The sequence below is a fragment of the Erysipelatoclostridium sp. MSK.7.34 genome (genome assembly GCF_019041935.1).
Classification (GTDB): Bacteria; Bacillota_I; Bacilli_A; order Erysipelotrichales; family Coprobacillaceae; genus Thomasclavelia; species Thomasclavelia ramosa.
In genome coordinates this window covers 1-57,671 of the sequence record NZ_JAHPYJ010000024.1, presented here as the reverse complement: position 1 = coordinate 57,671, position 57,671 = coordinate 1, and the positions used below count along the sequence as shown (strand labels likewise).

Annotated in this window: 57 protein-coding genes and 1 pseudogene; 50 read left to right on the top strand and 8 right to left on the bottom strand. The window is 31.5% G+C overall.

Going from position 1 to position 57,671, the window contains the following annotated elements:
* Positions 1-21 precede the first annotated feature (21 nt).
* The 7 genes from clpB to deoC all read left to right on the top strand — a co-directional run bounded on the left by clpB (position 22) and on the right by deoC (position 9,038).
* Entirely contained in the window at positions 22-2,589 is a 2,568-nt protein-coding gene (gene clpB / locus KTF99_RS13945; RefSeq protein ID WP_029481622.1) for an ATP-dependent chaperone ClpB, read from the top strand.
* 85 nt (positions 2,590-2,674) lie between these two features.
* Positions 2,675-3,490, top strand: a complete 816-nt coding sequence (locus tag KTF99_RS13940; RefSeq protein ID WP_008792063.1) for a YihY/virulence factor BrkB family protein — start codon at positions 2,675-2,677, stop codon at positions 3,488-3,490.
* Positions 3,491-4,126: 636 nt separating this feature from the next.
* Positions 4,127-4,864 (top strand): 16S rRNA (uracil(1498)-N(3))-methyltransferase, encoded by a 738-nt coding sequence (locus KTF99_RS13935; RefSeq protein ID WP_003534869.1) that lies wholly within the window; start codon positions 4,127-4,129, stop codon positions 4,862-4,864.
* Positions 4,864-5,649: a hypothetical protein gene (locus tag KTF99_RS13930; RefSeq protein WP_009008808.1), complete on the top strand. Its 786-nt coding sequence runs from the start codon at positions 4,864-4,866 to the stop codon at positions 5,647-5,649. The genes KTF99_RS13935 and KTF99_RS13930 overlap by 1 nt, the downstream gene beginning before the upstream one ends.
* Complete coding sequence (gene mtaB / locus KTF99_RS13925; RefSeq protein ID WP_217215613.1) at positions 5,646-6,932, top strand: tRNA (N(6)-L-threonylcarbamoyladenosine(37)-C(2))-methylthiotransferase MtaB; 1,287 nt, start codon at positions 5,646-5,648, stop codon at positions 6,930-6,932. Before KTF99_RS13930 ends, mtaB begins: the two co-directional genes overlap by 4 nt.
* Positions 6,932-8,398, top strand: a complete 1,467-nt coding sequence (locus tag KTF99_RS13920; protein ID WP_003534863.1) for a UDP-N-acetylmuramoyl-L-alanyl-D-glutamate--2,6-diaminopimelate ligase — start codon at positions 6,932-6,934, stop codon at positions 8,396-8,398. Before mtaB ends, KTF99_RS13920 begins: the two co-directional genes overlap by 1 nt.
* Positions 8,388-9,038: a deoxyribose-phosphate aldolase gene (gene deoC / locus KTF99_RS13915; protein WP_020994636.1), complete on the top strand. Its 651-nt coding sequence runs from the start codon at positions 8,388-8,390 to the stop codon at positions 9,036-9,038. Before KTF99_RS13920 ends, deoC begins: the two co-directional genes overlap by 11 nt.
* Positions 9,039-9,155: 117 nt before the next feature.
* On the opposite strand, the gene KTF99_RS13910 is transcribed toward deoC, so the two are convergent.
* Positions 9,156-9,836, bottom strand: a complete 681-nt coding sequence (locus KTF99_RS13910; RefSeq protein ID WP_003534861.1) for a BglG family transcription antiterminator — start codon at positions 9,834-9,836, stop codon at positions 9,156-9,158.
* Positions 9,837-10,341: 505 nt separating this feature from the next.
* On the opposite strand from KTF99_RS13910, the gene pflB reads away from it, so the two are divergent.
* From pflB to KTF99_RS13895, 3 genes are all read left to right on the top strand, one after another.
* Positions 10,342-12,594: a formate C-acetyltransferase gene (gene pflB / locus KTF99_RS13905; protein WP_029481618.1), complete on the top strand. Its 2,253-nt coding sequence runs from the start codon at positions 10,342-10,344 to the stop codon at positions 12,592-12,594.
* Positions 12,595-12,649: 55 nt separating this feature from the next.
* The gene (gene pflA / locus KTF99_RS13900; protein WP_003534859.1) at positions 12,650-13,417 is read left to right on the top strand and encodes a pyruvate formate-lyase-activating protein; all 768 of its coding nucleotides are present in this window, start codon (positions 12,650-12,652) and stop codon (positions 13,415-13,417) included.
* A gap of 168 nt (positions 13,418-13,585) precedes the next feature.
* A complete protein-coding gene (locus KTF99_RS13895; protein ID WP_003534857.1) occupies positions 13,586-14,464 on the top strand; it encodes an ROK family protein in 879 nt (292 codons plus the stop codon).
* 90 nt (positions 14,465-14,554) lie between these two features.
* On the opposite strand, the gene KTF99_RS13890 is transcribed toward KTF99_RS13895, so the two are convergent.
* A complete protein-coding gene (locus KTF99_RS13890) occupies positions 14,555-16,195 on the bottom strand; it encodes an aryl-sulfate sulfotransferase (RefSeq protein WP_029481615.1) in 1,641 nt (546 codons plus the stop codon).
* Positions 16,196-16,898: 703 nt separating this feature from the next.
* On the opposite strand from KTF99_RS13890, the gene KTF99_RS13885 reads away from it, so the two are divergent.
* The 4 genes from KTF99_RS13885 to KTF99_RS13870 are packed head-to-tail and all read left to right on the top strand — an operon-like array spanning position 16,899 to position 18,915.
* On the top strand, positions 16,899-17,216 hold the full coding sequence (locus tag KTF99_RS13885; protein ID WP_008792057.1) for a PadR family transcriptional regulator: 318 nt from the start codon (positions 16,899-16,901) through the stop codon (positions 17,214-17,216).
* Between the two features lie 2 nt (positions 17,217-17,218).
* Positions 17,219-17,950, top strand: coding sequence for a DUF1700 domain-containing protein (locus tag KTF99_RS13880; protein WP_003534851.1), 732 nt, complete (start codon positions 17,219-17,221; stop codon positions 17,948-17,950).
* Positions 17,947-18,732, top strand: a complete 786-nt coding sequence (locus tag KTF99_RS13875) for a DUF4097 family beta strand repeat-containing protein (RefSeq protein ID WP_008792056.1) — start codon at positions 17,947-17,949, stop codon at positions 18,730-18,732. Before KTF99_RS13880 ends, KTF99_RS13875 begins: the two co-directional genes overlap by 4 nt.
* Positions 18,733-18,735: 3 nt before the next feature.
* On the top strand, positions 18,736-18,915 hold the full coding sequence (locus tag KTF99_RS13870; RefSeq protein WP_003534847.1) for a PspC domain-containing protein: 180 nt from the start codon (positions 18,736-18,738) through the stop codon (positions 18,913-18,915).
* Positions 18,916-19,172: 257 nt separating this feature from the next.
* On the opposite strand, the gene KTF99_RS13865 is transcribed toward KTF99_RS13870, so the two are convergent.
* The 3 genes from KTF99_RS13865 to pepT all read right to left on the bottom strand — a co-directional run bounded on the left by KTF99_RS13865 (position 19,173) and on the right by pepT (position 22,664).
* Positions 19,173-20,471, bottom strand: coding sequence for a glycoside hydrolase family 32 protein (locus tag KTF99_RS13865; protein WP_008792055.1), 1,299 nt, complete (start codon positions 20,469-20,471; stop codon positions 19,173-19,175).
* Positions 20,472-20,554: 83 nt separating this feature from the next.
* Positions 20,555-21,451: a diacylglycerol/lipid kinase family protein gene (locus KTF99_RS13860; RefSeq protein WP_003534844.1), complete on the bottom strand. Its 897-nt coding sequence runs from the start codon at positions 21,449-21,451 to the stop codon at positions 20,555-20,557.
* Between the two features lie 4 nt (positions 21,452-21,455).
* Positions 21,456-22,664 (bottom strand): peptidase T, encoded by a 1,209-nt coding sequence (gene pepT, locus KTF99_RS13855; protein ID WP_003534841.1) that lies wholly within the window; start codon positions 22,662-22,664, stop codon positions 21,456-21,458.
* Between the two features lie 166 nt (positions 22,665-22,830).
* Here pepT and KTF99_RS13850 point away from each other — a divergent pair, with 166 nt between their 5' ends.
* The 9 genes from KTF99_RS13850 to KTF99_RS13810 all read left to right on the top strand — a co-directional run bounded on the left by KTF99_RS13850 (position 22,831) and on the right by KTF99_RS13810 (position 32,254).
* Positions 22,831-23,418, top strand: a complete 588-nt coding sequence (locus KTF99_RS13850; protein ID WP_003534839.1) for a ribonuclease H1 domain-containing protein — start codon at positions 22,831-22,833, stop codon at positions 23,416-23,418.
* Positions 23,411-23,944, top strand: coding sequence for a thermonuclease family protein (locus KTF99_RS13845; RefSeq protein ID WP_008792053.1), 534 nt, complete (start codon positions 23,411-23,413; stop codon positions 23,942-23,944). Before KTF99_RS13850 ends, KTF99_RS13845 begins: the two co-directional genes overlap by 8 nt.
* A 259-nt stretch (positions 23,945-24,203) precedes the next feature.
* Positions 24,204-25,121 (top strand): ABC transporter permease, encoded by a 918-nt coding sequence (locus KTF99_RS13840; RefSeq protein WP_008792052.1) that lies wholly within the window; start codon positions 24,204-24,206, stop codon positions 25,119-25,121.
* Positions 25,122-25,132: 11 nt separating this feature from the next.
* Complete coding sequence (locus tag KTF99_RS13835) at positions 25,133-26,068, top strand: ABC transporter permease (RefSeq protein ID WP_003534835.1); 936 nt, start codon at positions 25,133-25,135, stop codon at positions 26,066-26,068.
* A gap of 15 nt (positions 26,069-26,083) precedes the next feature.
* Positions 26,084-27,094 (top strand): ABC transporter ATP-binding protein, encoded by a 1,011-nt coding sequence (locus KTF99_RS13830; RefSeq protein WP_003534834.1) that lies wholly within the window; start codon positions 26,084-26,086, stop codon positions 27,092-27,094.
* Between the two features lie 3 nt (positions 27,095-27,097).
* Positions 27,098-28,072 carry an ABC transporter ATP-binding protein gene (locus tag KTF99_RS13825; RefSeq protein WP_003534833.1) on the top strand — a complete coding sequence of 325 codons (975 nt, stop codon included), beginning with the start codon at positions 27,098-27,100 and terminating at the stop codon, positions 28,070-28,072.
* A gap of 17 nt (positions 28,073-28,089) precedes the next feature.
* Positions 28,090-29,748 carry a peptide ABC transporter substrate-binding protein gene (locus KTF99_RS13820; RefSeq protein WP_029481610.1) on the top strand — a complete coding sequence of 553 codons (1,659 nt, stop codon included), beginning with the start codon at positions 28,090-28,092 and terminating at the stop codon, positions 29,746-29,748.
* Positions 29,749-29,798: 50 nt separating this feature from the next.
* Positions 29,799-31,031 (top strand): M24 family metallopeptidase, encoded by a 1,233-nt coding sequence (locus tag KTF99_RS13815; RefSeq protein ID WP_009299621.1) that lies wholly within the window; start codon positions 29,799-29,801, stop codon positions 31,029-31,031.
* An 8-nt stretch (positions 31,032-31,039) separates the two neighbouring features.
* Complete coding sequence (locus tag KTF99_RS13810; RefSeq protein WP_003534826.1) at positions 31,040-32,254, top strand: pyridoxal phosphate-dependent aminotransferase; 1,215 nt, start codon at positions 31,040-31,042, stop codon at positions 32,252-32,254.
* Positions 32,255-32,278: 24 nt separating this feature from the next.
* Here the strand turns inward: KTF99_RS13810 and KTF99_RS13805 are convergent, their stop codons facing one another.
* Entirely contained in the window at positions 32,279-32,569 is a 291-nt protein-coding gene (locus KTF99_RS13805) for a hypothetical protein (protein ID WP_003534824.1), read from the bottom strand.
* A 122-nt stretch (positions 32,570-32,691) separates the two neighbouring features.
* Here KTF99_RS13805 and KTF99_RS13800 point away from each other — a divergent pair, with 122 nt between their 5' ends.
* The 11 genes from KTF99_RS13800 (at position 32,692) to KTF99_RS13750 (ending at position 41,372) form a co-directional block, all read left to right on the top strand.
* Positions 32,692-33,684 carry a glycosyltransferase family 2 protein gene (locus KTF99_RS13800; RefSeq protein ID WP_008792048.1) on the top strand — a complete coding sequence of 331 codons (993 nt, stop codon included), beginning with the start codon at positions 32,692-32,694 and terminating at the stop codon, positions 33,682-33,684.
* 356 nt (positions 33,685-34,040) lie between these two features.
* Positions 34,041-34,583 carry a serine O-acetyltransferase EpsC gene (epsC, locus tag KTF99_RS13795; RefSeq protein WP_003534820.1) on the top strand — a complete coding sequence of 181 codons (543 nt, stop codon included), beginning with the start codon at positions 34,041-34,043 and terminating at the stop codon, positions 34,581-34,583.
* On the top strand, positions 34,555-35,157 hold the full coding sequence (locus KTF99_RS13790) for a phosphatase PAP2 family protein (protein WP_009008815.1): 603 nt from the start codon (positions 34,555-34,557) through the stop codon (positions 35,155-35,157). The genes epsC and KTF99_RS13790 overlap by 29 nt, the downstream gene beginning before the upstream one ends.
* 23 nt (positions 35,158-35,180) lie before the next feature.
* Positions 35,181-35,366, top strand: a complete 186-nt coding sequence (locus KTF99_RS13785) for a hypothetical protein (RefSeq protein ID WP_009008816.1) — start codon at positions 35,181-35,183, stop codon at positions 35,364-35,366.
* A 12-nt stretch (positions 35,367-35,378) separates the two neighbouring features.
* Positions 35,379-36,476: an AI-2E family transporter gene (locus KTF99_RS13780; protein ID WP_008792046.1), complete on the top strand. Its 1,098-nt coding sequence runs from the start codon at positions 35,379-35,381 to the stop codon at positions 36,474-36,476.
* A gap of 99 nt (positions 36,477-36,575) precedes the next feature.
* Complete coding sequence (locus KTF99_RS13775; RefSeq protein ID WP_003534812.1) at positions 36,576-37,184, top strand: hypothetical protein; 609 nt, start codon at positions 36,576-36,578, stop codon at positions 37,182-37,184.
* Positions 37,177-37,827: a LytR/AlgR family response regulator transcription factor gene (locus KTF99_RS13770; RefSeq protein WP_003534809.1), complete on the top strand. Its 651-nt coding sequence runs from the start codon at positions 37,177-37,179 to the stop codon at positions 37,825-37,827. The genes KTF99_RS13775 and KTF99_RS13770 overlap by 8 nt, the downstream gene beginning before the upstream one ends.
* Before the next feature lie 58 nt (positions 37,828-37,885).
* Positions 37,886-38,809, top strand: a complete 924-nt coding sequence (locus KTF99_RS13765) for a MerR family transcriptional regulator (RefSeq protein WP_003534807.1) — start codon at positions 37,886-37,888, stop codon at positions 38,807-38,809.
* Positions 38,802-40,073 (top strand): hypothetical protein, encoded by a 1,272-nt coding sequence (locus KTF99_RS13760; RefSeq protein ID WP_217215612.1) that lies wholly within the window; start codon positions 38,802-38,804, stop codon positions 40,071-40,073. The genes KTF99_RS13765 and KTF99_RS13760 overlap by 8 nt, the downstream gene beginning before the upstream one ends.
* A complete protein-coding gene (locus KTF99_RS13755; protein ID WP_008792041.1) occupies positions 40,054-40,812 on the top strand; it encodes an ABC transporter ATP-binding protein in 759 nt (252 codons plus the stop codon). The genes KTF99_RS13760 and KTF99_RS13755 overlap by 20 nt, the downstream gene beginning before the upstream one ends.
* Positions 40,813-40,817: 5 nt before the next feature.
* The gene (locus KTF99_RS13750) at positions 40,818-41,372 is read left to right on the top strand and encodes a hypothetical protein (protein WP_226825685.1); all 555 of its coding nucleotides are present in this window, start codon (positions 40,818-40,820) and stop codon (positions 41,370-41,372) included.
* Positions 41,373-41,389: 17 nt separating this feature from the next.
* On the opposite strand, the gene KTF99_RS13745 is transcribed toward KTF99_RS13750, so the two are convergent.
* Positions 41,390-42,649, bottom strand: coding sequence for an aminotransferase class I/II-fold pyridoxal phosphate-dependent enzyme (locus KTF99_RS13745; RefSeq protein WP_003534800.1), 1,260 nt, complete (start codon positions 42,647-42,649; stop codon positions 41,390-41,392).
* 259 nt (positions 42,650-42,908) lie between these two features.
* On the opposite strand from KTF99_RS13745, the gene KTF99_RS13740 reads away from it, so the two are divergent.
* The 9 genes and pseudogenes from KTF99_RS13740 to KTF99_RS13700 all read left to right on the top strand — a co-directional run bounded on the left by KTF99_RS13740 (position 42,909) and on the right by KTF99_RS13700 (position 48,368).
* Positions 42,909-43,922 carry an aldo/keto reductase gene (locus KTF99_RS13740; protein ID WP_009299626.1) on the top strand — a complete coding sequence of 338 codons (1,014 nt, stop codon included), beginning with the start codon at positions 42,909-42,911 and terminating at the stop codon, positions 43,920-43,922.
* Between the two features lie 2 nt (positions 43,923-43,924).
* A complete protein-coding gene (locus KTF99_RS13735; RefSeq protein WP_003534796.1) occupies positions 43,925-45,079 on the top strand; it encodes an MFS transporter in 1,155 nt (384 codons plus the stop codon).
* A 53-nt stretch (positions 45,080-45,132) separates the two neighbouring features.
* Positions 45,133-45,522: a MerR family transcriptional regulator gene (locus tag KTF99_RS13730; RefSeq protein ID WP_008792037.1), complete on the top strand. Its 390-nt coding sequence runs from the start codon at positions 45,133-45,135 to the stop codon at positions 45,520-45,522.
* Positions 45,523-45,751: 229 nt separating this feature from the next.
* A complete protein-coding gene (locus tag KTF99_RS13725) occupies positions 45,752-46,051 on the top strand; it encodes a hypothetical protein (protein WP_003534793.1) in 300 nt (99 codons plus the stop codon).
* Positions 46,052-46,167: 116 nt separating this feature from the next.
* A complete protein-coding gene (locus tag KTF99_RS13720; RefSeq protein WP_003534789.1) occupies positions 46,168-46,383 on the top strand; it encodes a hypothetical protein in 216 nt (71 codons plus the stop codon).
* Complete coding sequence (locus KTF99_RS17290; RefSeq protein ID WP_029481599.1) at positions 46,367-47,506, top strand: hypothetical protein; 1,140 nt, start codon at positions 46,367-46,369, stop codon at positions 47,504-47,506. Before KTF99_RS13720 ends, KTF99_RS17290 begins: the two co-directional genes overlap by 17 nt.
* Positions 47,503-47,823 (top strand): LytTR family transcriptional regulator DNA-binding domain-containing protein, encoded by a 321-nt coding sequence (locus KTF99_RS17285; RefSeq protein ID WP_229102006.1) that lies wholly within the window; start codon positions 47,503-47,505, stop codon positions 47,821-47,823. The genes KTF99_RS17290 and KTF99_RS17285 overlap by 4 nt, the downstream gene beginning before the upstream one ends.
* Before the next feature lie 15 nt (positions 47,824-47,838).
* A pseudogene (locus KTF99_RS17280) lies at positions 47,839-48,003 on the top strand (LytTR family DNA-binding domain-containing protein); the annotation flags it as partial.
* A 5-nt stretch (positions 48,004-48,008) separates the two neighbouring features.
* Entirely contained in the window at positions 48,009-48,368 is a 360-nt protein-coding gene (locus tag KTF99_RS13700) for a hypothetical protein (RefSeq protein ID WP_224209072.1), read from the top strand.
* Between the two features lie 29 nt (positions 48,369-48,397).
* On the opposite strand, the gene KTF99_RS13695 is transcribed toward KTF99_RS13700, so the two are convergent.
* On the bottom strand, positions 48,398-49,408 hold the full coding sequence (locus KTF99_RS13695; RefSeq protein WP_029481597.1) for a LacI family DNA-binding transcriptional regulator: 1,011 nt from the start codon (positions 49,406-49,408) through the stop codon (positions 48,398-48,400).
* 280 nt (positions 49,409-49,688) lie between these two features.
* On the opposite strand from KTF99_RS13695, the gene KTF99_RS13690 reads away from it, so the two are divergent.
* The 7 genes from KTF99_RS13690 to KTF99_RS13660 all read left to right on the top strand — a co-directional run bounded on the left by KTF99_RS13690 (position 49,689) and on the right by KTF99_RS13660 (position 57,484).
* Positions 49,689-50,960, top strand: a complete 1,272-nt coding sequence (locus KTF99_RS13690) for a PTS sugar transporter subunit IIC (protein WP_008792032.1) — start codon at positions 49,689-49,691, stop codon at positions 50,958-50,960.
* A gap of 304 nt (positions 50,961-51,264) precedes the next feature.
* Positions 51,265-52,077, top strand: a complete 813-nt coding sequence (locus tag KTF99_RS13685; protein ID WP_008792031.1) for a transketolase — start codon at positions 51,265-51,267, stop codon at positions 52,075-52,077.
* Positions 52,078-53,022 (top strand): transketolase family protein, encoded by a 945-nt coding sequence (locus KTF99_RS13680; RefSeq protein WP_008792030.1) that lies wholly within the window; start codon positions 52,078-52,080, stop codon positions 53,020-53,022. It begins immediately after the preceding gene.
* Positions 53,022-54,500, top strand: a complete 1,479-nt coding sequence (locus KTF99_RS13675; RefSeq protein ID WP_008792029.1) for an FGGY-family carbohydrate kinase — start codon at positions 53,022-53,024, stop codon at positions 54,498-54,500. The genes KTF99_RS13680 and KTF99_RS13675 overlap by 1 nt, the downstream gene beginning before the upstream one ends.
* Positions 54,487-55,902 (top strand): L-fucose/L-arabinose isomerase family protein, encoded by a 1,416-nt coding sequence (locus KTF99_RS13670; RefSeq protein ID WP_009010033.1) that lies wholly within the window; start codon positions 54,487-54,489, stop codon positions 55,900-55,902. The genes KTF99_RS13675 and KTF99_RS13670 overlap by 14 nt, the downstream gene beginning before the upstream one ends.
* A complete protein-coding gene (locus tag KTF99_RS13665) occupies positions 55,902-57,185 on the top strand; it encodes an apiosidase-like domain-containing protein (protein ID WP_029481594.1) in 1,284 nt (427 codons plus the stop codon). Before KTF99_RS13670 ends, KTF99_RS13665 begins: the two co-directional genes overlap by 1 nt.
* Entirely contained in the window at positions 57,185-57,484 is a 300-nt protein-coding gene (locus KTF99_RS13660) for a PTS sugar transporter subunit IIB (protein WP_008792026.1), read from the top strand. The genes KTF99_RS13665 and KTF99_RS13660 overlap by 1 nt, the downstream gene beginning before the upstream one ends.
* Positions 57,485-57,671 lie beyond the last annotated feature (187 nt).

The window sequence follows — 57,671 nt, the reverse complement described above, 5'->3', positions numbered from 1 at the left end:
AGTGCTAAAGGAGTGATAGACATGAATATTGAAAAATGGACTGCCAAGATGCAAGAAGCAATTCAAAAAGCAATAACAATGGCTAGTGAAATGGGTCATCAAGTAGTTGATGTAGAGCATTTTCTATTAGCTTTGCTGGAAGACAATGCAGGTATATTATATCGAGTCTTAAGTAAGGCAAATGTCAATATTGCCGATCTACAAAATAAATTGAACGTAAGGTTGCAAGGTAAGCCGATTGTAAGTAATGTGGATATAAATAGTATTCGAATCTCATATGATTTGAATCAACTGCTTAGTTTAGCGGATAAGCAAATGCATAATTTTAAAGATGAATATCTAAGTGTAGAACATTTAATTATGGCATTATTTGAATTAAATAGTAGCTGGTTAAAAGAAATATTAAATGGTTATAATTTAAATAAGAAAAATGTAAAGAAAATTATTGATGAAATGCGAGGTGGAAATATGGTCGATAATCAAAATCCTGAAAACCAATACGAAGTATTGGAAAAATATGGACGTGATTTAACAAAAGATGTTGCCGATGGAAAACTTGATCCAGTTATTGGGCGAGATGAAGAAATTCGTCGTGTGATTCAGATCTTATCACGAAAAACAAAAAATAACCCAATTTTAATTGGTGAACCTGGTGTGGGTAAAACAGCAATAGTTGAAGGATTAGCTTGGCGTATCTTTAAAAATGACGTGCCAGTTTCTCTGCAAAATAAAACACTATATGAATTAGATCTAGGAGCACTAGTTGCAGGAGCTAAATATCGTGGTGAATTTGAAGAAAGATTGAAAGCCGTTTTAAATGAAATTAAGAAGGCTGAAGGAGATATTATCTTATTTATCGATGAAATCCACCAATTAGTTGGTGCTGGTAAAACTGATGGGGCAATGGATGCTGCAAACTTATTAAAGCCAATGTTGGCTCGTGGTGAGTTGCATTGTATTGGAGCAACAACATTAGATGAATATCGGATGTATATTGAAAAAGATGCTGCCCTTGAAAGACGTTTCCAAAAAGTTCAAGTTGATGAACCAGATCAAGATGATACAATTGCCATTCTTCGCGGTTTGAAAGATTCATTTGAATCACATCATGGAGTACAAATTACTGATAGTGCAATTATTGGTGCTGTTAATATGTCACAACGATATATAACTGACCGTTTCTTACCTGATAAAGCAATTGATCTAATCGATGAAGCTTGTGCTTCTATTCGTATGGAAATAGATTCATTACCAGAAGAGTTAGATGTTATAACACGTGAGAAAAATCGATTAGAAATGGAACGAATTTCAATTGAAAAAGAAGACAAAAATGAAGATAATGAAAAACGTTTAAATGAGATTAAAAGTCGGATTGCTTCTTTAGACGAACAAGTAAAAGGTTTAACTGACAAATGGCAAGAAGAAAAGAAATCGTTGGATCATATTAAAAAATTAAAAGACCAAAAAGTAAGATTAGAAGCTTTAACGGATAAATATCAGACAGAGGGTAATTTGGAAGAAGCATCAAGAATCAAATATCAAACATTACCACAAATCGAAAAAGAAATTAAAGAATTTGAAGCTTCTAAAAAAGAAGATGACTTATTACAAGAAAAGGTCACTGTAGATACAGTTAGCGAAGTAATTGCTCGCTGGACAGGAATTCCAATGAATAAATTAATGGAATCTGAACGTGAAAAATTATTAAAGTTAGATACTGCGTTAAAGGTACGGGTAATCGGTCAAGATGAAGCAATTGAAAAAGTTAGTGATGCAATTTTAAGATCAAGAGCAGGAATCAATGATGAAAATCGTCCAATTGGAAGTTTCCTATTCTTAGGTCCAACTGGAGTTGGTAAAACAGAAGTAGCTAAGTCATTAGCTGAGCAATTATTTGATACAGAGCGAAATATAGTTAGAATTGATATGTCAGAATACATGGAAAAATTCAGTGTTTCTCGTTTAGTTGGAGCGCCACCAGGATATGTTGGATATGAAGAAGGTGGACAATTAACAGAAGCTGTGCGTCGTCATCCTTATAGTATTGTTTTATTGGATGAAATTGAAAAAGCACATCCCGAAGTATTTAATATCTTGTTGCAAGTGTTAGATGATGGTCGAATTACTGACTCTAAAGGAAATCTAGTCAGCTTTAAAAATACGATTATCATTATGACTTCAAATATCGGTTCAAATTACTTATTAGAAGGTAATAATAGTGATACAAGAGCAGCGGTTGATAATGAATTGAAAGCACATTTCAAACCAGAATTCTTAAATCGTATTGATGAGATTGTTTATTTTAACTCATTAGATCAAGCGGTTGTTAATAAAATTATTGATAAATTTATTAAACAACTATCTGATCGTTTAAGTGATAAAAAGATCACTATTACAGTAAGTGATAGAGCTAAAGCTGTAATTAGTGAACAAGGTTATGATGTAACATTTGGTGCACGACCACTAAAACGTTTTATTCAGTCACGAATCGAAACATTGGTTGCTCGTGAAATGATTAAAGGTGATATTAAAAATGGAAGTCATGTATTAGTTGACTTTGATGATGATTTTAAATTAGCGATTCAATAAGTTAAAGGTGTTCTTTGAACACCTTTAACTATTTTTTTGTATGCATTTTTGTGATATAGTTAACAATAAAGAGGGATGGTGGATTATGGAAAGATTTCAAAGAGTTGTAATGAAATTTATTTCGCCCCAGGGAAACTTGTTTCGTTATTCGTTAAGTTTTTGTGTTTTGTTAGCTTTATTGCCGGCACTGATTATTTTTTTAAAGGTTTTTCAAACGGATATTTTAAGTGCGCCTAATTTAATTAATTTACTATATGATTATGTTCCTGAAACAATTTTAGCACCTTTTGTTGAGTATGTAATGTCACAAGAATATACAACATTTGTATCATTGATTATTTCAATGGGATTTTCTATTTATTTAGCGAGTAATGCTTTTTATTCTTTTATGTTGATTTCAATGACTGATGAAGGTTTTGATACTTATGCGATTTTAGTGCGAATTAAAGCTATCGTAGTTTTTGTTTTGTTAGTAATTGGTTTAGTAGGATTAACATTATTTAATTATTTAGTACCAATTAACAGCACAATTGTTATGTTGGCTGGTTTATTTATTGTATTTTACTGTTTTTATCGATATTTATCATTTGAAAAAAAACCATTATCATATGGCTTGATTGGAGCTGCTTTTACTAGTGCATGCATTGTTTTAATTGGAGTATTCTTTTTCTATATTGTCAATCATTATACACGATATAATGCTTTGTATGGGCCGCTTGCCAGCTTAGTAATCATGCTGATTTCAATTTATTTAATTTCTAGTGTAATATATTTTGGTTATTGTTTAAATCATGAGTATGGTAAGTCTTTTTCTAAAAGAACTTACAAACATCAAAAGTTTTATGATTATGGAAATAATTTTTTGGATAAAATCGTAGAAAAATTTGGAAAATTAATTTGAAATTTTACTGAAATTGGATTATATTTTTATTAATGGTTTCACTAAAAATATTGATAATATTCATTTCCGTGTTATATTTATACCATAGAAGGATTGTTGCTTTGAGGAGGTAAGACCAGATATATTTTTGTGTTTTTAGGCAAAATTATATTTGGTTTTTTTATTGGGAGGGAGTGATAAGAGAGCTATGATATCATTAGATGGCAAAGGGTAATTTCACACTCAGACAGTTAAATTATTATCTAAAGTAACGAATGAAACAGATAGGTCATCATTTATGACGGAAAAGAATGCAATGATAAAAATTTCTGCTAAAGAAACAGAAATAACTGGTAAAAATGCCAAACCACAAATAATTCCAGAGTTACGTGAATAGGTAGCGAGTGACTATCGAGTTTTAACAAGTTGTGAAATTGTAATAGGGGACAATAATAATTTAAAAAAGGTGATATTTGTAGTGAACTGAATAAGTTGTGCCCCAACTTATTCAGTTCACTACATTTTGCTTATGGAAATCAACTTTTTAATTTACTAAATTAATACTGATAAAAATAGAAGAAAAAAGTAAAAAAAGTGATGTCGTTTATTGCTTTTCTCTGTCGATAATTCGTGTTAGAATGTTAGCGGAGGTCTATTATGCAACGATATTTTATAAATGAAGATTTAACAAGTAAACAACAACTAATTTTACCGGATGATGATTTGCATCATGTTAAAAAGGTAATGCGAAATATAAATGGTGATGAAATTATCTGTATAGATAATGCTGGACAAGTATATTATGGCGTAATTGAAGATATTGAGATAGGTTTAGTTAAAATTGATAAGCGGCTTGAAGAAAATAATGAATTAGATGTCGAGATAACTTTAGTTTATGCTCTACCCAAAGGGGATAAATTTGAATTAGTATTACAAAAAGCTACAGAACTTGGTGTCAAGCGTATTGTTCCAATTCAAACAAAGCGTTGTGTAGTAAAGATGGATGAGCAAAAGTTTGCTAAAAAAATCACTCGTTATCGAAAAATATTAAAAGAGGCTGCAGAACAGTCATGGCGTAATTTTATTCCAGAAATTACTAATGTAATCAAACTAGAACAGCTTGATCAATATTTAGGTGATCATAATCTAGTAGCTTTTGAAGAACTTGCTAAACAAGGTGAACATATGGTGCTAAAACAAACATTAGACCAATTATCTTCAGGTGATAAAATTACTATTGTAGTTGGAAGTGAAGGCGGCTTTGAACTTGATGAAATTGAGATGATGAATAAATTAGGAATTAAAGCTTGTTCACTAGGAAAAAGAATTTTGAGAAGTGAAACAGCTCCATTATATTTTTTAAGTGTAATTGGTTATGCTAGGGAGATTGGATAATGAGTATATTGGATTTATTAAATAAATATCGTTATGAAATAAAATTAAATAAGACAGGATTATATAATTTTGTGACTGGTGGTAATAAAGAGCTGGCAGGAGAAGGCTTTAATTATAAACTAAAGACACCGGAAGATTTATTTGCATATGAAGTTATTTTAAATGGAATTAGGACAAAAATAGCGATTGATGAGTGTTATAATAAATTTATGGCAGCTAATTATGATATTTTTGAATATGTGAATTATGAAGAAAAAAGAAAAATGTTTAATCATGATGAAGAAAAGATAATTAATAATTTCCCAAGTTTTCAAGATCATCAAAGTGGAGAAATAATTTATATTCCTTATTTAGAACCGTTTATAAACAGATATTATGCTAATGATTATCAATTAGTAACACTAAAACAACATCAAGTTTATTTAAATAGTTATGCTAAAACAATAGATAAAGTTATTGAATTATATGGAATACAACCATACAATTCACAATTTTCATCGTTGCAGCTGGTTGGTCAAGATGATGAAAGTTATTATTTTTATCATGATGATTTTAAAACGGTATATCAATTTAATGGACAAAATTATCGTATTGCAAATGAAATTAATTTAATTGATCGATATACAAAAGAATACCCTAATCTTAATTTGATTAAGGAAGCAATGGTTAAATTAGCTAATAGTCAGGATGATGAAGAAATATTAGAGTTTTTATATGAGAATAAATTTGTTGGTGATAAGACCTACAAAAAATTAATAAAGAAATTAAAAAAGGTGAGTAAATGAAGACAGTAGCATTTCATACATTAGGATGTAAAGTAAATACATATGAATCCAACGCAATGTTGAAGATTTTTAATGAAGCAGGATATCAAGAAGTTGACTTTAAACAAGTTGCTGATGTTTATGTTATCAATACTTGTACAGTTACAAATACGGGTGATAGTAAATCACGTCAAATGATTCGCAAGGCAATTCGTAAGAACCCTAAAGCGACTATTTGTGTAGTTGGGTGTTATAGTCAGACAGCCCCGGAGGAAATTGAAAAAATCGAAGGTGTTGGTGTTGTTCTTGGAACTCAATACCGTAGTGATATAGTCAAATATGTTGATGAGCATTTGGAAACTGGAGAAATGGTCATTAAAGTTGATAATGTAATGAATCTAAGGAAGTTTGAAGATCTAAATATTGATCGATTTAAAAATACACGGGCATTTTTAAAAATTCAAGATGGATGTAATAATTTTTGTACTTATTGTATTATTCCTTATGCTAGAGGAAGATTGCGTTCAAGACAAAAAGAAAGTGTGTTAAACCAAGCCCAAAGGCTAGTTGACAATGGATATGTTGAAATTGTCTTAACTGGAATTCATACAGCTGGTTATGGTGAGGATCTAGATGACTATAGTTTTTATGAACTGCTAGTAGATTTAGTGAAGATCAAAGGCTTAAAGCGATTAAGAATCTCATCGATTGAAACAAGTCAAATTAGTGATGAAATTATTGATTTAATCGGCTCAAATGAGATTATCGTAGATCATTTACATGTTCCTTTACAAGCTGGAAGTGATGCTACTTTGAAGCGGATGAATCGTAAATATACAACAGCTGAATATTTAGAAAAAATTAATAAGATTCGCAGTTATTTACCAAATATTGCTTTTACGACAGATGTAATAGTTGGTTTTCCTGGAGAAACGGACGAGGAGTTTGAAGAAACATATAACTTTATTAAACAAGTTAATTATAGTGAATTACATGTTTTTCCATATTCACCACGAAAAAATACGCCAGCAGCTAAAATGAAAGATCAGGTAAATGATCAAATTAAGCATGAACGAGCTAATCGTTTATTGCAGTTATCGAAAGAGCTAAATCATGAGTTTGCTTTAAAACAGATTGGAAAAACTTTAAAAGTTTTATTTGAAAAAAGAGATGGAGAATATTTAATTGGTCATGCTGGTGATTATTTAAAAGTTAAAGTTAAAACAGCTGATAATTTAATTGGTGAGATCGTAACGATCAAAATTGATAAATATGATGAAATTTTGGAAGGAAGGGTTGTTTAATGAAACGCTTAAATGAATTGTTTGATACTGACAACGATATGAAAATCTATTCAATTCATAGTGATTCAAGATATGTAAAACCTTATTCGATTTTCTTTTGCATTGAAGGTTTAAGTGTTGATGGACATCGTTATGTTGAAGATGCTGTTTTTCAGGGTGCAAAAGTAATCGTTCATTCCAAAGATCTTAATTATTACCATGATAAGATTATTTATTTTCGGGTTGAGAATACTTTAGTAGAACTTAATCGTGTTTCAAATCTTTTTTATGATTGTCCAAGTAATAAAATGAAAATTATCGGAGTTACTGGCAGCAGTGGTAAGACGGTAGTTGCTTCAATGATTAAAGATGCTATGGCAAAATATTGTAGTAGTGGATATATAGGAACGATTTCATTAGAATATAATGGCCGTAAAGAGGAATGTCCTTATACCACTCCAGAAGCTCTGTATTTGCAACGAAAATTGTTTGAAATGAATAGAGCTGGGGTCAAAGTTGTTGCAATGGAGGCATCAAGTCATGGTTTGGCTTTAGGACGTGTTGACGGGATTAATTTTAATATTGCTGTAATGACTAATATTGGGGCTGAACATTTAGATTTCCATGGAACAAAGGAACAATATGTTTTAGCTAAACAAAAATTATTTGAAATGATTAAACCGACGGGATGGGCGATTTTAAATAGTGATGATTTAAATTTTATGACTTTAAAAAATAATACCCAAGGACGCATTTTGACTTACGGAATTGAAATTGAAAGTGATATTATGGCTAAAAATATTCAATTACATTTAGATCATAGTGAGTTTGATATTTCATTTAAAGGAAATACTTTTCATGTTAATTCCCCAGTAATCGCAATGTTCAATATTTATAATGTCTTGGCTTTAACCGGTGTGTTGATTGCTATGGGATGTGATGATAAGATGGTCATTGATGCAGTTGAAAATGTAAAACCGATCGAAGGGCGAATGGAACTGATTCAAACAGAACAACAGTTTGCAGTTATTATTGATTATTGTCAACACATTAGTAATTATGAAGCTATTTTTGAATATGTTGATGGAGTTCGACAAGGGCATGGGCGAATTATTGCGGTTTTAGGGGCTCCTGGGAAGCGTAATTACAAATTACGTAAGGAACTTGGGCAATTAGCGAATCGATACTTAGATCATGTTATTTTGACACAATTGGATGATCGTGGTGAAGATGTTTATGAAATTTGTAAAACGATTCAAAAAGAAATTGTCGATATTAATAGTGTAATTATCGAGTCACGTCAAATTGCAATTGAACAGGCAATCGAGATAGCTTGTAAAGATGACATCATTTTGATTCTTGGTAAGGGACATGAAAAGTTCATTTCACTCGATGTAGGACAAGTAGATTATCCTGGTGATAGCCAAATTGTTAAAGAGGCACTTGAAAGAATATATTATAAAGGAGAAGATGAAGATGAATTATAATAAAATGATTGACCACACTGTATTAAAAGCTGATGCAACTAAAGCAATGGTTGCTAAAATTATTGATGAAGCAAAAGAGTATAACTTTGCTTCAGTATGTGTTAATCCAACCTGGGTAGCTTATTGCGCTCAAGCTCTAGCTGATAGTGATGTTAAAGTATGTACTGTGATTGGATTTCCTTTAGGAGCTAATACAAGTGCCGTTAAAGCGTTTGAAACAAAGGATGCTATTGCTAATGGTGCTGATGAAATTGATATGGTTATTAACATTGGAGCACTAAAAGATGGGAATACCGATCTAGTCTTTAATGACATTAAGGCAGTTGTTGATGCTGCTGCGGGTAAATGTGTAAAAGTGATTATTGAAACCTGTCTTCTTACCGATGAAGAAATTGTTACAGTATGTAAATTAGCTAAGGAAGCTCAAGCAACATTTGTTAAAACATCGACTGGTTTTTCAACAGGAGGGGCTACACCTGAAGCTGTTTCTTTGATGAAACAAACTGTTGGAGATGATTTAGAAGTAAAGGCATCTGGTGGAGTGCGGACAATTGAAGACATGGAAAAAGTTGTAGCTGCAGGAGCTACAAGAATTGGAACTAGTGCGGGATGTAAATTGGTTAAAAATAATAATTCATAACACGAATAAGTGAGTTGGTTATTTTAAATAAATAAAAAATATCTTCATTTATTACTGTTTAGTTAGAAAACTGACTAAGCACAACGAAATGAAGATATTTTTATTTAGATATTTATTTTATTCATCGATGCGATTATTAGCAACAACAAAATGTAATGCGATAAAAGCTAATTCATCATCATCGAATGATAGATTTAAATCATGTCTAACAACATCATTTAAAATCTTACTATAATTAAATTCCTCTTGATGACGTTCGATTATTTTTTCTTTTAAAGGATTTTCAACAAGTTGACCATTTGCAAGACGTTCTAAAGCTGGTTCTAAATGTAAACCGATAGCAACGAATAATTTATCATCATTTCTAAAGTCTTTATGATAGTCTTGATAAATTGTATACATTGTTTCTCTTAAAATCTTAAAAACTTGATCGTCAAGTAAATCAAAACCAGAATTTATTTCTAAATCTAATTTTTGATTTTTTGATAGATACATGGAAACCAATGAAATCTCAGCTTCAGGAAAATCAATTTCAAATTCACGTGCTAAACGGTCGCATAACATTTTTGCATATGGATAACTATGATCTTGTTTATATGAAGCGATTTGACTGTTACTCATGGGAATATAATTATTTGATTTGATCCGGATAATTGCAATGGTTAAATGTACTGAGAGATTATTGATTGAATTTTCTGAAAGAAATAAATCATAGTCATCAGCAGTATTTTTAATGATATTAGTAATTAGTACTTTTGTTTGATCAAAATCAGTATTGGTGTTGAATGTTAAATCCATTTTGTACCCTCCTAACAACTAGATATTACTATATAATAAATTGAAAAAAAAATCTACTATTTAATAGATTTAATTTTTAATGTAAAAATATTTTTATTTTATTAAATAGATAATAAAATCGTGGTAATATAATATATTCGTTTATTTTAAATTTATTAATAAAAATCTTTAAAAGTTAAAAAAAGTATTTGTAAGCGCTAACAAAACAACTGTTTCATTATATCTTAAAAAATGATTAAAATTTGTTGAAAATAATTTGTTTTTTTGGTGCAAATGACTTGAATTATAAAAACAATTTATAATATAATGCAGTCGTGGATAACAAAGGAAAATAAAGTTATTTTCCAAAATATAGTGTGTGTTATTCTTATTATGTAAGTGCATTACGATAGTAGTAGAATATTAGTCTTGATGACATCCCTTGCAAATCCATCAGATTATTATTTAAAACTTAAGTAAGAAACTTAACTAACAGTTATTAAATTTCAAGGAGGAAGAAAGAAACATGTTAGAAAAAGATCAATGGAATGGCTTTAAAGGTAGACTTTGGAAAGAGGAAGTGAACGTACGTGACTTCATCCAAAATAACTACAAGCCATATGATGGTGATGAATCATTCTTGGCTGGACCTACTGAAGCTACAGATAAATTATGGGGTAAATTACAAGAACTTCAAAAAGAAGAACGCGCTAAAGGTGGAGTATTAGATATGGAAACTCATGTGGTTTCTGGATTAACTGCTTATGGTGCTGGATATATTGACGAAGAACTTAAAGATTTAGAAGCAGTTGTAGGGTTACAAACTGATAAACCTTTAAAAAGAGCATTTATGCCTTATGGTGGTATCAAGATGGCACAACAAGCTTGTGAAACTTATGGATATACACCAGATCCTGAATTAGGAAAAATCTTTACAGAATATCATAAAACTCATAACCAAGGAGTTTTCGATGTATATACACCAGAAATCAGATTAGCTCGTCGTAATAAAATCATCACAGGTTTACCAGATACTTATGGACGTGGACGTATCGTTGGTGATTATCGTCGTGTTGCTTTATATGGTATTGATTTCTTAATTGAAGAAAAACAAAATGATTTAGCACATTGCGGAAGTGGATCAATGAGAGATGATACTATCCGTCAACGTGAAGAATTAGCTGAACAAATTAAAGCATTAAATGGTATGAAGAAAATGGCTGAAGCTTATGGTTTCGATATTTCTGAACCAGCTAAAAATGCTAAAGAAGCAGTTCAATGGTTATATTTCGGATATTTAGCTGCTATCAAAACTCAAAATGGTGCTGCTATGTCAGTTGGACGTGTATCAACATTCTTAGACATCTATCTTGAAAGAGATTTAGAAGCTGGAATTATCACAGAAGCTGAAGCTCAAGAATTAATTGATCATTTAGTAATGAAATGTAGAATGGTTAAATTCGCTCGTATTCCTTCTTACAACCAATTATTCTCTGGTGACCCAGTATGGGCTACACTAGAAGTTGCAGGACTTGGAACTGATGGACGTTCTATGGTTACTAAAAATGATTTCCGTTTCTTACACACATTAGAAAACATGGGGCCTTCACCAGAACCAAACTTAACAGTATTATATACTGCTGCATTACCAGAAAATTTCAAAAAATATGCAGCTAAGATTTCAATTGATACTAGCTCAGTACAATATGAAAATGATGATGTAATGCGTCCTGTATGGGGTGATGATTATTCAATTTGCTGTTGTGTATCTGCGACTCAAACTGGTAAAGAAATGCAATTCTTCGGAGCTCGTGCTAACTTAGCTAAATGTTTATTATACGCTATCAATGGTGGTATCGATGAAAAAACAAAAACTCAAGTAGCTCCAAAATATCGTCCAATCACTTCTGAATATTTAGATTACGAAGAAGTAATGGAAAGATATGACCAAATGATGGAATGGTTAGCTGATATTTATGTAAATACACTTAACTTAATCCAATATATGCATGATAAATATTATTATGAAGCAGCTGAAATGGCTTTAATTGATACAGATGTAAGACGTACATTTGCAACTGGTATTGCTGGATTCTCTCATGTAGTAGATTCATTAAGTGCAATTAAATATGCGAAAGTTAAAACAGTTCGTGATGAAGATGGTATTGCAATTGATTACGAAATTGAAGGAGACTTCCCTCGTTATGGTAACGATGATGATCGTGCTGATGATATTGCAGTATGGTTATTAAAAGAATTCTTAAATAAACTTAAAAAACATCACACTTACCGTGATTCAGAACCAACTACTTCTATCTTAACAATTACTTCTAATGTTGTTTATGGTAAAGCTACTGGTTCATTACCTGATGGACGTAAAGCTGGTGAACCATTATCACCAGGTGCTAACCCTTCTTACGGTGCAGAACAATCTGGTTTATTAGCTTCATTAAATTCCGTTGCTAAATTACCATACGAATGGGCATTAGATGGTATTTCTAATACTCAAACAATCAGCCCTGATACTTTAGGTCATGATGAAGAAGAACGTAAAACTAATTTAGTTCAAGTAATGGATGGATACTTTGCACAAGGTGCTCATCACTTAAATGTAAACGTATTTGGAACTGAAAAATTAATTGATGCTATGGAACATCCAGAAAAAGAAGAATATGCAAACTTCACAATCCGTGTATCTGGATATGCAGTTAAATTCATTGATTTAACTCGTGAACAACAAATGGATGTTATTTCAAGAACTTGCCATAAATCTATGTAATAGTTATTGAAAAATAAGCATAACAACAGCCTCTTAATTAAAAGAGGCTGTTTTAATGAAAAAGGAGATTAACATGGAAACAGCAATCAAGGGTTTTGTACATTCTATTGAAAGTTTCGGTTCAGTTGATGGTCCGGGAATACGCTATATAATCTTTCTACATGGATGCCCGTTACGCTGTAAATTCTGTCATAATCCAGATACTTGGGCTAATGCTAAGTCGACAATGGAAATGACACCTCAAGAAGCAATTGCTAAAGCACTTAAATACAAGAGCTATTGGGGAAATGATGGTGGAATTACAGTTAGTGGTGGTGAACCATTATTACAAATTGATTTTTTAATTGAATTATTTAAATTAGCGAAAAAAGAAGGAATCAATACTTGTATTGATACTAGTGGTGGTAATTTTACTAGAGAAGAACCGTTTTTTTCTAAATTTAATGAATTAATGAAATATACAGATTTATTATTAGTAGACCTTAAACATATTGATAGTACACAGCATCAAGAGTTAACAGGAAAAGGTAATGATAATATTTTAGATATGGCAAAATATTTAAGTACGATAAATAAACCTGTTTGGATTCGTCATGTTTTAGTACCGGGTATCAGTGATAAAGATGAATATTTAACAGAATTAGATAAATTTATTAGTACTTTGAATAATGTTAAGAAAGTGGAAGTTTTACCTTATCATACACTAGGAGTATTTAAATGGGAAGAACTAGGGATTCCTTATCAATTAGACGGAATTAACCCACCAAATCAAGAGCGTATTGATAACGCTAATAAATTATTACATACGGATAAATATAGATAGTTTAATACTATCTATATTTTTTTAGATGAAACGTAGTTTCATGAATTTGATGATTTTACGAAAACTTATGAAACATCTTGTCAAAAGTTTCTGTTTTTGCACTTAAACTATTCATTTGTATAGTAAATTAAGCTATAATGGAAATGTAAAAATGAGGAGGAAGAATAGATGAAATTAGGTGCAATTGAAGCTGGAGGAACTAAATTCGTAGTTTGTATTGGTGATGAATTTGGAAATGTAATAGAAAGAGATTCTTTCCCAACTGAAACTCCAGAAGAAACAATGGCGAATATTTTTAAATTTTTTGATGGAAAAGATATTGAGGCACTTGGAGTCGGATGTTTTGGACCAATCGATCCAGATTTAAACAGTCCAACTTATGGATATATTACAACAACACCAAAACCAGGATGGGGTAACTTTAATATCATGGGTGCTTTAAAGGAACGTTATGATATTCCTATGGGATTCGATACTGATGTTAATGGTGCTGCTTTAGGTGAAGCTTATTTTGGTGCAGCCAAAGGTTTAGACAGTGCTTTGTATATGACAATTGGTACAGGAATTGGATGTGGTGCTATTGTTGAAGGAAATTTAGTTCATGGGTTATTACATCCAGAAATGGGACACATGAATATGATTGTTCGTGAAGACGATACTTATGCAGGTAAATGTCCTTTCCACGGTACGTGTTTTGAAGGTTTAGCAGCAGGACCGGCAATTGAAGCACGTTGGGGTAAAAAAGGTTTTGAATTACCGGCTGACCATCCTGCTTGGGATCTAGAAGCTTACTATATCGGTCAGGCTCTAGCAACTTATGTTTTAGTTATTTCACCAAAGAAAATCATCTTAGGTGGTGGGGTCTCAAAACAAAAACAAATGTTCCCATTAATTCATAAATATTTAAGAGAATTCTTAAATGGATATATTCAAAAAGATGAAATTTTAACGGATAAGATTGATGATTATATTGTATCACCTGCTTTAGGTGATAATGCTGGTGTGTGTGGTGCTCTAGCATTAGCAAAACAGGCATTAGAAAAATAAATAAAAAGAGCTTAGGCTCTTTTTATTTAAATTAATTAGTATATTAAATATGATAAATATCTATACATAGATTAAAAAATGACTATTGGGTTATTGAAACCAATAGTCATTATAATCATATTTAAAGACACGATAAACGAATTTGCCCCCGGTTGTTGTGAATTTTTTGATCAAAGTACCAAATTGATCATATTCGCCCCATGACATTGCCATTCCGCTATCAATAATAATATTGTTATCAAGTTCTTGGACACTGCTTACATAACCAGAGTAATCAACGGGGATTGTATTAACCAAAGAAACAGTACGGTTATTTTCATCAATTAAATATTTATAATAATAAGAAATACCGTTTTTAGTATCGTAAGAAACATTTTGATAATTATCATCTTCTTTCCAATTATAATCGCTGCGAGTTGTACTGACTGCTAGATTATTATTATATAGATATAAATAATATTGTCCGCTGGCAAGAGTGGCATCTTCAACATAGGTAACACAGTGCTGTCCTGCCTGCAATGAAAAGTCACTTGTCTTAGTCAAAAGTAAATCATCGTAACCACTTTCTTGCCAGAAATTATTAGAACCGATCATATAGTCAACTGTTGGATTACTATAAATATTATCTAACTTCATAATTGTTGAAGTTTCTCGTGAACTAATGATCAAACTATCTTTTCCAACTAGTTCAAGTGAGTTGATATGCATCCAATCTAAATCATCTGCAGAATCTGGCTTGGCGGTAGTTTTATAGTAATCTGGAAAGAGTTCAATTAAATCAACAAGTTCTGTGATAGCTTTAGTATTATGATCAATCATAATGATTTTATCTTCACTAGTTACCGCATTCTTTTTACTGGCTAAAACAATTAAGTTATTTTGACTGTCGAAAATATAGTCATGATGCAATTTGTAATCACCAGTAGAATAAATTGTCGAAACATAACCAGTTTGATCAACTCCTACGATCTTTGTGCTTGAAACACTTAAATACATAGTATTATCTTCGAATAAAATTCGATGACTGCGGTATGAAATGATAGGAATTTCACTTCTAATCACGCCATCGTTATCATATAATCGCATATAGGTCTGTTCATCATTTTCTTCGGTTACATCATTACCTAAAACGGTGTATAAACCGTTGCTTAGCGCTGATGTAGTATCATAACTTTCAGTTGCAACGCTGAGATATTGATCACCGCCTGATAATTTAGGTGCTTGATAGCTCCACGTAATAGAATCAACTTGTTTGCCATTGGTATCCGTTAATGTAACAGTAATAGTGTTTTTAGCATCGGGAATAGATCCGATTAGCAAATATTCATGTTCTTTAGAAAAGCCGCTTAAACTATTAGTATTAAGTGTTCTGGTGAAGTCTTCGTATCCTTCGCAACTGATGGTATATGTCGCAACGCATTGAGAATCAGTTGTAAAATACATATAGATTCCTGTGGTGTTTGTTCCATAAGGATTTTCAATTAACAAGGGATTGTTAAAAGTGTAATTATTTATTTGTTTAATCTTTTTAATTTGCTGATAAATATTTTTTTGATATTTATCACTGTAAATAGTTTCCGGATCACTAGTGGTATTTTTTAATTGTGTATAGGGACGACTATTTTCATCATCACTAGAGGCCTCGGTAACTAAGGGACCGTTAAAGATAAAGCATAACGCAATAATGCTAAATACTAATAGTCCAATCAATATATTTTTAACCTTCTTCATTATTACCTCCTTGAAAATATTATTAAAAATGAATATGTGAAAAATATCTTAAAAAAAACAATAATTAACAAAGTGATAAAATTTTATTTATGTTAATAGCCTATGGGAAAACGTTGATGAAAATTGCAATGTCATAATTTTAAAATTTGATGATTGTAAATCATGAAAAGGAATTATTCAGTTACGATGAAATACATCTTATTTTAAATAAGCGGAATATTATCAGATGGGCAGTGAAATTAAATTTTGAGAATGGATAAGATATTAGTGCTTTTATTTGTTATAATCTAAAATTCTCCAGAATTTTCAAATGGCTTCATATACAAGCAGCTTAATTATAGTAATCGCTTGGGATGTGATAAATATTGGATAGCGTTATTAAAAGTTTGGGCAATTGAGAATCAATGCGATGTTTTGGAGGCGAATCGTGTTGGTTATAGCGTTTTATTTGAGCTATGAGACATTTAGAACAATGAAATTACTGATAGAGGAAAAATTATTTATACATATATTGGATATGTATGTTAGAAATAACAAGAACTTTAAAGAAATTTAAGGAAGGAGTACATACCTGTAACTAATGAGAAACATCAAATGATGTTTCTTTTTTTATAATATATAATAATTATATATTATTAGTTGACAGATAATACTATATAGAATATAATATTATTGAAAGATAAATATGAAAGGAGCTGGGCTTATGATATTTAATACAGGAGCTGCATTGCTAGATGCAATTGTTCTTTCAGTAGTTTCCAAGGAGGCCGAGGGAACTTATGGTTACAAAATTACACAAGATGTTAGAATTGCTCTTGATGTTTCAGAATCGACCTTGTATCCTGTTTTAAGAAGATTATTAAAGGATAATTGTTTAGAAACATATGATCAAGAGTATGGTGGGAGAAATCGACGTTATTATAAAATAACGTCACAAGGACAAGCTCAACTTGAGATGTATAAAGGGGAATGGCATGAGTATGTGCGTAAGATCAATAAAATTATTGAAGGGGGGAAATAATTATGAATCGTAAAAAGTTTATTGAAGAACTAGCATTTTTACTTCAAGATATTGAAGATGCTGAACGAGAAGAAGCTATGCAATATTATGAAGATTATTTTGATGAAGCTGGTCCAGAAAATGAACAGCAGGTTATAAATGATTTAGGCTCTCCTGAACGGGTTGCAGCGATCATTAAAGCTGGTTTAGATAATCAGTTTGATCAGGATATTGAGTATAGTGAAAAAGGGATGGATAATTCAAATTATAAACAATCTCGTGAAATTATTGATGCTAAAATTATTAGTGAAGAGGAGACAGCTGCTGATGATAATAATGATTATCAAAATAATAAACGTCACAAGAATAATTTTAGAGGAAATTCCGACCGAAATCGAATCTTATTAATATTTATCATTATTGGGGCTGTTTTTCTAGCTTTACCAGTAGGTGGTGGGATTCTTGGTTTAGGATTAGGTTTTTTTGGAGCTGTATTTGGCCTTGGAGTTGGTATTTTGTGTGGTGGAGCCGCTTGTTTGATTGGTGCGATAGTCTGCTTTGTCAAAGCATTTATGATTATTGCAGCGTATCCAGGCGCAGGATTGATTACCATGGCGGCAGGATGTGCTTTAATTGCTTTAGCATTCGTCTTTTTCTGGTTAGCTAAAGGTTTGATTAAAATAATCCCTGCTGTTATTAGAGGAATCGTTGATTTTTGTCAAAATATATTTAATAGGGTAGGTGATCGGCGATGAAAAAAATAGGGTATGTGGCATTAGGATCGTTGTTGCTTGCAATTGTATTGTTCATCAGCGGTACGATGATTGGTGGTTTTTCAGAACTGGAAACTCTTTATGATAAGGGTGATTTTACAATCAGTCTACCTATTACTAAAACGATGGATGTAACAAAAGAATTTACAGACATTAAAAATTTGGAAATTCAAGCAGAAGCTGGAACTGTTGAATTAATTGAATATGAAGGTAGTACAATTAAAGTTGAAGCAAAAAATGTGAGCAAAAAAATTAAATTATATCAAGAACAAAACACTTTGATTGTAAAGGATAGTTTTAGATTTTGGCATCTTATAAATGTTACCGATATAACAACTAGAATTAAAATTTATATACCGAATAGCTATGAATTTAATAAGGTTGAATTAGAAGTAGATGCTGGAGAATTGATTGTTCCTAATTTGAAGGCTAATGATGTTGAAATTGATGTGGATGCTGGAAGTTTTAAGGCCGAAAATATTATTGCATCATATACTAAAGTAGACGTTGATGCCGGGGATGCACGGATTAACTTGTTGAATAGTTATCGAAGTGAATTTAACTGCGATGCTGGAGATATTGATGCAACAATGGTAGGTAGTGAATCAGATTACAGTTATGAAGTCGATAGTGATGTTGGTGATATTAGTATTGGAAGTTATCGAAGTGACGGACTGAGTGATGAATATAGTCATAGTGGCGGTCAACGTAAAATAGAAGCTGATTGTAATGTTGGAAGTATTAGAATTAAGATGGAGGTGTAAGAAATGAAAAGAATTTATCGATCACGACAAGATCGGATGGTTTGTGGAGTATGTGGTGGAATTGCAGAATACTTTGATCTTGATCCTTCATTGGTAAGATTAGGTTGGATTATTTTCTCTGCCATGGGAGGCAGTGGCTTTATTGCTTATATTATTGCCGCAATAGTAATTCCCAGCAGATAAAGGCAAAAGCGAGTTCTCAAGAGAATTCCTTTTATTATTTTGGTAAAAAGAATAATTTTTTAATCAAAGTTGTCTTCATAAAATATTGAAATGATTATAATAATATACCTACCTTAAATGACTGATTTTGTTGAATTTGAGGAGTTTTTCTGAAAATTTAATAAATTGGGGTCACAGAAGTATAAAACGGTTTTAAATCAGCAATATTTGCCATAATAAGTTATTTTTAAACTAAAAGAACCTGTTTAAAACAAGTTCTAGTCAGTAAAGATTTCAAAACCAGTATTACTCTTAATCGTATCTGCCATTTCATAGACGATATTTGATAAAACATATTGACCATTATTAATATAAATTTCAATAATATCCTGGTCATAGTAGATGTTTAAATTACAGTGATCGATTTTTGGTGAACGTAGCTCTTTTAATGCCGCATCAGATTTAAACACATTAGAACGATCGATACAAAGACAATCGTCATACTTGATAAGATAACCTCCAATATTTATGAAATCACCTGTTTTTAAATTAGTCACGATCTTGCATGCCTGCGTAGCTTTAAACTCAGTTGCAGGCTTTTTAAAGAGACTATCGACAGATGGATGAATATTCGTAAATATAGCATCATTTTGATATGTGATTACACGTGGATAAGTAATTAATCCAATCCAGTTAGCTTCATCGGCAACAGGCATACGCATCCAGCCTACATAAATTCTTCGTCCGGCTTCGTCAATCGTTGTTTGGGGAGCATAAATATCTAAACCATAGTCAAGATAATTTAGTTCACCAGTAATCTCTAATTGACAGTTTTGATGATCAAAATTAGCTGTTGTAATACGTGCGTGAGATGGATAGCCGCTATCATTAGTCCGTTCTGGAGACATGATCAATATATCCTGATGGGCAACTGTAAAAATATCTGGGCATTCCCACATATCACCGCATTTAATGCCGCGATAATTATTAGCATAATGCCATTCAGTTGCATTTTTAGAAGTATAAAATAATAATTGACCATTATAATCATTGTTATCATCTAAATACTTACTTGCTAAAACCATATAGTAAGTATCTTGGAATTTCCATACTTTTGGATCACGTGTATGAACAGGATGACCGACTTCGCCATCTTTAAATACTGGAATGATCAATTGTTTTTGATTAAGATTATCGAAGTTAAATCCATCATCGCTTATAATCATACTTTGGCTAGAATAAAAATCATAACCTGGGGCAGTTTTATGAATATTTTCGGGATTGACTTTTTGATAAACAACAGACGTATAATATAGATACATTTTTTTATCAACTTCTAATGCTGAACCAGAAAAACAACCATTTGCATCAAAGTCTTTACTAGGGTATAATGCAATTCCCTGGTCAACCCAGTTTACTAGGTCTTTACTAGTAGCATGACCCCAGTGCATTGTTCCCCACTTATTTTCATAAGGAAAATGCTGATAAAATAAATGATAATTATTTTGGTAATAAATAAACCCGATAGGATCATTGATCCAATGTTTAGGGGCTGTTAAATGATATTTTGGGTGCATGTAATTTCCTCCTTGATGTACAGATAGATTATAATATAAATTAAATAATCAAACAATAAAAAAGGAGTCTGTTTAACAAACTCCTATGGTACTAAAATATTGATAGCTTGGCTTATTGCTTCAATTGTCACTGGCAATGGTGACCCCTCTTCACCATCAATATCAATTACAACTTTTTGTTGGCTGTAAATCTCAATTTTTTTTGCTTGAACATAAGAAATAAATGGGCTATTAGCATGTTTTTTCAACAAATAATCTTTTGATAGAGCAACTAAATCAGTAACAGAACATTTTTTTATTACGATTAAATCAAGCATTCCATCTTGAATATCTGCATAAGGGATAATATTTTCAAATCCGCCAACACGATTTGTATTTGTAACCATAAACATTTTTGCTTCTGTTTCTAAAATATTAGCATCATCTAAAACAATTTTTAAATTAATATTAGTATTTAATTGACTAGGAAGATTAGCAATACCGTTTAGATAGTAAGCTAAGGGACCTAATCTTTTTTTATCAGCTTTGCTAACGGTGAATGATACATCACTGAACATTCCCCCGGCAGCCACATTCATAAAATAGCGTTCGTTGATTTTACCTACATCGCAACAGACAGTCTTAAAATTATTGATTAAATTACAAACTCCTTCGATATTGCTAGGTAGGTTCAAATAATTTGCGAAGTCATTGACAGTTCCCGCTGCCAGTATACATAGTGGAATTTTTTTATCGCTGGCAACCATCCCGCTAACTACTTCATTGATCGTTCCATCACCGCCAACTACTGTAATGAAATCATAGTCTTGTTCGTCAGCATTTAGTGCTTTAAAATAAGCATCATCTTTTTTTAAGGTGTAGAAAACATCAATATGATTAATTAATTGACGCAAAGTAAGCTGCCCAATTAATTTATCTAAAGTGTTTTGAATAGTCCGTTGTCCCGAAGACGGATTAATAATGAATAAACAGCGTTTCATAAAACTACTCTTTAATCAGCTCTTTTAAAATTTCAACTGATTGTTTCATCATCGTGAGTGAAACAAATTCAAATGGACCATGGAAATTATCACCGCCGGTGCCGATGTTTGGGCAAGGAAGCCCCATAAATGTTAAGCGAGCACCATCGGTACCACCACGGATAGGACTAGCAAAACCTTGGATTCCAACACTATTCATTGCTTTTTCTAATCTTTCAATTATATAATAATTTTCTTTGATAACTTCTGCCATATTTAAATATGATTCTTTAATATCTAGTTTGATCAATTCATATCCATATTTTTCATCTAAATATTTTTTAATACGTTTAAAATCATTGATTTGTTTTTTGGCTAATGTAAGATCGTGATTTCTAATGATGTATTCTAAAGTAGCTTTTTCACAACCACCTTCTAAATGGTGAAGATGATTGAAACCATCATAACCATCAGTAAAATATGCTTTTTGCTGAGCTGGCAGCATGTTTTCAAATTCAATTGCAACATTGATTGCACTAACCATTTTATCTTTGGCATTTCCCGGGTGGATTGATTTTCCGGTTATTTCAACTTGAGCACTATATGCATTAAAGTTTTCATAATTATATTCTTCAATATCCCCACCATCTAAAGTATAGGCATATTTGGCTCCAAATTTATTAACATCGAAATTATCAGCTCCACGCCCGACTTCTTCATCAGGAGTAAAAGCAATTTTAATATCATTATGTTTGACTTCAGGATGTTCATACAAATAATTTGCTAAATCCATAATGATAGCAACACCAGCTTTATCATCAGCTCCTAATAAAGTAGTACCGTCAGTAGTGATTAAATCATGACCAACCATTTTCTTTAGACTAACAAATTCTTCAGGGTCTAAAGAAAGTCCTAATTCTTTATTGATTTCGATGATAGAACCATCATAATTATTGATTTTTTGAGGTTTAATATTAGTTCCGCTAGCATCTGGAGAAGTATCCATATGAGCAATAAAGCCGATGATATCCCCGGTACCACCATTCCCTTTAATTGTTCCATAAACAATACCGTATTCATCCAAATGTGCATCTGTGATTCCTAATTCCAACATTTCTTTAACTAATTCTTTTCCTAAATCTAGTTGTTTCAGCGTTGAAGGGGTAGTATCTGAGTATTCATCTGATTGTGTATCAATGCTTACATATTTTAAAAATCTTTCTTCAATATCCATATTATTTCTCCTTTAACCTAATACATTAATTATACTCATTATTGATAAATAGACAACTGTTGAGGGCTAAGGAAATTAATTTTTCTTACTTTAGTACCCTTTAAGTTTCTTTACTAAATAGAATTTCTAGTTTAAAATCATTTTATCAATTATTAAAGGAGAAGTTATGGCTAAATATTATGCAGTAAAAAATGGTCGCAAACCAGGAATTTATTCATCTTGGGATGAATGTAAGAAACAAGTTGAGAAATTTAAAGGAGCAATATATAAATCATTTACTTCATTAGAGGATGCAAAAGTATTTATTAAAGAAGAAAAGATAGAATTTGATGGGGGTTTAATTGCTTATGTTGATGGCAGCTACAATATTAAGACACATGAATATGGTTTTGGATGTGTGATTATTGAGGAACAAAAAGTAATCAAAGAAATGTATGGTAAAGGTGCTGATGAAAATTATGCTTCGATGCGTAATGTTGCGGGTGAAATTTTAGGCAGTATTTGTGCAATGGAATTTGCTAAAAACAATGGTTATAAACAAATTTGTATTTATTTTGATTACGAGGGAATTGAAAAATGGGCAAATGGTATGTGGAAAGCAAACAAACCAGGAACACAAGAATATCAGCGTAAAGTAAAAGAGTATCGTCAAGATTTAAAAATTGCATTTGTCAAAGTATTAGCCCATAGTGGTGATTTTTATAATGAAAGAGCTGATGTATTAGCGAAAAAGGCGGTTGGAATTAATGGCTAAGAAGATTAAACTAACAAAAACACAACAAAAGAAATTATTAAGATCATGGCTTGGAATCATAGTTATCTTGGCGGTAATTGGTTACAATTTTTATCAGCAGAACAAATCAATTCCCACAGGCGAACGATTTGAAGTAACTTTAGATAGATGTGTTGATGGTGACACAGCATGGTTCAATGTAGATGGTGAGAGTACAAAAGTTCGTTTTTTATATATTGATACACCTGAATCAACTAAAGAGATAGAGCCGTATGGTAAAGAAGCGAGCGATTATACAAAAACACAATTGACGAATGCTGCGAAAATCGAATTGGAATTAAATGTAGATGGTGATAGTAAAGATAAGTATGGGCGTTTATTAGCATGGGTCTTTGTAGATGGTGATTTACTTCAAGAACAAATTGCTCGTGAAGGTTTAGTTGAAAAGTTCTATGATTACGGATATGACTACACTTATAAAAATGAAATTATTGAGGCAGCAAATAGTGCTAAAAGTATGAGAAAAGGGATTTATTCTGAAAATTAAATTGTATGCGCTTTAATACAAAATTAAATAAATTATTGACTTGATAATAAATTATTGGTATAATTATCGCAGAAATCAATTAAAGTATGGTATTTATAAAAAAATTTTAATACCAACAAATTGTGTATAATCGTATACAATTTGCGGTTTTTGGGCGGAATCCCTAGGGGCTCATGGGGTTAGCGTGTAAAAAAATGTTTGAAATTTGATACATATTAAGGTATCCTAGTAGATATATAGTAAAGGAATAGGTGATTAAATGTTTAGGTATGTTTTAAAGCGGGTGCTCATTGGTATCGTAACACTGTTCTTACTTTCATCAGCAACATTCTTTTTGATGAAGGCAACACCAGGGTCGCCAATTAGTGGTGAAAAATATAAAAATGAAGCGGCACGCGAAATTGCGATTAAAAAGTACAATTTAGATAAGCCAGTATTTGAGCAATATACTCTATACATGAATGATTTGATTCATGGTGATTTAGGGGAAAGTATTGTTCGTCCTGGACGTGATGTAGGTACAACAATCTCACAAAGTTTCCCAGTTACAGCGAGACTAGGTGCAATTGCTTTTGCCTCAGCACTAGTGATTGGAGTTGCACTAGGTACTGCAGCTGCATTATCAAAACGTAAATGGCTTAACAATCTTTGTATGTTTATTGCAACAATCGGGGTATCTGTACCATCATTTTTGATCGGGGTACTTTTAATGATTGTTCTGGGGGTTAAATTGAAGCTGTTCCCATTTGTGGGGCTGACTTCACCGGCTCATTATGTTTTACCAGCCTTGTCATTGGCGTTTTATCCAATTGCCATGGTATGTCGTTTAACTAGAAGTAGTATGCTTGAAGTTATGCGTCAAGATTATATTATCTTAGCGCGGTCAAAAGGAACACCTTATAAAAAGGTCGTTATTAAGCATGCGTTAAAAAATGCATTGATTCCAGTTATTACATATGCAGGTCCTGCGTTTGCCTACATGTTAACAGGAAGTTTCGTTATTGAAACTCTATTCTCAGTACCAGGAATTGGACGAGAAATGGTTTCAAGTATTCAAACTCGTGATTATTCAATGATTATGGGATTAACAATATTCTTAGGATTCTTGGTAATTTCATTTAATATTATTACTGATTTACTATCAGCAGTAGTAGATCCACGAATCAAATTAAAATAGGAGGAAGCAAGATGGAAGAAAATAAGGTAATGAACATCGAACTTACTCCAGAAATGTTTGAGAAGTTAGATGATTCGAAAAAGAATAGCGAAAAAATCGCTTACGAAAGTAAAACATATATTGCAGATGCTTGGAATCGTTTCAAGAAAAATAAATTAGCATTGATTGGGTTATGCTTTTTATTGGTAATGGCAATTGGATGTATCTTTGTGCCAATTTTCTCATCATACACTTATGATGGACAAAATATGGCTAATACTTTCGCTGGTCCATCAATGGATCATATCTTTGGTACTGACCGCTTTGGTCGTGATGTACTGGTTAGGATTATGTACGGTGGGCGGATCTCACTTGCAGTTGGATTCTCAGCCGCAATTATTTCTTTATGTGTTGGGGTTACTTATGGGGCTATCGCTGGATATGCTGGCGGAAAAGTCGATATGATTATGATGCGTATCGTTGATGCCTTATATTCTATCCCAGATATGTTATACTTAATTATGATTACAGTTGTATTGGGTTCAAATTTCCAGTCGATCATAATTGGGATCTGTATTTCCTCATGGATGGGGATGGCTCGACAAGTACGGGCTCAAGTAATGACTTTAAAAGAACAAGAATTCTCATTAGCAGCCTTTGTTTTAGGAGCTAGCAAAAAAAGAATTTTATTAAAACACTTGATTATAAATAGTATGGGACCAATTATTGTTTCATTTACAATGTTAGTTCCAAGTGCAATTTTCTATGAAGCAACATTAGGATTCTTAGGTATCGGTTTATCAGCTCCACAAGCCAGCTGGGGGACTTTAGCTAATGATGCACGGGCGATGATCAGTTCACAGCCATTACAGGTTGTATGGCCAATTTTAGCAATCTGTTTAACTATGTTAGCTTTAAACTTTATTGGTGATGGTTTAGGGGATGCCCTTGACCCTAAGAAGAAGTAGGAGGGGAATTATAGAATGAAGATGTTAGAAGTAAATGACCTTACTACTGAATTTAGTACCGAAAATGGAACAGTTAAAGCTGTTCGTGATGTATCATTTTATGTAGATAAGGGCGAAGTGTTAGGTGTTGTTGGTGAATCTGGTTCAGGTAAATCACAAACAATGTTCTCAATTATGGGATTACTAGCTGGAAATGGTAGTGTAACTAATGGGTCAATTAAAATTGATGGTGAAGAAATAGCACCGACTCATTTTGATAGTCGTAAAAAATATGAAGAAACAATGGATCGAATTCGTGGTAATGATATGGCAATGATCTTCCAAGATCCAATGACTTTCTTAAATCCGACATTAAGAATTGAGACTCAATTAATTGAACCGATTATTAATCATAATCCAAAAATTTCAAAAAAAGAAGCACGTGATAAAGCGATTGATTTAATGCGTAAAGTAGGAATTCCTTCACCAGAAGATCGAATTCGTCAATATCCTCATCAATTCTCTGGTGGGATGCGTCAAAGAATCATCATTGCAATCGCTTTAGCGTGTGATCCAAAAGTAATCATTGCTGATGAACCTACAACAGCGTTAGATGTTACAATCCAGGCGCAAGTATTAGATTTGATTGGAAGTTTAAAAGATGAAATCGATTCAAGTATTATCATGATTACTCATGATTTAGGAGTAGTTGCTAGTATTTGTGATCGTATTGCTATTATGTATGGTGGTAAAATTGTAGAAACTGGAACTACTGATGAAATTTTCTATAATCCACAACATCCATATACAAAAGGATTACTTTCATGTATTGCCAATCCTGAAGATTTAGAGAAAAAAGAATTACATCCGATCCCTGGATCACCACCTGATTTATTAAATATTTCAGAAGGATGTCCATTCCTTGATCGTTGTGAAAACGCAATGAATATTTGTGTTGATCACATGGATGAGTATCGTAATTTTTCAAGTACTCACTGCAGCTCATGCTGGTTAAATAATCCATATTTGAAAAGGAAAGGGGAATAGACAATGAGTGAACCAATTTTAAAAGTAAAAGGACTTAAAGTTCATTTCCCAGTATCTGGTGGATTCTTAGCTAAAAAACAAGTTGTAAAAGCAGTTGATGGAGTGGATTTTGAGATTGCTCCTGGTGAAACTTTTGGCTTAGTTGGAGAATCTGGATGTGGTAAAAGTACTACTGGACGTGCTTTGGTTAAAATTTATGATCCAACAGAAGGGCAAGTCATTTTTGAAGGTGAAGATATTACAAAAATTAAAGGAGCTAAATTAAAAGAGTTCCGTCGTGATATGCAGATGATTTTTCAAGATCCATATGCAAGTTTAAATCCACGAATGACTGTTGGGGAAATTATTCGTGAACCAATGGATATTCATGGGGTTTATGATACAAAAGAAGAACGCGAAAAAAGAGTTCGTGAATTATTAGAAATCGTTGGTTTGAAACCAGATCACATTCGTCGTTATCCTCATGAGTTCTCAGGAGGACAAAGACAAAGAATTGGAATTGCGAGAACCCTTGCATTAAATCCAAAGTTTATTGTATGTGATGAACCGATTTCAGCTTTGGATGTTTCGATTCAAGCACAGGTTATCAATTTACTTGAAAAGATTCAAAATGAAATGGGAATTGCATATTTATTTATCGCCCACGATTTAAGTATGGTTAAACATATTTCTGATCGTATTGGGGTAATGTATTTGGGAAATATGGTTGAAATTGGGGATGCTGATGATATTTATCATGAGCCACTTCATCCATATACTCAAGCGCTGTTATCTTCGGTACCTATTCCGGATCCTAAGGTAGCACGCAACAAAAAACGTATCGTATTGGAAGGTGAGCTTCCAAGTCCGATAAATCCGCCTAGTGGATGCGTCTTCAGGACACGCTGTCCAAAGGCAACTGAGAGATGTGCACAAGAGAAACCAGCTTTAAAAACAGTTGGAAATCGTCAAGTGGCATGTTTCTTATATGAGAAATAGTTGAAAGGGGAAAAAACATGAAAAAACTATTAGCTTATGGTCTTAGCTTCTTAATGGCTCTAACTTGTTTAACAGGTTGTGGTGGCGGAAGTGAAGCCGATTTACGAGTTGCAGTAGGAAAAGACACTGCTGACTTAGATCCTGCAATCGTTGATGATTCAGTAACTGCTAACATTTTAGCGCAAGTTTATCAAGGTTTATATACACTTGATACTGATGGTAATGTAATTACTAATTTAGCAACTGATATGCCTGAAATTAGTGAAGATGGTCTTACTTACACAATTAAGATTTCTGGGGATACTAAATGGAGCGATGGAGAAAAAGTAAAAGCTTCTGACTTCGTATATGCTTGGAAACGTGCGGTAACTACTGGTGGTTACTACACACAATTTATTTGGCAATATATTGATGGTACTTCTCATATGGTAAAGGATAAGAAAACAGGTAAAGAAACTGACACTCCTTATACTACTATGGATGAATTAAAAGACTTTGGAGCAACTGCTTTAGATGATACAACTATTCAAATTAAGTTAAAATCTAAATGTGCTTACTTTACTTCTTTATTAACTAACACTGTATTCTATCCAGTTAGAGAAGATTATTTGAAAGAAAATGCTGAAGATATTACAAAATCTTCTTGGGGTAACAATTCTGATGTTCCTTACAATGGAGCATTCAAAGTAACTTCTGTAAACACTAAAGATGAAGTGTTATTAGAAAAAAATGATGAATATTATGATGCTAAAAATGTTACTTTAAATTCTATTTCTTTTAAAGTAATGTCAGATATGGATGCACAAACTAGTGCGTTTGAAAAAGGTGATTTAGATTTCGCTACTTCTTGTAACATTGATACTATCAATAGCAAGGATGAATTAAAGAAACAATCTTGGAAAATCGATCCTTTTGTATGTAACTACTACGTATTAATCAATGCTGGTGATGAAAATACAAGAGAAGAATTAAAAGATGCTGATATCCGTAATGCAATCGGATTATCAATTAACCGTGCTAATGTTTTAAAAGCATTAGGATATGGTGACAATGCTTATGAATTAAATGGATTAATTCCAAAAGGTATTCCTGGAGCAACTGGTGACTTCCGTGAAGAACAAGATGCTGTAGAAAAATTAGCTACTTATAACTTAGATGAAGCAAAAGCTATCATGACTTCTAAAGGTTATAGTGAAAGTAATATGTTAAAATTAACATATACTTACAATGATAACACTATGCATAAAAACGTTGCTCAAGCAATGCAAGCATCTATGAAAGAAGCTTATATTGATCTTACTTTAAGTGCAACTGAAGGTGAAGCATTCTTTGATGCTCGTGACAAAGGTGATTTCGAAATCTGTCGTCATGCCATGACTGCTGACTTCATCGATCCAATGGCTTATTTATCAATGTATATTGGTTCAACTACTCCAGGTAACATAGTAGATGATGCTAAATACGAAGAATTAGTAGCTGCTGCTAATGCAATTGATGATAAAACTGAACGTATGAATGCTTTACATGCTGCAGAAAACTATTTAGTTGGTGAACAACATTATGTAATTCCATTATTTGGATATGCTGAACCATACTTAATGTCTTCTAAAGTAACAGGTGTAACTCATTCACCAGAAGGACATTATCAATTAGCTTATGCTAAAGTTGAAAAATAAGAAATAAAATAGGGTACACTTTGTGTACCTTATTTTTCTAGGAGGAAACTATGAAAGAGATTAGATCAGTAAAAGAACAATATCAAATTAAAGATGCTTGTTTGAAAGAACGATTAGAACTTATTTTACCTAAAGTAATGAAAGAATATGATGTTGATATGTGGATCAGTGCTTCTAAAGAATATAATGAAGATCCATTATTTCATGCAATTACACCAGCTAATTATCCAACTGCACGAAGAATTTCATTGTTTGCTTTTGTTAAAGAGGGGGATAATATACATCGTTTTTCTCTCTGTATGCCAAGTGAGGAATTAGCGCCATATTATACAAGTTATTGGACTGATTTTAATAATGAAGATCAAATGGCTTGTTTAAATCGTTTATGCAAAGAATATGATCCACAAACAATTGCAGTCAATGTTTCAAATAATTTTGCTTTTAGTGATGGATTGACACAGGGGTTATATGAAATGATTACAGCAAAAATGGCTCCAGAATATGCTGAACGAATCGTACGTAATGATATGTTGGCAATTAAGCTGATGGAGTTGCGTACTCCATTAGAATTAGAATTACATCCAGAAGTTATGGAGGTTGCTTTTTCTGTGATTGAAGAAGCTTTTAGTTCAAAAAGTATTATTCCAGGGGTTACTACTTGTGAGGACTTACAATGGTTGATGATGCAGCGTGTTAAAGATCTAGGATTAGATTATTGGTTTGAACCAACTGTTGATTTACAACGACCTGGTTTAGATAATCCCCGATATTTTGGTGTAATTGAAAAAGGTGATTTATTACATTGTGATTTTGGAATTAAATATTTGAATATTTGTACGGATACTCAAAGATTGGCTTATATTGCTAAAGATGATGAAGAGAGTATTCCACAGGAATTGCTTGATGGAATGAAGGTTAATGATCGTTTTCAAGACATTGTGGCTGAAAACATGGCTGATGGTAAAAGTGGTAATGATGTTTTGATAGATTCTTTGAAACAAGGTAAAGATGAAGGAATTGAAGCTGTATTATATTCTCATCCATGTAATATTTATGGTCATGGGCCAGGGACAACGATTGGTTTATGGAATAATCAAAAAGCAATTCCTGTTAAAGGTGATGTGTTAATGTCATATGATACAACATATGCACTTGAATTAAATACAAAGAGCAAAGCTTTTGGCCAAGATTATTATTTCTATACTGAAGAAACAGTAGCATTTACTCGAGATGGATTAATTTATTTACATCCGGGACGTAAAAATATTTATTTTATTAAGTAGGTACTAAGATGAAAAATAGAATGAAAAAAGAGTTTTTAGGGTTTGAAGGCGGGCTATTCAGCGAGGTAGAAAAAGCGGATGTTGGTGATAGTTTTGCTAAATTAGCTGAAAATGGAGTAGCATTAATGGGATGGGCCGATCCTTTTATGCCTGACTTTTCAATTCCTGAGCATATTATGGAAAAAACACTTGAAGCAATAAAATCTCCTGTAGCAGCGCATTACACTGCTCCAACGGGAAATATGGAGCTTAGGGCAATGATTTGTCAAAAAGCCAAGAAAATGTATGGGGTAGATTTAAATCCGGCTAGAAACGTAATTATTACGCCTGGAAGTGATAGTGCTTTATTCTTTGCAATGTATCCTTTCTTGGAAAAGGGTGATGAAGTAATCATTCCTTGTCCAAGTTATCCTAATAATATGCAAAATATTACAATGATGCAGGCTACGCCGGTAGTTCTTGAATTAAATGAAGCTGAAGATTATCAAATTAATCAACAAGCATTAGAATCACTAGTTAGTAACAAGACTAAGATGATTGTTTTAACTCATCCTAATAATCCGACTACAACAGTCTATAATCATGAAAGTCTTATGGCAATTAGGGAAGTGGTTTTAAAACATGATTTAGTACTTGTTTGTGATCAGGCTTTTGAAGATTTTACATTTGAAAATGAGTTTATTGCACCGATGGCTTTAGATGGTATGTTTGAACATACAGTTACCGTTTGTTCAATTTCTAAAGGGATGGGATTAAGCGGTTATCGAGTTGGCTATATTATGGCAAGTGATGTAATTATGGATGTGATGTATGGTTGTGCGGTAAGTGTGATTGGGGCAACTAATACTGTTAGTCAAATTGCTGCAATTGAAGCTTTTAAGCATCCTGAATTTATGGATGAATTCAACCGCGCTTACGATATTCGTCGTCATCAAGCTTACAATATTTTAAATACAGTACCTGGGGTTTCAATGGAATTGCCAGCCTCTGGTTTCTTAGCCTGGGTTGATGTTAGCGCTTTAGGCGATAGTAGTGCGATTTGTAAGCGTCTTATTAGTGAAGCTAAAGTGGCGGTTAATGATGGAATTAATTATGGACCCGGTGGAGCAGGACATCTACGTATTGTATTAGGTGTTTATCGTGATGATCAACAAGTTATCGAAGCATTAACTCGGATGGCAGCAACATTAGATGCAATTGCTAAAGAAAAAGGTATAAAATAAAAACATGAATTTGAATTCATGTTTTTATTTTGCTGCTTTTTTTGATTTTTTATTACAGATGTACGCAACTGCAATAGTAATTACAGCAACGATAGGTAGGATCCATAAGAAATTACTATTAATGTATTTATAATCTCCTGACCATACCGAAGTCCATTCACCGATTTTTTTAATTAGAATAGCAATAGCATAAGAAGTTGTAACAACTTGTACGGCACCAACTAATAATTTAGTCCATTTAGGAAAGACTTCAGTGAATAAAATTAAAGAAATAATACATACTGCACTAATAAAACAATTTATTACGAAATACATAGCAATTCTCCTTTAACGTATACTTAAATAAAATACCATAAAATCGTCCCAAATGCAATATCAACTATATATTATGCCATAAATATGCTAAGATATAACTAAGAATATAAATGGAGGCTATTATGAAGTTATTAACTATCTGTATTCCTTGTTACAACGCAATCGAGTATATGCACAAAGCATTGGGTTCCTGTTTATTATTAAAAGATGAACTAGAAGTTATTATTATTGATAAAAATTCAACTGATGAAACTTATGAAGTAGCAATGGAATATCAAAATGAATACCCTGATACTTTTAAAGTTATTAAAAATACTGAAAATATCGATGATATTAAATGTGCTTATCAGTATACCACCGGATTATATTTTAAACTCTTGAATAGTTATGACTGGTTTGATCAGGCATCTTTAGTACGGGTCATTGAAACATTAAAAGATATTATTCGAGTACAAGCAAATCTGGATGTTTTAGTAACCGATTATTTTTGTTGTTATGGAAAAAGACCACGCAAAGTAAGCTATCGTTCGCTTTTGCCAAGTGATAAAATTTTTGGCTGGCATGAAATAAAACATTTTAAAAAACAGCAATATTTATTAACACCGGCATTAATTATAAAAACTAAGATTATTAAAGAAGTGATTGATAATTTTCCTCTAAATGCAACTTTTTATATGGAGATGTTTGCCTACGCTCCTCTTCCATATATTAGATCATTTTGCTATATCGACATGCCTTTATACTGTTTTGGCCGTAATCCATTTGAAAATGTTATTAATAACGATATTTTTATTCCTGCATTATTAGATACAGCACGTGAATATATTGATTATTATGATATTTATACACTGCGCTCTCGTAAGCAACGTCATTATATGATCAAGTATCTATCAATGATTACTTTGATAACTTGTGCTCTTTTATCTCATGATGGTTCACCTGAGAGTATTCAAGATAAAGATGATTTGTGGAGTTATTTAAAATATACCAAGCCTAAATTATACAAGGAACTTCGAAAAACTACATATGGACGCTTATTCTCGATTGAAGGTCGTTTATCTAAAAATATTATTGATAAAGCTTATAATGTTATTTTAAAACTATATGGAATTTAAAAACTGCTTAATAGCAGTTTTTTATTTGAATAGTGTATAATTGTATACAAATTTATGATTTTCACTTTATAGTTTATGAATATACTAAAAAATAATAAAAAAATTAGATTTTTTCAATATTTATATTGACATTTTTCTTATAGAAGCTATAATCTATTTATAAATCAATTAATGATTTATGTAGGGGAAGAAAGATACACACTATAATAGTATCTAATAACGTTTAAACAGAACTCATGGGGGATGAGTTCTGTTTAATTTTTGCCTAGAAAAAAAATAAAAAATTTCATAAATATAATATATATTAGTTGCATTATTGATGATTTATCGATATATTAACTAGAAGGAGTGAGAGTATGGAAAATAGGAGTTTAATAAAAAAAGTACTAGAGACGGATCCGGCTGCGAGATATGCCTTAAATGTGATTATTAATTATCCTGGGGTACATGCAATGTTTTGTTATCGGATCAATAGTTTTTTGTGGAAGAAATTACATTTAAAATTTTTAGCACGGATGTTTAGCCAAATTGCAAGATTTTTTACGGGAATCGAAATTCATCCTGGGGCAACTATTGGAAAGCGTTTATTTATTGATCATGGTATGGGGGTAGTTATTGGTGAAACAACGATCATAGGTGATGATTGTGTTTTATATCAAGGTGTTACTTTAGGTGGAGTTGGAACTGGTGAACACAAAGTAAAGCGCCATCCAACGTTATTGAATAATGTCATGGTTTCAGCAGGAGCAAAGGTTATTGGTGATGTTACGATTGGTAATAATAGTATTATTGGAGCTCAAACAGTTGTGTTAAAGGATGTCCCTGATAATTGTACAGTTGTTGGGGTACCAGCATTTATAGTTAAAGAAAATGGCGTTAAAGTTAAAAAAGAATTATAAACAGTGGTTTTTTTTAATCCCATTAGCTTTGTTTATCCTTGATTATTTTCTAATTATGACTGGAATAATTAAACCAATCGATAATTTTGTTTATCAATTGCTGCAAATACTGATTAATGAAAGAGTAACACCAATTGTAATTATGGTAACTCATCTAGGAAGTTTTATCGGGATTATTGGAGCAATCTGTGTTGCATTTATAATCAGTAAAAGAATTGCTCTAGTTTGCTTAGCAGCGTCATTTATCCAGCAGCTGCTTAATCGAATTATAAAGTTTATTGTTAAGCGGCCTCGACCAAGTGTTGTGCATTTAGTCAACGAAACTAATTATAGTTTTCCTAGTGGACATGCAATGGCAATAACTTGTCTATATGGATTATTTATTTATTATTTGTATCATAGTAAGTTGAAATATCGCAAGTTGTTGATCAGCGGATGTATAATAATTATATTATTTGTGACATTAAGTCGTATATATTTGGGAGTCCATTATTTTAGTGATGTATTTGGCGGTGTAATGCTTTCTTTAAGTTTGATCATGTATATGAGTAATATTCCCTCTTTTAATGCATAAACTGCATTGAGGAGGGTTTTATTTTGGAAAAATTAAGTGAATACGGTCTAACTTTAGTTGTTATTAATGATGATTTCCATTTATATGATCTAGTTAGTAAAGAGGTTTATGAAGTAATGACGTTGTCGTATATAGAGCAACTTTTGGATAAGTGGAATAAAAAGGGGAAATGCCTGCATAATTATGGTATAATTAGGATAACTATCTAAGGAGAATTATAAATGCAAAAAGATAAATTAAAACAATATAGTGGACTGTTAATAATCGGAATTTTGTTAATAGTTGTTTATAAAGTATTTGAACCATCATGGTTTTCGGTATTATTAAATGCGTGCTTCCCGATTATTATAGGTGGGGTACTAGCCTATTTTTTAGAGCCGTTAGTACAGATGGTGACTAAACTGTTTGAAAACTGTCAAAGCTCATTTTTGAAAAAGCATAGACGTGTATTAAGTGTTTTATTAGTGAGCTTGGCAGTAATTTTAATGATTATTTTGTTGTTGACCTGGTTAATTCCTATGGTTATGGATTATGCAGTAGAATTTGCTAAAAATATTGATACATATGTTAAGAGTTTTGAAGCATCGATAAATAGTTCTTTTGAAGATCCTAATTTAGCTGGAACGATTATCCAGGTGGAGCAGACTTTTGTTGATTCTATCAAAAGTCTTAGCGCAAATGATTTTATGGAAGTAATTGCTTTTGCAGGTAAAACGGGGAGTACGTTATTAACTATTTTGATGGGCTTGATCTTTTGTCCATATATTTTGATTGAAGCAGAAAAACTTGCACGTATTTTTGATCGTTTTATGCTTTGTTTTATTAGTCAAGAAAATTTGAATTTAATTCATGGTTATGCGATTAAATCACATCGTATTTTTGGTAATTTTATTTATGGGAAATTCATTGATTCAGTCATTATTGGATTGATTGCACTAGTCGGATTTGGACTGATGGGCTTACCGTTTTTCCCATTATTAGCTTTTGTTGTTTTTATTACCAACATGATTCCTTATTTTGGACCATTCATAGGTGGGGTGCCCGTAGTTTTTATCGTATTATTAACAAATGGGATAATGCCAGCAATCTGGACTGCTCTTTTCATTTTTGCGTTACAGCAGTTTGATGGCTTGATTTTAGGACCGCGCATTTTAGGCGATAGTGTAGGAATATCACCATTTTGGATTATTTGCTCAATTACCATATTTGGGAGTCTCTTTGGATTCTTGGGAATGTTTTTAGGAGTTCCGTTAATTTGTGTAATTCGGATGTTCTTTAATGATTTCCTAGAATATCGAAAAAATCGTATTAAAGATTAATGAGCAGAATCATTAATCTTTTTTTGTGCCAGTAAATCTCAATACGTGCCATAAGTATATCATTTTAATAATAATTAGATAAAATAAAATTAGGAGGAGATGGACGTGAAAAAATATGTAATCGGAAAACCGCGAAGGATTTTAGCTATTGTCAATATGTTGATATGGGTACCATTTGCGACAATGTTGATTGTATTTGAAGTTCAATACCATGCTTCAATCGTCAATGGAATTTTTTTAGGCCTTGTTATTTTAATTATTAATTTTTTTATTGCTGGTCCAATAATTTATAGCTCTGGAATGTGGTGGAGTATCGATGAAGAGGTATTTAAATATAGTTCGTTTAGGAAATTTACAGCTAGAATCAAAGCTTTTTATCTTCCTAAACAGCAAAATAGCTATTTCCTCGCTTTAAAAGTTCAACAGATGGATAGGATTGATTTAGGTTGGCATGATGTTCCAATATTTCCTTTTGGTTTAATTGGGCATCCTATAACTTTTACAATTACAATGAAAGATGGTACTACTGTAGAACTAGAAGCACTTTATACAAGAGAATCACAAAAGTTTGTAATGGCTTGTAAACATATTGAGTCTCTTGGAATAACGCTTAATGATCCATATAATTTATTAGAAGTTATTGCTAATCCTAAACGTATGGTATCTCAATATATCGATGAAATTGAAAGCGGGGTTCATCATGATTAGGATCGCAATGGCAATAAAAAATCAAGATATCAAAAATATCTTAAAAATAGAACTGCTTAAGTTATGTGATGATCTACAAATCATGGATTACCAAGAAGCAGTTAATTATGATGTTTATATGATGGAAATTAAAAATATTGCTGAAATTGAAAATTTAAAGAGGATTCGTTTAGAGGATTATCAGCAAATCATCGTATTGATTGGTTTAGAAGATTTAGAGCTAATAAAAAAAGGTTATGAGTTAGAAGCCTTTAATTATATTCGAACCAATAAATTTATAGAAGATATTGATAATCTCATGAGTCAGCTTGGTGATGTCATGGTAAAAAGATTTAAAACTTATCAAATTCAAAATAGCGGAACTATTTCTAAAGTAAGAATAAGTTCAATTAATTATGTTGAATCCTTTAGACATTACATTCATATTCATGCTAATAGTGGTGAATATATTGAAAGAAAAAATATAAGCGAGTTTGTCTGCCAAATGAAAAATGAAAATTTTATTCAAATCCATAAATCTTATGCTGTTAATCTTCATGCTGTTATTAAAATCGCTGCAAATTGCGTAGAACTGGTAGATGGTTCTATATTACCAATTGGAAATAGTTTTAAAAAGCAATTAATTGAGTTGTTTGATAAATAATCCTTGACTGTATTCTTAGTATATAGTGTTAAATGTTAGGTAGAAGGGAGGTTTTATTATGACAACACACGAGGTTGAAGTAATTTTTGGCATAACTAAACAAACACTAATTTATTATGAAAAAGAAGGCTTAGTTGTTTGTCAAAGAGATGCAAATAATTATCGGAATTATTCATCTAAAGATCTTGATACATTAAAAATGGTCTTACTATTACGTTCAATGGAAATATCCATTGATGAGATAAAACTAATAATGAATAGTGAACTTTCAATTAGATATGTACTTGAAAGAAAACAGGAGTATATTGAACAATTACAAATTGAGTTAAAAGATATTGATGAAAAAATTAAAGCATATATACAACGGCATAAAGTAGAGGTTATTTTTGATAATTCTATAAATCATGAATACGAGGGTCTGTTGATTAATCAAAATGAATTTTGTTTTAATGAAGTGAAAATTAATTGTAATGACATTATGCAGATTGATTTATCGATGTGTAGTTCAAAGGGGTGTGATGGTAAGGCATATTTCTTTTTGAATTATTATGTTGATCTTGATATTCATACTACTAGTGATACGTATTCTTTTCAAATAATGAATAATAGTCAGATAAATAATCTATTTAATTATATAGTTTCATTATCTGTTCCGATCAATGATCCATTAGGTCTTATTAGAATTTATCGAGATAGAAATGATCCAGTAATGTTAAATAAATATTTAAATAAACATTTTAGCAGTTGGTCCCAAGAATATAATTTAGATAATCCTCGTGAGAATTATATTTCAATTATGAAAGAGAGTTATATTTATCCATTAAAAGAATTAAAGGATAATGAGCATAGTATTGATAAACTTGTAAATGAACAATTTAAAGCTTTAAAAACACCATATACTGAGATATTCAAAAGAGCTAGCAAAAGTATTAATAAGTGTTTTACAAAGTTAATAAAAAGAGGAGATTGTAAAGATGATTAAAATGGCATTGCACTTATTAAAGTTAGAAAAAAAGAGTGCTGTTGATTTATGTATTTGTATAGCTTCAACAGTAACTGTTTGTTTATTATTTATGGAAATTTTAAAATTACCAGAGATTAGTGGTAATTTAGATTTTTTAAATATTCAATTTTTATATAATGCGTTATTAACGTTTTTTATGATCTTTATGTGTGTCGTTTTAATGGTATATTCAAGCAATTATTTTATTAGACTTAAATCTAGAGAAATGGGGTTAACTGTCTTATCAGGGCTAAGCTTTTTTAAACGAACTATATACAGTTTGGTTCAAGTATTATGTATTGTCCTTTTTTCTTCAATGATTGGAATTATAGTTTTTTTGGGAATAAGTCCAATTGTTAAAATGGTGATATATGAAATTTTAAGTGTTGATGCAAATATTTTTGTCCTTAGTTTTGATGCTTTGATGCAGGGATTAGCAGTAATTTTAGCGATGATATTGGTAATTATGTTATTTAATAGTGGTTTTATTATGCGTACTGGAATAACAGAATTACTTGAAAATCATAATATAATTAGTTATAAAAAAGATACTCGTGCAATAAAACCGCCGGATGGGATTTATCCTCTTATTTATATATTTGGCTTAATATGTATGTATACTGGAAATAATCAAGTTGGTGGATATATCTTATTTTCATTTTTTGGGGCAGTCGGTGCCTATGGAGTGTTTCGGCATTATTTACCACATCACTATAATAGAAATGCTTTAAAGTACTGCAAAACGGCAAAAGACCTATTAATTAAAGAAGATGTAAGTTTGATTATGCAACAGTCAAAATCTTTTATTTTAATCTTAATGGTAGCAATGATCGGAATCGTGCCATTCATTTGTGGGACTACTGATAATAGTTTGTTCAATTTTGAGATGCATCTTGCATTTGTTATTACCAATATATTATTGAGTTTGACGCTTATAAATCGTTTTAAAATTGATCATATACAAAGAAGAGAACACTTTCATGCCATCTATCAACTTGGCTTTGCAAGAGCAGAAATTGATTTTGTTTATATGCAGGAAATAAAATATTATTTTCGTCATCTTTGGATATTGTCAATAATTTATATTTTTAATATTTTTATTGTCTTTTATTTTAATCAGGGAATGGGAATAATGACAACTTTTATTATTATGGCTGAATATCTAATTCCTTATATGTTAGCAGAAATGATTATTCTATATGAAAGAAAGGAGGAAATTAAAAATGACAAATATTATGCTTGAAGTTAAAAATTTAAAGAAAATATATGATGAACTAGGTCCTTCACCAAAAATTGCTTTAGATGATCTTAGTTTTGAAATTAAAAATAATGAATTTGTTTGTATTATGGGGCCTTCTGGTTCTGGAAAAACGACCTTAGTAAATATTTTATCAACAATTGATAAAGCAACTTCAGGAATTGTTAATATTTCAGGTGCAAGTATTGTTGGGATGAGTGGGGCAGCAAAGGCAAAATTTAGAAAGAAAAAGTTAGGTTTTATTTTTCAAAATTATAATTTACTTTATTCTTTAACGATTCGTGAAAATATTCTTTTTCCGTTAATTATAAATAGTATCGGTGAAAAAGAATGGCAGGAAAATTTAGAGCAGGTTACACAGATTTTAGGTATTAAGGACATACTCGATAAACATGTATATGAGTGCTCTGGTGGGCAACAGCAGCGAGCGGCAATTGCAAGAGCCCTAATTAGTAAACCTGAAATAATTATTGCTGATGAACCAACTGGTAATCTTGATAGTAATAATTCTAGAGAATTGATGGAATTATTTTCGAAAATCAACCATGATTCTCAAACAACAATTATTATGGTGACTCACGATGCATTTGTTGCATCGTATTCAACTAAAATGTTATATATGAAAGATGGTAAGATCGATAAAATTTTAAATCGACATGGTCTAACACGAGATGAATATTTTAATGAGATTGTTAAAGTTAATGCAATATTATCTAATAATTGAAAGGAATGATTGAAATGATGAGGATCAAGCTTTATTTAGGAAGTCAGGAACTAGAGAAGTATTTAAATAAAAAAGTACAGCATAATTATATTTTGGAAACTATTATTCCTTTTGGTCTTTTTCAACCTTTAAGATTAGATGTATTAAAATTTAAAAAGAAAAAGGATTTGCAACGTATCTATATTGTTGATTCCAATGACTTAGTATTAATCAAACGTAAATATCAAAATTTGGGATGGCAGTATTTTGAAAATAATTACGCTAATGATGAATTTAATAATGATGCAATCTTCTATTATGATAGTATTGATGAAAAAGAATTGATGAAGATGAATATTAAAGAGTCATGTCATCAAAATGATGTATCAGCGAGTCTAGTAAAAGGTTTATTTTTCGGTACAGTATTTTTAATTTTTTCAGTTATTTGTCCAAATCTAATGATTCATGTAAATAATAATGGTTTAGATTTTATTTTAGGGAATTTATATATTATTACTGCTCTCACATTAATAGTGATGGCTGTAATTGGAAAATTAAGAAATAAAAAGCGAAAGGAATAAGTTTCCTTTCGCTAAGTTTATTTTAATAGTTTTTCTAAACAAGCTAATTGCACACAGATACATAGTAGTTCAGCGGCTTTTGATAATTCATCAACTGAAGGATATGATGGAGCAATTCTAATGTTAGTATCTTGTGGGTCGATTCCATATGGGTAAGTTGCTCCGATAGTTGTTAAAACGACACCAGCATCTTTACATAATTCCCCAATTCGTTTAGCACATCCAGGCATTACATCGAGACTGATAAAATATCCGCCATTTGGTTCAATCCATGAAGCAATTCCTTTACCGCCTAATTCATTATTTAAGTGTTCGATTACACAATCAAATTTAGGTTTTAATAAAACTGCTTGTTTTTTCATATGAGCTTTTAAACCAGCAACATCTTTAAAAAAGTTCAAATGCCTTAATTGATTCATTTTATCTTGCGAGATAGATTGAATCGTTAATCTTTTTTTTATGTCCACAATATTATTTTCACTGGCAACAATACATGATACACCCGCTCCAGCAAAACTGATTTTTGATGTTGAAGCGACCATGATGACCATATCTTCATGCTGATATTTAGGCAATTCGTTAAATATATTTAAAAGGGTATCGCCATGCTCATTCAAATCATGAACACAGTAAGCATTATCATATATAATTCTAAAATCTTTTGCTGCTGGTGTTAAACTGGCAATTGCTTTAATAATATCATCACTATATGTGATTCCTTGAGGATTAGAATATTTAGGAACACAGAACATTCCCTTAACACTTTCATCTTGAAGATGTTTTTTTATTGTCTCAATATCAGGACCATCACTATTCATCGGAATATTGATCATCTCAATTCCGAAATGTTCACAAAAAGCAAAGTGACGGTCATATCCAGGAACTGGACATAAAAATTTTACTTTATCTAACTTTGACCATGGAGTATTTCCCATGACACCGAATAACATAGCTTGACTAAGATAGTCATACATCAATGTTAGACTAGACGTTCCACCTACAATAACATTTTTCTCATTTACATCTAATAATTCACCAAAGAATCTTCGCATTGCTGGTAAACCTTCAAGGCCACCATAATTACGGCAATCAATACCATCAATCATATAATCTTCTTGTTTTAATAAACCGAGTGATAAATCTAATTGTTCACTAGCTGGTTTACCGCGTGACATATCTAATTTTAAATCTCTTGCTTTGAAATCAAGATATCTCTTTTCTAATTCTTTTTTTAATTCACATAACTCATTATTGTTCATTTGTGAAAATGCTTTCATTGGCTTTTCCCCCTGTAATCAGCTTGTATATTTAAGACCGTATGTATTGTACCATTATATGTTAATTTTTCAAGATTATTTGCTTAAATTTATCAACATTTATATCTATTTAGTAAAACGAGTAAAATAATGTATTTTACGAAAAACAATCTATTAATTTTATGAATAAGGGAGTTGTTCTTTTTTAGTTAAAACTATTGACTTATAGTTGACTCTAAGTATTAGGATGTATTTATCAAAGATATTGGAGGAAGAGAAAATGGAAACAAGAAAACTCGGTAGTAATTTTGAAATATCAGCAATTGGTCTAGGATGTATGGGAATGACCCATGGTTTTGGTGATGCGAGTGATCAAAAAGAAATGATTGAAGTAATTCGCGGTGCTTATCAAGCAGGAATTACAATGTTTGATACTGCAGAGTGTTATCAAGGTGTTAGTGAAACAGGAGAAATTTTATATAATGAAGATTTAGTTGGACAGGCATTGAGTATCTATCCCCGTGATAGTTATCAGATCGCAACTAAGTGTGGAATCAAGGTGATTGATGGAAAGCAGGTTTTAGATGCACGTCCTGAAGTAATTCGCACTTCTTTATCAGAATCACTGAAACGTTTAAAAACAGATTATGTGGATTTATATTATTTACATCGTGTTGATCCTAAAACACCGATTGAGCTTGTTGCTCAAACAATGAAAGAATTGATGGCGGAAGGAAAAATAAAGCATTGGGGATTATCAGAAGCAGGCGTTGAAACAATAAGAAAAGCTCATGCTATTTGCCCACTTACAGTAGTTGAGAGTGAGTATTCGATGATTTTTAGAGAACCTGAAAAAAATGGATTACTTGATACATTAAAGGAATTGAAAATAGGATTTATTCCATTTGCACCATTAGGTAAAGGATTTTTAACAGCAACGATCGACCCTAATCAAACTTTTTCTAAAAATGATACTAGAAGTAAACAACCACGATTTAAAAAAGAGAATATGGCAATAAATCAAGTACTAGTTGAATTGATCAAGAAGTTAGCAAAAGAAAAACAGGTAACTCCAGCTCAAATCGCTTTAGCTTGGGTAATGGCTCAAGGTGATTGGATCGTACCTATTCCAGGAAGTCGAAAGCTAAGTCGGATTGAAGAAAATATTAAAGCCAGCAAAGTTATTTTAGATGAGGTTGATTTGAAAAATATAAAAAGAGCATTAGATAATATGGATTTAAAGGCAGAACGTTGGGATCCAAATTCTGATAATGCTAAACGAGTAGGAAAATAGTCGTGAAAGAAAAACTTTGGACAAAAAAGTATCTATTATCAGTAATAATTCTTTTCGCAATATGCCTTTGTTCCAATATTGTATTGTCGGTTCTAACGATTTTTGCTAAAAATTTAACTGGATTAGATACATACGCAGGATTGATGACATCAATTTTTACTTTGGCAGCTTTGTGTGTTCGTTTTATTGCGGGTATTTTGTTAGATAAATTTGGGTGTAAAAAAGTAATATTAGGTGGTATAACGTTGATGATGGCTGCAGCATTTTTCTTTATTGACTGTAAGCAAATTGAATTGGCGATTATTTATCGAATAATGCAAGGGATTGGGTTTGGAATAGCTTCAACTGGGGCTAGTACATATGTTGCCAAAATGTGTCATCCTAATCGATTATTAGAAGGGGTTAGTTATGCTTCTATTGCCAACAGTTTAACAGGGGTAGTAGGACCATCGATTGCTTATAGTATTTTAGGAGCTAATTATGATCGCTTTAAATTGCTTTTTATTGTTTCATTATTAATTTGTATTTTAACTTTTGGGTTAATGCTGCTGGGTAAAGATGTATCAATTGTTAGCATAGAAAATCAAAATAAAGAGAAAGAAACTATTAATTGGCTTATTTTAATTGTTCCGATTTTAGTATTATTCTTTAATTCCTTGACGCAAAGTGCAATTACCTCATTTGTTTCTCTATATGCAATTAGTCTTGGATTTGCTGGAGCAGGAATGTTTTTTTCAGTAAATGCAATTGGAATGATTAGTTCGCGTTTTATTATGAATAGACTAGTTATTCATTTTGGTGAGTTCAAAATGTTGTTATTAAATTCTTTATTATTTTTTATTAGTGTATATTTAATTGGTCAAGTAACTAGGATGTACCAACTCCTGTTTTTAGCGCTTCCTGCTGGATTTGCAACTGGAGCTGTTGCCCCGATTGTTAATACATTTTTAATTAAGCGAATGCCGGAAAGTAAAAACGGTATTGCTAATGCGACATATTATGCTGCAATGGATATTGGGTATGCAATTGGTTCAGTTGTTTGGGGAATTATTGCTGCCTTTAGTGGTTATCGGATGATTTTTTATCTTGGGGCATTAATGCAAATAGTTGGTGTCATTCTTTGTTTAGCTCAAATGAAGATTTATCGGTTAAAATAAAAATTGAAGGTCTACAAATTATGACTTATAATTATATAAAGAGGGTGATGAAAATGACAATTGCAGAAGTTAGTAAAAAATTTGGGATTAGTTCGACAACATTACGATATTATGAAAAAATTGGATTAATGAATCCTGTAGCAAAAAATATTAGTGGTCATCGAGATTATCAGGAACCGGATTTGCGTCGAATCAATTTTATTAAATGTATGCGGGCTGCTGGAATGACAATTGAGCAAATAAAGTTGTATGTAGATTTATTTAATGAAGGAGAGCATACGATTTCTCAAAGAAAAGATATTATGATCGAACAATTAGGAAATTTAGAAGCACAAGTTGAAGAATTACAGTCGATCATCAGCTATTTAAAGCATAAAATAGATAATTATGAAAGTACTCTAGTAAAAAGAGAAATGGAGCAGCGGAATAAACTAAAAGGGTAGTTTGTTTTTAAAGCTGGATTGGTAGAAAAAATACTTATCATATGATAGAATATAAATAGTAAATGAATTACTTCCCAGATCTCGTAGAATGTTATTATTCTACGGGATTTTCTTTTTATAAAATGTTATAATTTAGATGATTAAGTAAAAAAATTATTCAAAGTCAAATTTGTTACTAATAATAAGGTAAAGTTTTTTTAGTTAAATTGATATAGTCGGAGGTAGAAGAATGAATATTTATTATATTATTGGGGCGGTTGCAATCATTTTAATCTTATTATTTGTATATTGGTATAGTCACCGTAGTAATAAAGAACCACATGAGTATATTTTAGTTGTATCATTTGACGATGGCTATTATTATGATCTATGTGAAGATGAGAGATTTAAAAAATTAGCTCAATTTGAAAAGAATAATAACGAATTTATTGCCAAGACAAAATTAAATGAAGTTTATTTAAAAAAGGAAATTGGTAAAATTTTAGAGATGGATCTAGCTAAGCTGCATGTAATTATAAAACGTTGGTAATCACAGTATTTACTGTGATTTTTTTGTAATTCAGGCTAATTTAATGCAATTTAGACCAAAAGGCATGAAACAATCTAAATTATTAGATATACTTGAAGTAGAGAGAGGTAATAATTATGGGAATTGGTTTAATCGCATTAGCATTTATTTTTATGTATGGTCTTAAATTAACGATCAATGATGTAAATTTAATTCCTGCCTATATTTCGGCTCTTTTGATGATTTTAGGACTTTTATGTATCCGTAAACGGTTAAGAGAAAAGTATCTTGATTATGCATTAATTTTAACAATAGCTTTATGTATAGTAATTTTTATTGAACCAAGGTATTGATTTTAATGAATTTGTTTTTGTTAAAGGATTGATTAGTTTTGCAATGTTATATTTTGTATTAAAAGGAATTGAGAGAATAAGTAGCGATTATATTGAAATTGAAAAATATCAAAAACATATTAAAAACTTTATAATTATCAATTTTATTTTATCATTTCCGATATTAAATATTTTATTCGTTTCGTTACTATGGTTTTCTATGATTGGAATCTATGGATATATATTTTATAAGGCTTGCTGCATTACGTATCACTTAAATAAGATAAATCAGTATTTAAGTGAGCGATATACGAAAATTTTAATCAAGCGAGTTCACCCACGAAAGAAAACATATCGGCTAATTGCAATCATAGCTTTGATCATGAGTATAGGTGGAATAACTTTTTTATCTGATCCGATAATGTATCGTTTAGAGGATCGAAGTGTTTTTACAAATTATGCGATTTATGCTTATCGAAATGATGATGTGATCATTGAATATTGTTCTATTTGGAATGAGAGTAATAATAAAACAGGAACACTTAAAACGACCAATACTAAAATTGTTGCATACCCAGGTATTTATATTCGTGATGAACTCATTGAAATTTCTAAACAAGTGAGTATTAAAGTTAATGATAATTCAGTATTGCCGGATGATACTATCGATATTACTAGTGAAAATGATGGACAGCACACTGGATATCAAAAGTTAATCTTTGACTATGTTTATTTTGATAACGATCTTGAGTACGATTATGGTCCATATATTTCAATTGTTTTATATGATAAAGATGGTTATAAACCACTAGACATGAATGTTAATCTTACTAAAGTAAAAAGTAATAATTATGGATATCGAAATAATGAAATTGAAATAAAAAATTTAGAAATAGATGAAAATAATGTATTAAAGAAACCAGACATTCATTTAAAAAATACTAATTTTAAAATACTGAAAGCATATTTGATTCAGGGAAATCATGAATATCAGCTGTATTATAATGAAAAAATTAAGAACAATTATATTTCTGGTTTACCATGTGTTATACCAATTAAAAACGATAATGAGCTAAAAATAATTCTATATGATGAAAATAATAAAAGCAAAACATTGTTATATCAATTGGAGCTAAAAAATTGAAATTAATATGTAATGAGAAACATCGTCAAAAATTAGAAACATTTTTTGCTCGTTATCAAGAATTAGATATTATTTTAGTGGAACAAGGAATAGAATATGCAGGGTTACATTATACTTTTACACTCAATAATTTAAAAAGTGTTGAAAGTGATTTAAATGAGATGCTCGAACGGTATTTAATTGGTTATCTTGCTGAGAAGATACATAGGATTAATTATCAAGATATTGTCTATATTGAAGGATTTTCCAAAGAGGCCTATTTAAACACACAGACATGTCAGTACCTATGTCATTATAAACTATATGAATTAGAGTAATTATTAGATAAATATAGCTTTATTCGGATAAATAGGTCGATAATTGTAAATATTAATTATATTGAGTATATGCTGCCTGAACTGAATTCTCGTTATACCTTGTATATGCAAAATGGAATCATGCTAGTCCTAACAAGAAGTTATTTGAAGAAATTTAAAGAAAGGTTAGAAATAAGGTGATTGAAGTGCTAGAAAGAATAGGCATAAATCTATCGTTGAGCTTTATTTATATCTTATTATTTAGGCATCTAATTACTCCTACAGTGATTGTAAACACTGATTTTCAAGTGATTATATTATATTTTTTGTTGGCCCTTTTAATCAGTATTTTTTTAGAGGCATGGCATTATCTAATCATTGATTTAATTGAATATCCTAAAGTAACATTAACAGTGATAGCTATTGGAATGATCGTTTGTTTATTTATAAAAACTAATTTATACATGTTATTTTGTTTAGGGTATGTAGTTATTATGATGTTGACTGATTTTTATCGTACTTATAAGATACAGCAGGCGCTGATTTTATTTAAAAACAAACATTAAAAAAATCGTTATTTTATACAGTAACGATTTTATCTTTTTTTAACACTATCACGTTGAATGGTTTTTGTCGCAATTAATATTTTTTGAATATCATAATCAGGTGTATTAATTTTTTGTACTAATCTTGATACTGCAGTTTTGCCTAAATATTGTTTATTGACATGAACAGTAGTAAGCGCAGGAGTAATTAATTCACAAATTGGCAAATCATCAAAACCGCATATTGAAATAGATAAATCTAATTCATTGAAGGCTTTGATTGCTCCTAAAGCGATATTGTCATTAACAGCATAGAAAGCTGTAGGTAATTTTTCTTTAGGAAATTCTGCTAAAAAGGAATTTAAAAAAGCTTTCATATCCAAATATGCTCCTTCGGGCGTTGGTTCAACTAATGCTTCATTTTCAGGTGATAAAAGTAAATTATTATCATTTAAAGCATGGACATAGCCATTTTTCCTTTCCCTAAAATTATTGATTTGATGAGATGAATTAATAATACCAATACTTGTATGGCCATTTTTAATTAAATGATCAACGATTTCGTAGGTACCATCAACATTGTTAATGGCGACGTAATCAAAGTTAGTATCTCTAAATGCAGTATCTAAAACAACCAAAGGAATACAAATATTTCTAAAATAATTCAAATCCTGAACTTCCATTTCTGTCCCTAATAAAAGAATCCCACTAGTTTGATCAGTTTTTAATATATCTTCTAAACGTCTATTTTTTAAGATTTCTGCATCTACATGATTGATGACTAATTCAAATCCTTGTCCACTACATTCAGTTTCAATTCCCCTGATTAATTCTGAAAAAAATGGAGTATCTCCAACAACGTGAGCTTGTTTATTAACGATCAGTAGACGAATTAACTTATCTTGATCGCTATTTTTTCTAAAATATCCCATCTCACGAGCTATTTGTAAAATATATTCTCTTTTTTCATTACTAATCCCTTTACGGTTATTTAGTGCATTTGAGACAGTTCCATCAGATACTCCTGCTTTTTTTGCAATATCACTTATTTTTATTTTCATTTTGTATACCTCTCTTAAGGCTATTATAAACAATCACTAAATAAATTACAAATATATTTAGTGATTGTTAAATATTTTAACTAAAATAGTTATAAACCGATATAAAAAAGATTTATTTAGCTAAAATTTAGCTAAATATTTTATATTTAGTGAATATTTAGTTGTTTTATATAAAAAATTTAGTTTTTATATTGATGATAATAAAAACGTTTAGTATAGTAATAATGTAGAAAGTTGCAACACTACAAATTCATTTAATTTATATTAAGAGGGACGGAATATGGAAAATAACAAGTTTATTAACAAAGCATTAGAAGTGTCTGGTCGTATAGCGGCAAATATTTATCTTGATTCAATTTCCAAGGGGTTGATGGGGACTTTACCAATTTTAATGATCGGTTCACTGGCATTATTATTTGGAGTTTTTCCCTTTGACCCATGGCTTAATTTCATTCAATCAACTGGGATAGAAAAATATTTCTTAGCAGCATCCACAGTTACTACAAGCTGTTTATCTATCTATGCTTCATTTTTAATTGGGCATCGTTTAGCTGGTCATTTTAAATGTGATCAAATTCCTGCGGGATTAATTTCAATATTTGCATTTTTTATTACAACGCCTTTAACTGAAGAAAGTGCTTTATCGATGCAGTTTATGGGGGCACAGGGGTTATTTGGAGCAATGATTGCAGCATTGATTGCCACACGTTTATATTGTTTCTTTATGACTAAAGAAAAATTAAAGATTCATATGCCAGAGGGAGTACCGCCAATGATTGCAAATACGTTCTCGGCATTGATTCCAGGTATTTTAGTTGGATTTATTTTCATTTTTGTTTCATTTGGTTTTTCGTTTACTTCATGGGGATCATTTTCACAAATGGTCTATTCAGTAATTGTTACACCTTTAAATGCATTGGGTGGAAGCGTCTGGTCATTAGTTGTATTACTTTTAGTTCAAATGTTTTTATGGTTTTTTGGAATCCATGGTTCAAATGTTATTTCAGGGGTAATCACTGCGGTATATTTACCAATGGCAACAGCAAATATGGAAGCATATGCAGCTGGAAAGGAACTTCCTAATATTTTAGGGAATACATTCTATGATGCATTCAGTGGAATTGGTGGTGCTGGAGGGACATTGTCATTATGTATCATCTTATTGCTTTTTGCTAAATCTAAACAAAATAAAGAAATGGGCAAATTAGGAATCGTTCCAGGTTTATTCACTATTAATGAGCCGGTTGTTTTTGGTTATCCATTGATTATGAACCCAATTCTGGCAATTCCATTTATTTTAACACCAATCGTACAAACATTAGTTGCCTATTTTGCAATGGCAATTGGGCTTGTTCCACCATTAACTGGAGTTCAAGTACCATGGTGTATGCCGATTATTATTAAACCATTATTAGCAGGGGGATGGCAGGCAGCAGTTCTTCAAGTTGTTTGTATCGCAATTGGATGTTTAGTTTGGTATCCATTCTTCAAAGTATCAGATAACCAACGCTACAAAGAAGAAATTAGTGCTAAAGGACACGAAGAAGCCTAATTAACAAAGTTTTACTATTCACAAATAGTCTTGATTATAATAAAACACAGGTGTTGAAATAATATATAAATTAAATGTATTGTAAGTACTCCTTTCTTTATTAAATGGATAATCAAGAAAATAATAGATTATAAAACCAAATAAAAATATTTAATGCTATTTAATAAAGTTTGGCAGAGATGATTATTAAAAATCAACGTAAGAAAGATCATGTCTTTAGTGAAATGATAAAGGCATGATCAATTGTTTAAAAAGATAGTAAAATAAATATTTTAAAATTTGATTACTTGAAAGGAGCTAACAGATGGAGATAGAGTTATTAGAGAGACAGTCTAGTGAATTGCGAAAGGATATTGTTGAGGTATGCTATCACTCAAAAGCCGGACATGTTGGTGGTTCATTATCAGCAATTGATATTTTAAATGTTCTCTATTTTAACGAATTAAGAATTGATCCAAATAATCCTAAGATGGAAAATCGTGATCGGTTCATTTTAAGTAAGGGACATATTGCAGAAGCTTTATATGTTACATTGGCTAAGCGAGGTTTTTTCGCATACAGTGAGTTAGATAATTTTTCAGGATATAATACTAAATATATTGGTCATCCTAACAATAAAGTGGCTGGTGTTGAAATGAATACTGGTGCTTTAGGACATGGATTAGCAATTGGCGTTGGACTTGCGATTGCAGCGAAGAAGATGGGGCAGGATTATCGAACTTATGTTTTAATGGGGGATGGTGAGCTGGCAGAAGGTTCTATATGGGAATCAGCGATGGCTGCTGGACATTATAAGTTGGATAATCTATGTGCTATTGTTGACCGTAATCATTTGCAGATCAGCGGTTGTACTGAAACTGTTATGACTTTAGAAGATCTTAAAGGAAAATGGCAGATGTTTGGTTTTGAAGTAATTGAAATCGATGGCAATAATTATGAAGAAATAATCAATGCATTTACTCAAGCAAAAGCAATAAAAAATAAACCATCTTTAATTCTTGCTAATACAGTAAAGGGAAAAGGGGTTTCTTTTATGGAAAATCAGGCATCATGGCATCATGGTGTTTTAGATGCAGTACAGTATAAGCAAGCATTGATGGAATTGGGGGATTTATAAATGGGAAATAAAATTGCTAATCGTGCAGTAATTTGTGAAAAATTACAAGAGTTCGCTAAAACGGATCAAAAGATTTGTATCGTTACAAGTGATTCTCGTGGTTCTGCTTCATTAACTCCATTTACGAAAGAATTTCCGGATCGAGTCATTGAAGTAGGAATTGCTGAACAGGATTTAGTTGGAATTGCAGCAGGTTTAGCTGCTGCAGGAATGAAACCGTATGTTGCATCACCGGCTTGTTTTTTAACAATGCGTTCGATTGAACAAATTAAAGTAGATGTTGCTTATTCTAAAACTGATGTCAAACTGATTGGAATCAGTGCAGGAGTCAGCTATGGAGCTTTAGGAATGTCACATCATTCTTTACAAGATATAGCAGTATTAAATGCTATTCCTAATATGACAATCATCGTTCCGGCTGATCCTTATGAAACAAAAAAAATGATGAATAAATTGGCTGATTTCCATGGACCAGTTTATATTCGAGTTGGGCGTAATCCGGTTTCTGAAGTTTATCATGATGATAATTTTGATTATGAAATTGGCAAAGCTAAAATAATGCACGATGGTGATGATCTTTCTATTGTGGCATATGGAGAGATGGTCAGGGTAGCTTTAGATGCAGCTATTCAATTAGAGCTTCAAGGAATTCAGGCTCGTGTAATCAACATGCATACTATTAAACCGTTTGACCAAGAAGTAATTGTCAAAGCAGCAAAAGATACAAAAAGAATTATTACAATTGAAGAGCATAGCATTAATGGTGGACTTGGAAGCATTGTCAGTCAGATAGTAGCTAATCAAGCTCCATGTATAGTGAAGACATTAGCAATTCCAGATGAAACTTTAATTTCTGGAAACTCGCAGCAGCTGTTTGAATACTATGGTTTAACAAAAGAAAATGTAGTTTCAATTGCTAAACAGTTATTAAAGGATGAAAAGTAATGAAGTATATATTAACGATTGATCAAAGTACTTTTTCAACCAAAGTATTTATTATTGATGAAGAGAGTAATATGCTGGCTTCTTCAAGTTATCAACATCAACAATATTATCCTCAAAACGGCTGGGTCGAACATGATGGAGAAGAAATTTATACTAATTTACTTAAGGCTGTCAGTACGCTAAAAAAAGAATTTCCTGAATTAGTCGCAAAAGTTGCTGGAATAGCAATTACTAATCAACGTGAAACAACTATTCTTTGGGATAAAAGGACAGGAAAGCCTGTTCATCATGCAATTGTTTGGCAGTGTCGTCGTACAGCCTCAATGTGTGAAAAATTAAAAATCCATCAAGACTTAGTAGAAAAGTTAACCGGTTTAAAAATCAATCCGTATTTCTCAGCTCCGAAGATAAAATGGTTGATTGAAAATTGTAAACTTGATGAAATTGATAATTATGCTTTTGGAACAATGGAGTCATGGTTGATTTATAATCTAACTAATGGTAAAAAACATGTTAGTGATGTTACTAATGCATCACGAACATTATTAATGAATATTGAAACTTTGAAATGGGATGAAATGCTATGTAGTATTTTTGATATTCCATCAATTATTTTACCAGCCATTTTAAATAATGACGAGATATTTGGTTATAGTGATGTTAATGGTATCTTAGATCATGAAGTGCCAATCTGTGGAGTGATTGGTGATTCACAGGCAGCGCTATATGCCCAGCATTGTTTTGAAACTGGTTCAATGAAAGTAACTTTAGGAACAGGATCAAGTGTAATGATTAATGCGGGTAGTTGTAAACCACAACTAACTAAAGGAATAGTCAATGCAGTAGGCTGGTGTGTTGAAAATAGGATAATCTATGCTCAAGAGGCAATTATTAATTGTAGTTGTGATACTCTTAATTGGTTAAAAAATCAAATTGGATTATTTAAAAAAGAAGCACAGTTAAATAGCATCTGGGATGAAATAGAGAATAATGACGGGGTTTATCTAGTTCCTGCATTTGTTGGCTTAAGTGTTCCTTGGTGGAATGATCAAGCGCGTGCAAGTATTTGTGGGCTGGCTCGTAATCATGATTATAAATACATTTTAAGAGCAGGCTTAGAATCGATTGCTTATCAAATCTATGATGCAGCAACTGCTTTAGGATATACATCTAATCAAATAATGAATATTGATGGTGGAGCAGTTTCAAATATAGGGTTATTACAATTTATTGCAGATATTTTAAATGTTGAAGTTAAGGTGTCATATAATTATGCACTTTCAGCTATGGGGGCTTATGAGATTTCACGATTAAAATTATTTGGACAAACGGAATATTATGAAGATAAGAAAAAATATTTTCCAACTATGGACGAAAAGGTGAGAAATGCAAATATTTATGGCTGGCATCAAGCAGTAAAAGGAGTTTTAGCAGTAGCCAAACTAGATAATGAGGTGGAAATAAATGATAAATATTAAATTAGGAGTTATTCCGACGAGAAGAGATATTTTTAGCAAAGAAGAGGCATTAAAATATAAAGAATTGATTTTACAAAAATTAGCAACAATGAATATTACTTTTGTTGATATCGAGGATGCTAACGACGAAGGATTATTATTTGATGATAATGATGTTGATAAAGTCGTTGATAAAATGATTAAAGAAAAGGTGGATGCTTTGTTCTTTCCTCACTGTAATTTTGGAACTGAGTATTTAGTTGCACAAGTAGCAAAAAAAATGAATCTTCCTATTTTGATTTGGGGACCGCGTGATGAAAGTCCTTTAGGTGATGGAAGTCGTTTGCGTGATAGTCAGTGTGGATTATTTGCAACTGGAAAGGTATTAAGACGCTTTCGGTGTAAATTCACATATCTGCCAATGTGTCGTCTTGAAGATCAAGAATTTTATGAGGGGATAAGACGATTTTTAGCAACGGTAAATATTATTAAAGAATTAAAAGATTTAACAATATTACAAATTGCAACGCGACCATCTGGTTTTTGGACAATGATGGTTAATGAAGGTGAATTACTAGAGAAATTTAACATTAAGATCCATCCGGTTACTTTAGCTGAAGTTAAAGATGAGATGGATGCAGTTGAGCAAAATAAAAAAGATGAAGTAATTCAAGTAATTGATTATCTAAAAAAAGAAACTATAATTGAAATTAGTGATGAAGCTTTAGTAAAAGTAGCAGCTTTAAAGGTAGCAATCAAAAGTATTGCAAAAAGATATAATTGTAAGGCTGCGGCTGTTCAATGCTGGAACGCTATGCAGGGAGTATTAGGAATTTTTCCGTGTGCTGCTAATGCTTTATTAACAGATGAAAAATTTCCTGTTGCTTGTGAAACTGATATTCATGGTGCTATCACTTCAATTATTGCACAGGCTGCGTCAATTGAAGATAATGTTACTTTCTTTGCGGATTGGACTGTTCCTCATCCAACAAACAACAATGCTGAGTTATTACAACACTGTGGTCCATGGCCGATTTCCTTGATGGAAGAAAAGCCAAGATTAGGGGCACCATTTGCGTTTAATCATTCTCACCCAGGGAGTCTTCATGGGAAAATTAAAGAAGGGGAGATGACAATTTTAAGATTTGATGGTGATAATGGTGAATATTCATTATTAATGGGAAAAGCAAAAACAATTCCTGGACCATTTAATCAAGGTACTTATATTTGGATTGAAGTAGATGATCTAAAAAAACTTGAGGATAAACTAGTATGTGGCCCTTATGTACATCACTGTACAGGAATATATGAAGATATTTTGCCACAAGTATTTGAAGCTTGTAAATATATAGAAGGTTTGACACCAGATCCATATGATTGTGATAATGAAGTATTAAAAGCATTAGTAAGGGGGGAAAAGTAATGGGATTGAAAGTAGCAATAAATAAAAAAAGTTTTGAAAAGAATGGTAAACCATTTTTCTATTTAGCAGATACTTGTTGGAGTGCATTTACAAATATTAATGAAAATGATTGGAAATATTATTTACAGTATCGTAAGCGACAAGGATATAATGTTCTACAAATTAATATTTTGCCGCAGTGGGATGCTAGTGCTACTGATTTAAATCATTCACCGTATCAAAAAGATGAAAAAGGTGATTATCAATTTGATAAATTGAATGATTCATATTTTAATCATGCTCGTAGTATGTGTGAAGTTGCAAAAGAATATGGTTTTGAATTAGCACTAGTTGTTTTATGGTGTAATTATGTACCAGCGACATGGGCAAATAATATGTTGAGCCATAATACGATGCCTTACGAAGAGATCGATGGATACATAAAAAAAGTAAATGAGACATTTACTGATTTGGATCCATTATATGTAATCAGCGGGGATACTGATTTAAATGAGGAAATTAGCTGCTCTTATTATTTGAAAGCAAGTCAATTACTACATGAATTAGCACCGAATTGTTTACAAAGTCTACACGTACGTGGACGTTTGATGGAAATTCCTGAGAAACTAATTAAACAAATGGACTTTTATATGTTTCAATCCGGGCATAATGCAAAGCTGGAAAATAGAGCGATGCCTTATTGTTTACCAGAATATTTTATTGAACATTATCCAGTTAAGCCATTATTGAATTCAGAACCGTGTTATGAACAAATGGGGTATTCCTCAAATATGTATGGTCGGTTTCATCAATTTGAAATCAGACGAGCTGCTTGGCAAAGTATTTTAACCGGTGCTTTTGCGGGAATCACATATGGGGCAGCTGGCATTTACAGTTGGCATACTTATGGTAAAGAATTTGCAAACGAAGTAGGAGAAGGATTTGATTCCCCGAATCCATGGCATCTTGCTATTCATTATCCAGGTGCTTGGGATTATAGTGATATTAAAGTTATTTTTGATAATTATGAAATTACTGAATTATCATCAGCTCAAAATTTATTAATGAATGGAATTGATGATATTCGTGCGGCTTTAACTAATAACAAGCTATTATTGATTTATGTTCCGGAAAATACAAAAATTAAATTAAAACTTGAAACTACAGCAATTGACAAGATTACAATTATTGATTTGGAAACACGTCATCGAGAAGTGGGGACGGTTAGTTCTTGTCAAGGTGGATGCATGGTTGGAATGCATATTTTTGAACATGATGCTTTGTATGTGGTGGATTTAAAATAATGAAACGTATTCTATTGTTATGTGCTGCAGGAATAACAACATCATTATTGACAAAAAAATTAGATGATTTAATTAGAGAAGTCAATGAAGAGTATCAAGTTATTGCCTGTCCTGTTGCGGAAGTAGCGACTCAAGGTATTCAAGCAGAAATTTTATTATTAAGCCCACAAGTAAGATTTAACTATGCAAAGATACAACAGATGTTTCCCGATAAATTAGTATTAAAAATAGGTGCAGAGGATTACAAGAATCTAAACGCTGAAAAAATTATAAAAGATTTAAAAAACAATTTAAAATAACAATCTAGAAAGTTTGGAAAATTAAATAATTACTGCAAATAGTCGACTTTATCCTCCCTGATAAATTTTCTATAAATTATTGTAATTTGATAGTTTTTCCAAACTTTTTAATTTAGATAAAAGGAGAATTATATGAGATTTTTTTTAGATACGGCTAATGTCGAAGAAATAAAAAAAGCAAATGATA

Bases quoted from the DNA above. Each gene is read 5' to 3' on its own strand.
- clpB (WP_029481622.1), top strand. From the start codon at position 22: ATGAATATTGAAAAATGGACTGCCAAGATGCAAGAAGCAATTCAAAAA.
- KTF99_RS13940 (WP_008792063.1), top strand. From the start codon at position 2,675: ATGGAAAGATTTCAAAGAGTTGTAATGAAATTTATTTCGCCCCAGGGA.
- KTF99_RS13935 (WP_003534869.1), top strand. From the start codon at position 4,127: ATGCAACGATATTTTATAAATGAAGATTTAACAAGTAAACAACAACTA.
- KTF99_RS13930 (WP_009008808.1), top strand. From the start codon at position 4,864: ATGAGTATATTGGATTTATTAAATAAATATCGTTATGAAATAAAATTA.
- mtaB (WP_217215613.1), top strand. From the start codon at position 5,646: ATGAAGACAGTAGCATTTCATACATTAGGATGTAAAGTAAATACATAT.
- KTF99_RS13920 (WP_003534863.1), top strand. From the start codon at position 6,932: ATGAAACGCTTAAATGAATTGTTTGATACTGACAACGATATGAAAATC.
- deoC (WP_020994636.1), top strand. From the start codon at position 8,388: ATGAATTATAATAAAATGATTGACCACACTGTATTAAAAGCTGATGCA.
- KTF99_RS13910 (WP_003534861.1), bottom strand. From the start codon at position 9,836: ATGGATTTAACATTCAACACCAATACTGATTTTGATCAAACAAAAGTA.
- pflB (WP_029481618.1), top strand. From the start codon at position 10,342: ATGTTAGAAAAAGATCAATGGAATGGCTTTAAAGGTAGACTTTGGAAA.
- pflA (WP_003534859.1), top strand. From the start codon at position 12,650: ATGAAAAAGGAGATTAACATGGAAACAGCAATCAAGGGTTTTGTACAT.
- KTF99_RS13895 (WP_003534857.1), top strand. From the start codon at position 13,586: ATGAAATTAGGTGCAATTGAAGCTGGAGGAACTAAATTCGTAGTTTGT.
- KTF99_RS13890 (WP_029481615.1), bottom strand. From the start codon at position 16,195: ATGAAGAAGGTTAAAAATATATTGATTGGACTATTAGTATTTAGCATT.
- KTF99_RS13885 (WP_008792057.1), top strand. From the start codon at position 16,899: ATGATATTTAATACAGGAGCTGCATTGCTAGATGCAATTGTTCTTTCA.
- KTF99_RS13880 (WP_003534851.1), top strand. From the start codon at position 17,219: ATGAATCGTAAAAAGTTTATTGAAGAACTAGCATTTTTACTTCAAGAT.
- KTF99_RS13875 (WP_008792056.1), top strand. From the start codon at position 17,947: ATGAAAAAAATAGGGTATGTGGCATTAGGATCGTTGTTGCTTGCAATT.
- KTF99_RS13870 (WP_003534847.1), top strand. From the start codon at position 18,736: ATGAAAAGAATTTATCGATCACGACAAGATCGGATGGTTTGTGGAGTA.
- KTF99_RS13865 (WP_008792055.1), bottom strand. From the start codon at position 20,471: ATGCACCCAAAATATCATTTAACAGCCCCTAAACATTGGATCAATGAT.
- KTF99_RS13860 (WP_003534844.1), bottom strand. From the start codon at position 21,451: ATGAAACGCTGTTTATTCATTATTAATCCGTCTTCGGGACAACGGACT.
- pepT (WP_003534841.1), bottom strand. From the start codon at position 22,664: ATGGATATTGAAGAAAGATTTTTAAAATATGTAAGCATTGATACACAA.
- KTF99_RS13850 (WP_003534839.1), top strand. From the start codon at position 22,831: ATGGCTAAATATTATGCAGTAAAAAATGGTCGCAAACCAGGAATTTAT.
- KTF99_RS13845 (WP_008792053.1), top strand. From the start codon at position 23,411: ATGGCTAAGAAGATTAAACTAACAAAAACACAACAAAAGAAATTATTA.
- KTF99_RS13840 (WP_008792052.1), top strand. From the start codon at position 24,204: ATGTTTAGGTATGTTTTAAAGCGGGTGCTCATTGGTATCGTAACACTG.
- KTF99_RS13835 (WP_003534835.1), top strand. From the start codon at position 25,133: ATGGAAGAAAATAAGGTAATGAACATCGAACTTACTCCAGAAATGTTT.
- KTF99_RS13830 (WP_003534834.1), top strand. From the start codon at position 26,084: ATGAAGATGTTAGAAGTAAATGACCTTACTACTGAATTTAGTACCGAA.
- KTF99_RS13825 (WP_003534833.1), top strand. From the start codon at position 27,098: ATGAGTGAACCAATTTTAAAAGTAAAAGGACTTAAAGTTCATTTCCCA.
- KTF99_RS13820 (WP_029481610.1), top strand. From the start codon at position 28,090: ATGAAAAAACTATTAGCTTATGGTCTTAGCTTCTTAATGGCTCTAACT.
- KTF99_RS13815 (WP_009299621.1), top strand. From the start codon at position 29,799: ATGAAAGAGATTAGATCAGTAAAAGAACAATATCAAATTAAAGATGCT.
- KTF99_RS13810 (WP_003534826.1), top strand. From the start codon at position 31,040: ATGAAAAATAGAATGAAAAAAGAGTTTTTAGGGTTTGAAGGCGGGCTA.
- KTF99_RS13805 (WP_003534824.1), bottom strand. From the start codon at position 32,569: ATGTATTTCGTAATAAATTGTTTTATTAGTGCAGTATGTATTATTTCT.
- KTF99_RS13800 (WP_008792048.1), top strand. From the start codon at position 32,692: ATGAAGTTATTAACTATCTGTATTCCTTGTTACAACGCAATCGAGTAT.
- epsC (WP_003534820.1), top strand. From the start codon at position 34,041: ATGGAAAATAGGAGTTTAATAAAAAAAGTACTAGAGACGGATCCGGCT.
- KTF99_RS13790 (WP_009008815.1), top strand. From the start codon at position 34,555: ATGGCGTTAAAGTTAAAAAAGAATTATAAACAGTGGTTTTTTTTAATC.
- KTF99_RS13780 (WP_008792046.1), top strand. From the start codon at position 35,379: ATGCAAAAAGATAAATTAAAACAATATAGTGGACTGTTAATAATCGGA.
- KTF99_RS13775 (WP_003534812.1), top strand. From the start codon at position 36,576: ATGGACGTGAAAAAATATGTAATCGGAAAACCGCGAAGGATTTTAGCT.
- KTF99_RS13770 (WP_003534809.1), top strand. From the start codon at position 37,177: ATGATTAGGATCGCAATGGCAATAAAAAATCAAGATATCAAAAATATC.
- KTF99_RS13765 (WP_003534807.1), top strand. From the start codon at position 37,886: ATGACAACACACGAGGTTGAAGTAATTTTTGGCATAACTAAACAAACA.
- KTF99_RS13760 (WP_217215612.1), top strand. From the start codon at position 38,802: ATGATTAAAATGGCATTGCACTTATTAAAGTTAGAAAAAAAGAGTGCT.
- KTF99_RS13755 (WP_008792041.1), top strand. From the start codon at position 40,054: ATGACAAATATTATGCTTGAAGTTAAAAATTTAAAGAAAATATATGAT.
- KTF99_RS13750 (WP_226825685.1), top strand. From the start codon at position 40,818: ATGATTGAAATGATGAGGATCAAGCTTTATTTAGGAAGTCAGGAACTA.
- KTF99_RS13745 (WP_003534800.1), bottom strand. From the start codon at position 42,649: ATGAAAGCATTTTCACAAATGAACAATAATGAGTTATGTGAATTAAAA.
- KTF99_RS13740 (WP_009299626.1), top strand. From the start codon at position 42,909: ATGGAAACAAGAAAACTCGGTAGTAATTTTGAAATATCAGCAATTGGT.
- KTF99_RS13730 (WP_008792037.1), top strand. From the start codon at position 45,133: ATGACAATTGCAGAAGTTAGTAAAAAATTTGGGATTAGTTCGACAACA.
- KTF99_RS13725 (WP_003534793.1), top strand. From the start codon at position 45,752: ATGAATATTTATTATATTATTGGGGCGGTTGCAATCATTTTAATCTTA.
- KTF99_RS13720 (WP_003534789.1), top strand. From the start codon at position 46,168: ATGGGAATTGGTTTAATCGCATTAGCATTTATTTTTATGTATGGTCTT.
- KTF99_RS13695 (WP_029481597.1), bottom strand. From the start codon at position 49,408: ATGAAAATAAAAATAAGTGATATTGCAAAAAAAGCAGGAGTATCTGAT.
- KTF99_RS13690 (WP_008792032.1), top strand. From the start codon at position 49,689: ATGGAAAATAACAAGTTTATTAACAAAGCATTAGAAGTGTCTGGTCGT.
- KTF99_RS13685 (WP_008792031.1), top strand. From the start codon at position 51,265: ATGGAGATAGAGTTATTAGAGAGACAGTCTAGTGAATTGCGAAAGGAT.
- KTF99_RS13680 (WP_008792030.1), top strand. From the start codon at position 52,078: ATGGGAAATAAAATTGCTAATCGTGCAGTAATTTGTGAAAAATTACAA.
- KTF99_RS13675 (WP_008792029.1), top strand. From the start codon at position 53,022: ATGAAGTATATATTAACGATTGATCAAAGTACTTTTTCAACCAAAGTA.
- KTF99_RS13670 (WP_009010033.1), top strand. From the start codon at position 54,487: ATGATAAATATTAAATTAGGAGTTATTCCGACGAGAAGAGATATTTTT.
- KTF99_RS13665 (WP_029481594.1), top strand. From the start codon at position 55,902: ATGGGATTGAAAGTAGCAATAAATAAAAAAAGTTTTGAAAAGAATGGT.
- KTF99_RS13660 (WP_008792026.1), top strand. From the start codon at position 57,185: ATGAAACGTATTCTATTGTTATGTGCTGCAGGAATAACAACATCATTA.